Origin of the sequence: Alkalihalophilus pseudofirmus OF4 (assembly GCF_000005825.2) — a bacterium.
Lineage (GTDB): Bacteria > Bacillota > Bacilli > Bacillales > Bacillaceae_D > Alkalihalophilus > Alkalihalophilus pseudofirmus.
The window spans coordinates 1613672-1671342 of record NC_013791.2 but is presented as its reverse complement, the minus strand read 5'-3'; the positions used below and the strand labels follow the sequence as shown (position 1 = coordinate 1671342).

Below are 57671 nucleotides of genomic sequence, written 5' to 3'. Positions count from 1 at the left end.
TTTTTAGCTATAATTATAATAGAATATGAACAAATGTAAAAGATATTAAAACAAATTTTAGTATCTTTTCCTTGTTAAAACGGTAAGTGCATGATTTTAAAACTATATTGCTTGAATAAATTTCATATTAACGCACCTTTTACCTTTTTATACCGTCTATACTTACAAAGGGAAGAGGGGGGTTAGCATTATGAATGATCACGACCTTATTCGTGAAATTCTATCAGGTGATGAAGAAGCTGTGAATGAGCTGCATAACCGCTATGTCGACCGGTTATTTCATTATATTTATATACAGACAAACAGCTATCATGACTCAGAAGAATTACTGCAAGACGTATTTTTCAAGGCTGCAAGACAATTAGAGCGCTTTGAAGGCCGATCATCATTTAAAACCTGGTTATTTAAAATTGCTAGAAATATGGTTATAGACTACTACCGTAAAAAACCTGCGAAACGGAATTCGATAACAATGGAGACTGATACATTAACAGCGCTCGCTGGGGAAAATGAATCAGCTGAAACAACTGTGATAAGACATTTACATATCAATGAAGTACTTAAAAAAATGGATAAACTGCCTACACACTATCAGACGGTCCTGCATTTACGTTTTGTCGAAGACTTCTCTATAAAGGAAACCGCTGACATTATGGGTAAAAGCTCTTTAGCTGTAAAGTCAATGCAGCGTAGAGCTAGATTGGCCTTAGCTGAAGAGATTTCTTTGGAGGTGAGCAGCAGATGAATAATAAACCGTACAGTGAAGAAGAATTAAGACGACTTCTCAAAGAAAAACAAACCATGCAGTTACCAGAAACTGCACGACATAAAAGCTTAAAGGCCTTCAAAGCAGGATTACCTAATAACGGTTCCTCACCTCAACGATCACACTACCATCAAAGGAAGCGAAGACATCTTTTGGGGGCTCTAGCTACATTGAGTGCAGCTGGAATTGCAGGTATTTTATTAGTAAATGCTATTTTCCTGTTAGAAGTTAGTAACGAGCCATTGCCTGATGTTACGGAAGTAGGATTAATAGGTGCAGGAGAGACGATTGAGGCAGGGGAAATTGAAGAAAATGAAAATTTAATTTATCGAATACTGAATAGAACTTCTTTTGCGGAGTTTGAAGAAATTAATAGATTTAACTTTAGATCTGTATACAATGAAACATTTCAACTCTACCTGCCACCTCGATGGACAACTGAAGAAACAAAAGAAGATGTGGCAGATTCCATTCTAATTAGTGGACCTGACGGGGAAAAATTGAATATGATTGTCTTTAACGAAAGGGTCACTGATCAACAATTTAAAGAGGAGGTAGATAGAGTAATCAGTGAGATCCCTTATTCAGAAGTAACAGAAGTACCTGTTGAAAGGGTGATTAGTGAGATTCGAATGAATCATGATTTTCCTCTCCCATACAATGACGTTTTTTCATTTGACCGAGAAAAGACAAAAATGTACGCTTTCGTAGATCAAGAAAATGAATTATTAACAGAACTGTACGTCACAGAAGACTTGTTCGGGCAGCAAATGATTTATACCGCAGAGATGCCTTTATATAATAAAGAAAACTGGTTTGTTTCTTGGATCTTGTTCTCACATCTGAGGGTCCAGGCACCTCACACTCATTTCGGTTCAGAAGAAGAGCTGCACCCAGAGTACGAGCGCCCGTTAGAAAAGATAGTAAGCTTAGATGTAGGTGCCATAGGGGTAGAGGATGTCGAAGTTGAATTATATATAAATGAGGATCTCGAGCTGACAAGCTATCTTCCTCGCGGGACAAATATTGAGCAAATCGAGCATGAGCACTTTACTGAGTGGCGCTTTACCGAAGATGGTGTATCTGAAAACAGCTTTTATGCATTCGGTAAGTTAAAAGCAGATTTTCCATTTCAGCGCAGCATGCAAACAATGTTCGGATCCTTTGATATTGACCTTTCCTATTATGAAGATTTAGGGGGAGGCACTCCTTACCATTATGGCTATTACAGCGGGATGGAGGAAGCTTTTAACCCTGAAACTCATATCGACGGCTATATTACTCTATTTGAAGGGGCAGACGGCTGGTATTACAAACATAAGCATGCCGACCGGGAGGATTATAACGGGGGAGTGTACACACAACGATTAAATATGTTTATTGAGTCACTTGAATGGCATGAGTAAGAAGTGATAGGTTATGATGAATGCTATAATTATACGAATAGAGCTGGTTTACGTTCAGCTCTATTCGTGTGTTATTGTTTGAAAGGAGTATTTAAATGAATATCTACGAGAATTTAGCTTGGATAGAACCTATTATTGCCCCTCCAGAAGAGTATGCAGAAGAAGTAGAACGTTATGTAAAAGTTCTTAAGGATCATGCTGCTAGAGAGTTGAAAACAATGCTGCACTTAGGCTGCGGTGCAGGTGGGCATGACTCCCAATTTAAAAAGCATTTTGAGGTAACTGGTGTAGATATAAGTGAAGAAATGCTAAACGTAGCAAAAGAAAACAATCCTGAAATCACATACCTACATGGAGATATGCGTACAGTCGATCTTAATCGTCAATTTGATATTGTGGCGATTCCTGATTCAATTATGTATATGAATACAGTTGAAGATTTACATGCTGCAATCCAAACAGCATCTAAGCATGTAAAGCCAGGCGGGTTGATGTTTTTCATCATTCATACAAAAGAAGACTTTCAAAATAATAACTTCTCCTATACGGCTGAAAAAGAGGATATCCACGTTACCATCCTCGAAAACAATCATATTAATTCAGACAACACCTACGAAGCAACCATGATCTATTTACTTCGTGAAAACGGGAAGCTCAGCATTCATCATGACGTTCACCTGCTTGGCCTATTTAGTCATAAGACTTGGGTAGATACCTTAGCAACCTACACTAAAGAGACAAGATTTGTAGATATGAATGATCTTTATGATGCAAACCTGCTTGAGGAAGGAGAGTATAAGCTGAAGATGGTTATAAGTAAATGTTAATTTAAATTGGTAACATAGCGAACAGGAATGAACTTATTTCACTCCTGTTTTGCTTTTTCATACATTCGAAGCACAGCAGCTGCTATTTGTGTTACTTCCTTTTTCAATTCCTCTGGTTGATTAATTCGTACATGACCACCAAAACCAAGCACATACTGAGTTGCTTCTTCTTTTGTATCAAAGGAAAGTATAGCAGGAAACCAGCCGTCTTCATTCAGCTCATCTATCTTAATGATTTGGACAAATCGTCCAGTAAACGTTAAACGCTTCACAATAGAAGGTGATATGAATATATCCACCTTATATTTAGGCAAGTTCTCGATGAATTTCTGTTTAGATTCATGCCAATACTCAGCAAGATTAAAATCTACAGGCCGGTCAAATGATTCACTTAACAGGGTAACAGAATGAATTCTTGAAACCTTAAAATTCCTCAGCTGCCCATTCGATACTGCCACCACATACCATGTGCTTCCTTTGGCCACTAATCCGAGCGGAGAAATAACTCTAGTGCTTCGTTTGCCATCAGCTTTTTCATAGTCAATCTCTACGTTTACGTCATTCCAGACAGCCTGCTGCAATTCCTTAAGCCCATCTTCTTTCGTCATAGCATTTCTTTTTCTCCAGGTACTTGAATCAATATGGATGCGATCCCAGCTGCGTGTTAATTCTTGTTTTTTCTTTGCTGGATATGTTGCCAAGAGCTTTTTTCTCGCTTCACTCCATTCTTGTTCGATTCCTAAATCAGTAAGCAAGTGAGAAGAAGGGGAGAGGAATAGTGTGTTAAGTTCACTCTCTTTTAATCCTGAAAAAGCCTTCTTATATTCCTCGAGTACTTTCCATCCGCCATACTTTCCTCTTTCTGCAAACACAGGAATCCCTGCTGCACTTAATGCGTCCATATCACGATGGATCGTTCTTTCTGTCACTTCTAATTGCGTTGCTAGTTCTTTTGTGGTCATTTTTTCATTCTGTTGTAGAGAGAATAAAATAGATAGTAAACGATCAGCTCGCACAATAACAACCTTCTTTCGCTGAATACATAAATTGATTTTAAATATGACATAAGGTGTCAATATTAATAGGTATACTTAAGATAGTTCAAGAAGGAGGAGATTGCAAATGAGACATTTAAAAGGCAAAGTTGCTTTAGTTGCAGGAGGGACAAGAGGAGCTGGACGCGGGATCGCTATGGAACTTGGAGCAGCTGGTGCGACCGTATACATCACAGGCAGGACAACAAGAAAGGAACGCTCAGAATATGACAGACCAGAGACAATTGAAGAAACAGCAGAACTTGTTCATAAGCTAGGAGGAGTCGGTATTGCTGTGCAGGTTGATCATCTTATTCCTCAACAAGTAGACGCTTTAATCAAAAAGATAGAAAAGGAGCACGGAAGACTTGATATTCTGGTAAACGATATATGGGGAGGGGAGCATTTGGTTGAGTGGAATACACCGATTTGGGAGCATTCTTTAGAAAAAGGATTGCGTCTTCTGAGGCTCGCAATTGATACTCATCTCATAACCAATCATTATGCGCTCCCGCTTCTTATTAAACATAAAGGTGGCTTGGTTGTTGAAGTCACAGATGGCACTGAACATTATAATAAAGAGAATTACCGCCTATCGATGTATTATGATTTAGCAAAAATATCAGTCAATCGAATTGCAAAATCCCTCGCCCATGAACTCGGTGCACACGGTAGTACTGCTGTCTCACTCACCCCGGGATGGCTGCGTTCTGAGTTGATGCTTGAACTTTTCAATGTAGGAGAGGAAAACTGGATGGATGCTGCAGCTGAGGAGCCCCACTTTGTCATTTCAGAATCACCGAGATATATCGGACGAGCCGTTTGTGCACTTGCATTGGATCAAGAAAAAGAGAAGCTTAACGGTCAATCCTTTTCAAGCGGAGAACTCGCTAAAAAGTATAACTTTACCGATATCGATGGCTCTCAACCTGATTGTTTCAGGTATTTAGTTGAGGTACAGGAAGCAGGGAAGCCAGCTGATGCGAGCGGATATAGATAATGCTTTTAAAAGCTGCCAATCCATTATGGCGGCTTTTAAATTAGTTGAAAAACGTCGAATTAAAGGTCGTATCAATGAAGGATTTAAAAGAATAGCAGAGAAAGGTATACTATACATATATTGGTTTTATTGTGAGGGGAACTATGTTTAAGGAAATGTACATAAAGACAGCAGGTACTACTTTTTATACGAAAAGAACAGATGTGCCTGACAGTGATTTAACCATCATTATGGATGCGGGTTACGGTGACGATTCATCCACATGGGATAGCCTTTCAGCAGAATTAGAGATTAGAACATCGGTATTTATGTATGATCGGGCAGGTCTAGGGAAAAGTGAATCTACTACATATCCTAGAACGAGCTTACAGATGATTAATGAGTTAAAAGACCTTTTGGAAAAAGCTGATATAAAGCCACCGTACCTATTAGTCGGGCATTCATTTGGCGGGGTAAATATGAGCCTTTTCGCTTGTTCATACCCTCATGATGTATATGGGCTGATTCTTATTGACTCAACACCAGTTGATTATCAAAAGCGATTTCTGCCATCAATGCCTGCTGAATTTCAGCAAGCGTATAAGAAACAATTTACGCTTGAAGGGACTTATGATGAGTTTGCAGCAAGTCTCGCTCAGCTAGAAAAAAATCTTACTGTTCTTGATATCCCTGTAACCATTCTTTCAGCAGGCAATAAAACACATTACACAGAGGAAACACAGGAGTTTTGGCATGATTTACAAAGAGAAATGGCAGCAATCTCAACCCGAAGTAAGTTCATGATTGCCGCGAACTCTTCCCACTACATTCATCAAGATGAGCCAGAGTTTGTTATCAATACCATTATAGAATTAATTAAAAGTAAATAAACTAGGAGTTCAAATAATGGATACAGAGCATATAACAATCGTTAATGAACAAAGAAAACCAGTCGGTATCGCCTCGCGTGCTGATATACATAAAAAAGGTCTCTGGCATGAAACGTTCCATTGCTGGATGGCAGGCAGGGATGGAGACCATTATTATATTTATCTTCAGCGTAGAAGTGATTATAAAAAAGATTTCCCAAGTCTGTTTGACATAACGGCTGCCGGTCATATTTCAGCCAATGAAACAATAGAAGATGGCGTGCGTGAAGTCCATGAAGAATTAGGAATTGAATTGACTATGGATAGATTGATCTCTCTTGGTGTGATAAAAGACTGTATCATATCAGAGCCATTTATTGACCGTGAATTTGCACATGTTCATTTATATATTTTAAAGACCAATGACCATTTCACTTTACAACAGGAAGAAGTTTCAGAGATTGTTAAAGCTGCTTTTATTGATTTCTATGATTTCTGTCTAGGATTAAAAAGCACCTTGGAGATTCAACATGTAACAAAAAAGGGGAAAGAAAACGAAAGCATAGGGAAAACAGACTTTGTCCCGCACCCCAATCAATATTTAATTAAAGTTGCAGAAGCGATTAAAAAGGAGCTAGATGAGGGGCGGCATGCATGTGAATAATAAAGATCAACTCGTTATGCTAAACGCCGTGTATCGAAGAATTATACTAAAGAAAATGAGTTAATTAGGAGGCAAATAGATGATAGAAACGAGCAGATTACGATTGCGTCCAGTAGTATTAGAGGATGCCTGGCGTATCGAAGAGTTAGCGAGCGATTACGAGCTAGCTAAAACGACATCAAATGTCCCGCACCCCTACCCAAAAGGCGGTGCAAAAGACTTTATTAAAATGGTTGCCGAAAAAGAAAAGAAGGGCGAGATCATCCTTCTATCTGTTATTGAGAAATCTTCCACTCAGCTAATTGGCCTGATAAACATTAATATCAACCTCACCCATAATAGAGGAGAATTAGGCTATTGGATTGGCGTGCCATATTGGGGCAAAGGCTATGGTACAGAAGCTGCCAAAGCTCTTTTAACATATGGATTTGAAGAGACTGGTCTTAACCGGATCTATGCTGCTGCATATACGATAAACCCAGCTTCGTGGAAAGTGATGGAGAAAATCGGACTTGAGAGAGAAGGGGTCTTAAAGCAGCATTTAGCAAGGGCTGGTACATATTATGATGTCGTGTATTATGGCATGACGAGAGATGAATATTTTGAAAGGAGCTAACTCATGAACAAAACCTTAATCTCCTATCACCAAACGATAGAACCTATTAAGAGCTTAGCTGTTTACCCTGCTAGTTCACTTACTGAACCTATTGGCAAAGACAAGTGGGCGGTTAGGGAAATCGTCGCACATATGTATTACTGGGATCATTTCATTCTTCAGAAAATGGTGCCACAAATGGCAGAAGGGGCTGATTTAGTCGCATTCCCTGACCATGATTCACATAACAGCGAAGGATTAAAATTGCTTGAAAATGAATCCGTTCGATCGATTATTGACCGTTTTTCTAATGTACGTGAAGAGCTTGTTCAACGTTTATCAGAGCTAGAGCCGGATGTTCGCTTTACAATCGGTGGAGGCAAGCGTCAATTCTCCCCTGAGAGCTTCGTGAAGATTTTTGTTAAACATGATCAACATCACTTAAAGCAAATCAATGAAAAACTAAATAACTCATGAAATTTTTTTATATTTAATTATTGTTGCATTCATCATTTTTTTAGTAGAGATAGTATTGCGTAAGAAGCTTGGTGTAAAACATCGATATGTCAGTAAAACTAGTGGGAAAAAGATTTATAACTGGGTGAAACTTGGCATGCTCATTGTATTTATTATTGGATTAATTCCAGTAGTAAGCCTTGATGAATTTGGCGAGCTATTCTTTTGGTATCTCTTTAGTTATTTAATCCTATCAAATGCTTTTGATGCTTTCATGGAATGGAAGTACTTGGAGAGGTCTAAACAATATGTAATTACCAGCGCCCTATGGGTAATAGGTCTTTCAACCATGCTTGTATATGTGTTTGTATTGCAATAATCAGGGGGGATTTATTTGCAGCAATTCCGTTTTGACAAAGCAGCTGGACTGAAAGTAACATACTATAACTCAAATTTCATTATGACAAGAATCGCAAAGCTTGATTCTCTTGTGCAAATTGGCTGTATGCATTTGGATAATGGCGGGCTCATTGGCTATCACCAAGCCGCTGTACCGCAACTTCTTCTGATTGTAGAAGGGGATGGTTGGATTCGTACCGAACATGAAAAACATTTTATTCAAAAAGGCGATGCAGTGTTTTTAGAGAAAGGCGAGTGGCATGAAACTAGGACAGATAACGGAATGACGGCTATTTCGATAGAATCTACTGGTTTAAACCCAGAGGAGTTTATGGTGAAAAAACGATAAATCATTAAGAAATATTGTTTATATAAGCTTATCTTTAATGATACACTTACATAAAATAAAGAATGTATAAGCGAGGTTTCTAATGATTGATTATGTAATTCGTGCAGCAGCTGGTTTTGTCATTTTATTGATTTTATTGTTTTTGGGGCCGTATACGAATATTGAATGGCTTCAACCGAGCAGTCCTTACCGGTTTCTCATTGTTCCAATTGCCTTGATTGGCAGCTGGGTGTGCCTATACCTGTACCGTAAGCTGAAACAAAAAAAGAGTGCAAGTGCTTAGGAAGAGCGTGTGTTGAGTAGTCAACACACGTTCTTTTTTATGAATTAAGGACTGTAATGATAAGCATAAGTGGAAATGATAAAAGTGCTTATCTAAATGGGTGACCATTTTACTGAATTTCCATTTTCAATTGACAATGATTATCACTTAAACTAACATAACCAACAAGAGTTATTGATAATGATTTTCATTATCTTTTGGTGTTTAAAATACTAGGAGGGATAGAAATGGGATTGACTCAGCTTGAGGAATTCAAAACGACATTAATAAACAATAACCACTTTAAACGTTTTTTTCCGCAACAGGATATTGAAGGTATGTCTGAATATCATGCAGCGATCCAAACAGCAAAAGACGTGTTTTCACAAATAGTAACTAGTCAACCTCATCCATACACCGGACTTTCTCAAGCTTCCATAAAACAAGGCTTAGAATTAGCTTTCCCGGATGTCGTACCAGAAAGAGGTCTCTCAATAGGTAAAGTAATCGAGAAAATCGGGGAAGCCGTTACTGCGCACTCCATTCAAGTGACGAATTCAAGATGTTTGGCACATTTGCATTGCCCGCCGTTAACATCCGCTCTAGCAGCAGAGGTGCTGATTAGCGCATCCAATCAATCAATGGATTCATGGGATCAAAGTACATCTGCTACGGTCGTAGAAGAAAAAATGGTGAAGTGGCTGCGTGACCTCTTTTATGAAGATAAAACAGCTAACGGTGTTTTCACAAGCGGGGGTACCCAATCCAACTTAATGGGCTTATTACTTGCACGGGATCATTTTTTACATAAAGAGTTTCATTGGGATACCCAACAAAATGGACTTCCAAAAGAAGCTGGGAGAATGAGAATTTTCTGCTCGGCTGATGCCCATTTTACTGTACGTCAATCAGCCTTCTTGCTTGGTTTAGGTGAACAAGCAGTGATTCCTGTAGAGACTGATCAGCATCACCGAATGTCTTTAGATAAACTGAAAAAGAAGCTGGGCCAAGCAGAAAAAGAAGATCTTATTCCATTTGCAATCATCGCAACTGCTGGTACAACAGACTTCGGCAGCATTGATCCTCTTAACGATATAGCACGAGTTGCGGAACAATATAATGTTTGGCTTCATGTTGATGCTGCATATGGCGGGGCATTGATGCTTAGCAAACAACACAGCCACAAATTAGAAGGAATTAAGGAAGCTGATTCGATCACGGTTGATTTTCACAAATTATTTTATCAACCAATCAGCTGCGGGGCTTTTTTATTAAAGAATGAGGAGAATTTCAACTACCTTAAACTTCATGCCGATTATTTAAATCCTGAAGAAGATGAAGATGATGGCATACCTAATCTTGTAACCAAATCTATCCAAACAACAAGACGATTTGATGCACTTAAATTATTTGCATCTCTACAAGTGTTAGGAAAAGACACATTTGCTCAAATGGTTGATTACACAATAGATCTGGCCCAGCATACAGCTGCTTTATTAGAAGAGGATCCTAACTTTGAAATTATTCATCAGCCTGAAATAAATGCAGTTGTATATCGTTACTTTCCCAAAGAGCATAGAGGGGATACTGCTTGGCTTAATGATACAAATGCATTTATACGTACAAAGTTATTTGAATCAGGAGCTGCAGTCATAGCAAAAACCCGAGTGAACGAATCTATTTACTTGAAATTCACCCTATTAAACCCGTTGACAACAATTGAAGATATCAAAGAAATCATTAATCAAATGAAACAACTAGTAGAAGAAAGGGGTAGAAACAATGATCGCTAAACAAATAGCTGAAAAAGCTACGATTCAAAGTTTTTTGAACTGCTACCTGCGCGAAACAGGAAAGGGGTCTTTAATTGATAAATGTCAATTTACCGAATTAACAGATGATCACCTCATTGAACATAGTGAAGTGAGCCAGGTAATACAAACCAAGCTCGCTTATCAAAATATTGATTTATTTATTCCGCTTAAATACTGGTCGCTCACCGGGAGACATCTTTTTTCGTTTCCGCTATATTATGCACAAAATGCGGAGCGGACCAACCTGCTTGAGCTTGATTATCTGACTCTTGTAAGTCTTGTCATTAAAGAATTAACCCTTGAATCTGGCGGGGGGGCAACAAGCGTTCAAGATGAACTCATGATGAGAGTCATTGTAAGTTGTCAAAATATTGAGATGTTTGTACGAGAAAGATTAGAGGAAGCCGATGAACTAACTGCTTTCGATATGGATTTTATTGATGCAGAACAAGCATTATTATTAGGCCATTTATTGCATCCAACACCTAAAAGCCGCCAAGGGATCAGCGAGTGGGATACAGCCCAATATTCTCCAGAGTTAAGCGGATCGTTTCAACTGAACTATTTCCGTGTTCATCACTCGCTCGTATATGAACGCTCAGCCATGCAGCATACAACTACTCAGTTAATAAAGCAGAAGCTTATAGATCATTCAGATACTTCAAGTGACTTTAAAGAGAAATACTGCAAGAAAGATGAGTATTCATTAATACCTGTTCACCCATGGCAGGCTGATTATTTAATGAGAAAACCAAAGGTACAGCAAGCCATTAATGACGGATTGATTGAAAATCTAGGTAAGCAGGGGGCAGCATATCAACCGACTTCCTCCGTTCGAACAGTCTATCATCCCAACGAGGATTATATGTTTAAATTCTCTTTAAATATAAAGATTACCAATTCAGTTCGCGCCAATAAAAACATGGAGTTAGAACGAGGAGTTGAAGTAAAGCACTTACTAGACACAGAAATAGGAAGAGATCTAGCAGAAAGATTTCCTGATTTTGAAATAATTAAAGATCCGGCCTTCATAACCGTAAAACTAGAGGGGGGAAAAGAATCAGGCTTTGAGGTCATATTACGAGAAAATCCATTTAATAAAGAAGAAGCTAGGAATGCCACACCAATTGCCGCGCTTTGCCAAGATACAATCAGCGGACCTCCTTCGAGACTTGCTGCTATTATTCAACGTTTGGCTGAGAAGGAAGGGCGTTCTGTTGAAGCAGTCAGCGTAGATTGGTTTACTCGTTATCTCCATAGGTCCCTTAAACCTATTTTTTGGCTTTACTTAAATCATGGCATTGCATTAGAAGCCCATCAACAGAACAGTGTCATCCATTTAAAAGATGGGTATCCTGACCGGTTTTATTATCGTGATAATCAAGGCTACTACTTTTCGGAATCCTTCTATGAAAAGTTAAGCCAAGTGCTTCCTGGCATTAGTGAAAAGAGTAATACCGTTTGCTCGGATGCTATAGCTGATGAGAGGCTGCGTTATTATTTTTATTTTAATAATATTCTCGGTTTAATCAACGCTTTCGGAGTGGCTCGGTTAATAGATGAAAGTATTCTTTTAGAGACATTACGAGAAGCGATTTTAGAGATAGAGATTCCTGCTAAAAGTTCTTCCATGCTTATTGAAAGTTTATTATATGAAAAAACACTTCCTTGCAAAGCGAATTTACTTACTCGCTTTCATGATATGGATGAATTGACCGGTTCACTAGAAACTCAGTCTGTTTACGTCGAAATTGATAATCCTCTTGTCAGAAAGGAGCTTATAACAAGTGAATACCCGAGTAGAAGAGTTTGACCATCTCATCACGTTTCGAAAAGTTGAGTTTGATAAAGACGCTGCTCGTTTGCATGAGTGGCATCACAAGCCTCATGTCATTCCTTTTTGGCAGAAGAACTTTCCGTACGCCCAATATCAAATACATTTAAAAAAGCTTTTAGCGGATACACACCAGACTTTATATATTGGCGAACTTGATGGTATCCCAATGAGCTATTGGGAAAGTTACTGGGCTAGTGATGATGTGATTGCCAATTATTATGACGCAGACGAAACAGACCAAGGCATCCATTTATTAATCGGCCCTGAATGTTATCTAGGTAAAGGATTATCCTTGCCTTTACTGCGCGCAATGACAGCCTATCAATTTACCGAGGAACAAACGATGAGAATCGTAGCTGAGCCAGATATACGCAATAAAAAGATGATCCATGTTTTTAAAAAATGCGGATTTAAACCTATAAAAGAGATTGATTTGCCTGATAAAAAAGGACTTTTAATGGTTTGTGAGCGAGAGGTATTTTACAGGAGGTGGAAGGATGTTCCATTTAGAAACGGACAATGTGTATGACGTAATAGGTATAGGCCTTGGTCCCTTTAACTTAGGCTTAGCAGCGCTTATTGAGGAAGGGACAGAACTTAACACAATATTCCTAGAACAAAAACCAGAATTTGAATGGCATGGCGGCCTTTTGATAGAAGAGACAACCTTACAAGTCCCATTTTTAGCAGATGTGGTTACCATGGTGAACCCAAAAAGCCACTACAGCTTCCTTAATTATTTGCATGAAATGGACAGGCTCTATAAATTTTATTTTCTTGAGAGATTTCACATCCCACGAAGAGAGTACAACCATTATTGTAAATGGGTTTCTAAACAGCTTTCCAATTGTCAATTTGAAACGCGTGTAGAATCAATTGAACATGATAATACACAGCAGCTCTTCAAAATAGAAACGAGACAAATGAAAACGGGGAAAAATATTACTTTTTACGCGAAAGACGTGGTACTGGGTGTTGGGAGCTCTCCAGTCATGCCAGCAAGCTTAAAGGCACAAGAAGGGAAGGACTTGTTTCACTCTGCACAATTTTTACATCACCGTGAGCGCTTTAGAGAAGCCAATTCAATAACTGTCATTGGCTCAGGTCAAAGTGCAGCAGAGGTATTTCTAGAATTATTAAAGGAGCAGCCTAATTATCAGTACAAGCTTGATTGGTTCACACGATCAAAAGGATTTCACCCAATGGAATACTCAAAGCTTGGTCTTGAACATTTTTCACCGGAATATATAAATTATTTCTATAGATTGCCTCAAACAGTAAAAGATGCGCAGCTGCCAAAGTAAGACCTGCTGTATAAAGGGATCAGTGCTCAGACAATATCAGATATTTACGACCTGCTGTATGAACATTCAATCGGCGGGGATAAACCGGATGTCCGCTTGCTTGCTAAAACGGAAGTAACTGAAGTAGAGAAAACGGAAAACGGATATACAGTTTATTGCAATCAATGGGAACAAAATGAGATGTTCAAACATAAAAGCGAGGTTATCATAGCAGCGACGGGATACTCACACCCGATCCCTCCTTTTATTAAGAATGTAGAGTCGATCATTAATTGGGATCAGGAAGCTCGCTACCAAATTACACAAGACTATGAATTGAAATTAAAAGAATTGACCGATAACAGATTATTTGTCCAAAACGGAGAAATGCATACACATGGGGTTGGTGCACCTGACTTAGGGTTAGGAGCTTATCGTAATGCTGTGATCATTAACAAGCTGGCACAAAAGGAAGTGTACCCTGTTCGCAAGCGAAATGTTTTTCAGCATTTTGGAGTTCATTCGTGACTTCAACTAAAGTCCAGCAAGCTGTGCTCTTTCTATTAATCTTCTATTTCATCTTAGCTGATGTCATTTTATCACCTTTTTATCCGCAATTTTTCTCTAAGGTGTTTGGAGTAGAAGACTTGGAATTTACGGCCCTGTATATCTTCATTGCTAGATTGACAGTCGTCATTTCCGTCCCAATATGGGGGATTTTGTCTAAGCGTTTTGAAGTAAAGCACCTCATTTATACTGGGCAATGGATCTCAGCTGTGATGCTTTTATGCATGGCTATATCACAGCATGAGATTCAATTCATGATATTCACCGTTTTATTATTAATAGGAAAGAGCAGCTTGATTCTTATTTATCCGTTATTAATTCAATTAAATGAAGAAAAAAAGCGCACTCGAGTCGTTGGTATGTATCACATGGTATTTCATGCAGCAGTGATCACCGGCACGTTGACTGGGGCTTGGATCATTGCGCTCGAACAACCCTTATACTTGTTCATCGGTTTAGCAGCCATTGAACTTTTATTATGGTTCACTGCCTTTGTCACATTAAGATATTTAAATACACATACGACCAGCCTTCCAAAGGTTAAGCAGGGCTTTACCCGAAAGCATGGATTTATACTAGCGGGCATAGGTGTGATTTTGCTGCTCTTTCACACAGCAAACAACATGATCCGTCCCTATTTCACTCTTTACACTATGAATGAATTTCAGCTATCTAGCTTTGAGGGCAGCTTATTGTTTATGATGCCAAGTGCAATGGCAATCTTTGCTTTTCCTTTCATACAAAAGGGATGGTGCAAACACCGGGCACCGCTGATCTTTACCGTAACACTCGCAGTATTAGCATTTACTCTTATTGTGCAAGGCTTGACAGATCAACTTATCTGGCTTTGGGCGAGTCGAATAGTGTACGGCTTTTGTTTAATTATCTCACAAGCCGCACTAGAGCTGACTATCTTTAATCGAAGCACAAATCATGTTCAAGTGTACGCTGCAGCTTCAATGTTTCAGAATGCCGGACTTCTCATTGCACCGCTCGCAGCTTCTAGTACAGCCGCTGCATTCACTCTAGCTTCACCACTTACTGGTGCTGGCATTCTATGTGTAACAGCCGTAATGGTTGCGTTATTCACATTTAATATGAGTACTAAAACAGAAAAAAACAAAGCAGCATAATTTTTATAAGGAGAGTGGAAAAATGAATACTCAAACTCGTATACAGGATATAGTAACTGAAGAAGTATGGACCGAAGCAGGAAGACAGCTTCTCACTAAAATGATTACCGAATTTATGTATGAGGATATGATTCACCCCACTGTGGTTAGTGAGGAAGCGGGTGCCGCTCTGTATCAGCTTTCTTTAACAAAGGATAACGGTAAAAAAGCGCAATATCAATTTAAAGCGAAGAAGCGATTAATGGACAGCTATCATGTTTTTCCAGAATCTATAACGTTCCTAAAAGACGGTGAATGGATTCATGCAAAAGATCCTATTCAATTTATTCTAGATATCCAGCATGACGTCGGAATGAACCCCGTCACAACGGGCCACTTAATTAAAGAATATCATAACACTCTTTTAGCTGATGCTCACATCTTGCAAAAGAAAAAATAGACTACAGCTGAGGAGTTGGTAGATCTTGATTACGCAGAACTTGAAGGGGAAATGGAAGGCCATCCTTGGATTACCTATAATAAAGGGCGTATAGGTTTTAATTACACTGACTATCTTTCCTATGCTCCGGAACAAAAAAAGGAAGTACAGCTCTCATGGATTGCTGCTCACCGAGATCACGCAACGTTTCATTCCGTCTCTACTGTAGATTATGAATCGATGATTAAAGGGGAGCTAGGTGAGGATAACTATCAACACTTTGTACAGATGATAGAATCTGAGGGAGTGGATGCAAGTAAGTATTATTTGATCCCGGTTCATGAATGGCAGTGGAATGAGATGATTGTTTATTATTTCGCATCAGAAATTGCTTATAAACATATCATTTATTTAGGAAAAAGCGATGATCATTATCTACCTCAGCAATCAATTCGTACTTTTGTGAACCGTAGTGCCAAGCATAAGCATCACGTAAAACTGCCAATGAGCATACTAAACACACTTGTGTACCGCGGCTTACCAGGTGAGCGGACTGTAGTTGCGCCTACGATTACAGAGTACATTCACGGCATACGAGATAAAGATGAATTTCTAAACAAAGAATGCCGTATTATTTTGCCTGGAGAAATAGCCAGTATGAATTATGAGCATCCTTACTTTTCCAAGTTAACTGGTGCTCCTTATCAATATCACGAAATGCTCGGAACGATCTGGAGGGAGAGTATATACAGTTTCTTAGATGAAAACGAGCATGCCGTTACATTAGCATCCCTTCTTTATATAGACGATAAGAAGAAGCCGTTCGTAGCAGCCCTAATCGAACGATCCGGCTTAACAACCGAAGAGTGGATGAAAACATTATTTGATGTGATCGTGCAGCCGCTCCTTCATTTCCTCTACAAGTATGGAACGGTTTTCTCGCCGCACGGTCAAAATACGGTGGTTGTGTTAAAAAATCATATCCCGCACCGCTTAGCGATGAAAGACTTTGTTGATGATGTAAATGTCAGTGATGAGCCTCTGCCTGAACTTGAGCATTTGCCAAATGAATTGAAACCCGTTCTACGCAGCGAGGGAAGAGAAGGGCTTTGCCAGTTTGTATTTACCGGGCTGTTCGTCTGCCACTTCAGGTATCTCGCTGATATATTAGATACGTATGAGTACATGGATGAAGAGCAATTCTGGGTTTCGCTCAGAAACACGATCATTGACTATCAGAATCGTTTTCCAGAATTAAAAGAGCGCTTTACACTGTTTGATATGCTTAGACCGCAATTTACAAAATTATGCTTAAACCGCAACCGTATGATTGATTATGGATATGAGGATGATGACGATCGTCCCCACGCTTCAGAGTACGGCAAAGTCCAAAATCCATTGCATTTAGCTGCAAGTAAGTTAGCAGCTTTTTAACCACAATCGGGCTGCCCCTAAGGTCTTTAATGACCTATTGGGACAGCCCGATTTTTTTACTGTTATTAAATATTAATTAAACAAACTCATTAACCAACCTAGTAGAATTCCTACAACTCCGAAATCAGAATCACCGAATGTTGTTCCTTCAAATCCTATCGAACCAAGGACTGGCAGTAAGAGGGCAGGTAAGAAACTAATTAGAATACCGTTTGTGACCGCTCCTAAGATCGCACCGCGACGGCCGCCCATTGCATTACCGAATACTCCTGCAGCGGCTCCCGTAAAGAAGTGAGGGACTAAGCCAGGCACGATTAAAGCAAGACCGAATACTGGTAAGATGAACATACTTCCGAGTCCTGCAAGAAAACTAAAGAGGAAACCGATAATTACTGCATTAGGTGCAAACGGAAAGACAACAGGTGCATCTAAAGCAGGTTTTGCATTTGGAACAATTTTATCAGCAATCCCTTTAAATGCAGGAACGATTTCAGCGAGTAACATACGTACCCCAGCAAGAACCACATACACACCAGCTGCAAAGGTTATACCTTGCATGATAGAGAAGATAATGAAGTTCATTCCTTCACTTAGCTCCGTCTCAATGTAAGTAGAACCTGCGAATAATGCTACGACAATGAATAAGATCGCCATTGTTAGTGAAACCGCTACAGAGGTATCACGCAAGAACCCAAGAGATTTTGGTACTTTAATATCTTCAGTTGTTTTTTCTTTATTTCCGAAATACTTTCCGATCGTACCTGAGACAAAGTATCCGACAGAGCCGAAGTGACCAAGGGCAATATCATCATTCCCAGTAATTTGTCGCATATATGGCTGCAAGATTGCCGGGAAGAAGACCATTAATGAACCTAAAATAATCGATCCAGTGATAACTAATGGTACTCCGCTCATGCCGCCTGTACTTAAAATCACAGCAATCATACAAGCCATAAAGAGTGTGTGATGACCTGTAAGGAAGATATATTTAAAAGGCGTAAGACGTGCAATTACGATATTAGCCACCATACCAAATAACATTATCATTGCTGTTTCTGTACCAAATGCTTGCTGAGCAACTGCTACTACGGCTTCATTATTCGGAATAACTCCTCGAATATTAAAAGCCCTTTCAAACATTTGTGAAAAGAAGTCAAGAGAGGAAATAAGGACTCCTGCACCTACTCCAATAATAACGAATCCCATAATTGTTTTTAATGTACCTGAAACGGTATCAGCTGAGCTCTTTTTTTGGAGCAGAAGGCCTAGCAGGGCAAATAACCCTACTAGAATGGCGGGAGTTCCCAGGATGTCATTCATGATTAATTCAGCCATAATTATCCCTCCGTAACAATATGTTTTTGTAAAGCTTCCTTCAATTCTTGCTGATTTAACAAGTTAACAAGTGGAATAATGTGACGGTTGCCATCATCTAGGTTTGAGATAATATCTTGAGATCCAATGTAGTAATCTGCTGCTTCTGTTTTTGAAGTAGCTAAGTCTGTGTGTGATACTTCTGCATCAATTCCTAACTCGCCTAGTGCTTTCTTTACGTTCATTTCCACGATAAAACTGCTTCCTAATCCATTTCCACATACAACTAAAATTTTCATTTTACATTCCTCCAATAATTAATTAATTTGAATATTTATCAATTAAAACTTGAATATCAGTAACATCTTCACTTTGACGCAGCTTCTCAATATTTTCTTCTTCAGATAACATCGTTGTTAATTGAGATAATGCTTTTAAATGGGTTTCGTTATCTGTTGCAGCTAAGACGAAGAGAAGTGACGCTTGGTGCCTTTCTTCTTCTGAGAAAGCAATAGGCTCATTCAGTTTAAGAAGGCTCATGCTTAACCTATTCACTCCTTTTTCCGGTCTAGCATGCGGGATTGCTACTTGCGGTGCAATGATGACATATGGTCCTAGTTCAACAATGTTTGAAATCATTGCATCAACATAACTTTGACTGATTGAATTGTTATCTAGCAACGGGGCAGAAGCCATCTCCACAGCCTCTTGCCAGCTGCTAACGTTATCTACAATCTGAATCGACGACTTGTCTATAATTTCGTTTAGCATCGGTTTATAAAGCTCCTTTATTTTTAATTGCTTATTAGAGAGAATGTATTCAATCTCTTCTAATAATTGCTTCTCATTGTGAATATCAGCATGCTTTTCAATAGCTTGTAGAATCTCGTTTAATTGTCCGGTTCTAGAAGAAGACTCTTTTTGGTGTAACAATCGATTTACATTTGTTAGAAGTCTCTCTTTTTCAACATCATTAAGAATCGCATTTACATGAAATGTAGGCAGCATTTGCTTCTGCAGTGAAACTGTCGTAAAAATCAGGTCGGCTTTCGTTTTGGATTCTTCTATTGAGGTCACTACCTCAAAATCAAGTGTTGAAAATAAGGTTTCTAACTGACTTTTCAAAATCTGAGAAGTTCCAATACCGCTTGAACATACAATCAACGCATGTTTCCGTGCAGCTGGCTGACTTCCTTCTTTTCTCATCCATCCCCCAAAATGCATCGTGATGTAAGCTGCTTCATCATCATTAATGGCAGCGCCTACAAAGCGTTCTAAATGAGGAAGGACTTTTTTTGTAAGTTCAAAGACATCTCCATATTTCTCTTTTATCGATTTCGTTAGAGGGTTCTTAGCCGAAATCCCATATTTTAACCGATAAAAGGCTGGCCTGATATGAATTAAAAGATTCTCTTCAACCGCTCTGAAGTGCTCAAACTCAATACATGCATACCTTTGAAAATCAATCACCATTTTTCTTACGACATCTTCAAGCCCATTTACAGTACTCATTGGACTGTCAGAGAGTGATCGTAAACTCAACAAGAAGATGGTCAAATAATAAATTTCATCCTCAGGGACCGATAATTGGTTCGAGTTGAATAGTTCTTGACTAAGAAGTTCTGCTCCTTTGTAAGCACGATTATTCTCTAAAGCCTGTTTTTCATCTTTTGTTAAAAAGACATATTCCCCTAGCTTCATTCTCTCTAAGAAAAATGCTATATGCCATGTTAGCTCTTCAATAGATTCTGGGTTTAACTGCACATCTAAATCGTTTTGAAGTACCTGCAGCAACTGAACATTATGTTCAACTGTTTCTAATAAACTCGGATTTGCTTCCTTCCAAAGAGACATCAATTCTGTTGAAAAGTCATTGTCTTTTTGAAAGGTAAAAGCATTCACAAACCATTTTCGAAGCTCAAACTCCGGCCCATGGATATAGTAACCGCTACTTCGCTCATAATTGATCTCAAGACGATATTGCTTAGACTGCTGTTTAATCGCTTTCAAATCATTTAAGCAAGAATTCCTGCTAGCTTTAGTTACCGTTATCAGGTCTTTCACATAAATAGGTTCATGGCTGGTAAAAAGTAAGATTAAAATCAATTTTTGCCGCTCATGAGCTGTATACTCATACTGAATATCGCTATTTAGCTTCAAAAGCTCTGGAATCTTTTTCTTCGTAGAGGTAGTAATAAATATCCCTACTGATTTCACTTGTTGAACTTGATCAAGTTTATTGTCCTTAAGCCAATCATTTACTTTCTCAAGATTGTAATAAATAGTTCTTCTTGAGACCCTTAAACTTTTACTAAGTTCAAGAATCGAAACAGGAGCTTCTTTTTTTAATAACAGTTGAAGCAATTGAGTACTTCGTTGATCTAGTGCCATGAATCCATCACCTTTTCTAATTTTGCTAGCTAGCTTTAAAGAGTAGGTAACTGATGTCTTGCTTACCTTTATCTTAAACGAATCAAATCTTTTTGGAAGTCCGAATCATGAACATGCGTGTGTGCAAAATTGGACTCATCTTATGTGAATAAAACAGCATACATATATGGAAACACATGGTTCTTCCAATGAATAGGAGAACAAACCATTGTTCTACCATTTCACAATAGGTTATTTTTTATACTTTGAGTGTATCTTTTGCACACTAGGCTTTTTCTTGGCTGAAAACACTCTTATGCTGCCGCAGGAGTGAATGAATTGATTCCAGTACCTGCTTTTCATTATAGTAAGGGAGGAAAAGAAGTTAATGTAAGTGAAGGAATCAGCAGGAGCATAACAGTAGAGAACTAACGGAGGGGTATAGGATGAAAACGGAGAAACAAAAGATGATAGACGGTGAACTTTATGAACCTTGGGACCCGGAACTCATGCGGGATCGTGAGCAGACCAGGTTTTTAACTCGAGTATTTAACGAAACGACTGAGTCTCAGTACGAAAAGCGCATCCAAGCAATCAAAAACTTATTTGGCTCGACTGGCGAAGAAGTCTATATGGAACCTAATTTCAGATGTGATTACGGCTATAATATTCACGTTGGCAACCACTTTTTCGCTAATTTTGACTGTGTCATCTTGGATGTATGTAAAGTTCGTTTCGGCAACAACTGCATGCTTGCACCAGGAGTACATATCTACACAGCCACTCATCCGATCAATCCATTTGAACGAATCAAAGGTCCAGAGTACGGTAAGCCTGTCACAATTGGAGATAACGTATGGATTGGCGGCGGTGCGATCATCAATCCCGGAATTACGATTGGTGACAATGCGGTGATCGCAGCCGGCGCGGTTGTCACAAAAGATGTTCCTGACAATGTGATTGTAGGTGGCAATCCTGCACGTTTGATTAAAGAGATTGATTTGAATGATAGGAGGTAGGAGACAAGTGTTCAACTTGTCTTTTTTTTGCATCAATTAATTTAACAATAAATCAAATATACTCGTTCGATTAATATTTTAATCAAATTTCATATTTATCGATCTAAAAATAAATCAACCGGCATAAACTATTGATTTATCAAGCATTTAATATTGGCACAAAGTTTGCAATATATCTTTGTATCAAAAGAAAAGCATATAAAGGGGAGTGTTTGTGATGTCACAACAAACAAGTAAAATTGAAGAGCTTCGTGAATTAGATAAGAAACATTATTTACACCCTACTTCACCGATTGGCGCACAGCAAGAGCATGGTCCTGCTTTTATATTCACAAAAGGCGAGGGAATTTATTTAACTGATATGTCCGGCCAAAAAGTCATTGATGGAATGTCTTCTTTATGGAATGTCAATATCGGTCATGGACGCAATGAAATAAGTGAGGTAGCAAGTAAACAAATGTCGACATTAGCGTTTAGTTCCTCTTTTGCGACATTCAGTAACGAACCAGCTATCAGGCTTTCGGCAAAGCTTGCAGAAATTGCTCCAGGAGATCTAACTGCAACCTTTTTCACCTCTGGGGGCTCAGAATCAAATGATACGGCCTACAAGCTGGCAAGACATTACTGGATATTAAAAGGCGAGCCTAAGCGTAAAAAAATCATTTCACGGACACATTCCTATCATGGTGTGGCTATGGGAGCAACAAGTGCCACAGGAATTCAAGCTTTTCGTGACTTTACAAACTCCCTAGCTCCAGACTTTCATTATGCCGATCATATGTCCCCTGAATCATTAAGACAAGTAATTGAGTCAGAGGGGCCAGAGACGGTTGCTGCCTTTATTTCAGAGCCGGTTCAAGGAGCAGGCGGTCTTCATATCGCAACAAAAGAATATTTCAAAGCGGTGAGAGAGATCTGTGATGAGTACGGAATTTTATTTATTACAGATGAAGTCATTACAGGGTTCGGGCGCACAGGTACGTATTTTGGAATGGATCATTATGATGTAGCCCCTGATATGATGTGTTTTGCAAAGGGAGTCACAAGCGGTTATGCCCAGCTTGGCGGAGTGATGATCTCAAGCCGTATGCATGAAGACTTTACAAAGCTCTCAACTGGCACCCTTCTTCACGGATATACGTACAGCGGGCATCCAGTAGCATGTGCAGTTGCTCTTCGGAACCTTGAAATCATTGAGCGTGAGAATTTGATCGCTAATTCAAGCCAAATGGGTGAAGAGTTGCTAAATGGATTTATAAACTTGCAGGCTTCTTTTGAAAGTATTGGTGATGTCCGCGCCCTTGGCTTAATGGGTGCGATTGAGTTTATGAAAGATAAAGAAAAAGAAGAGAGATTTCCGCAGCCTCTAGCACCTATGGTTGTTACAGAAGCCGCAAAGCGTGGATTGATTCTGCGTTCTGTTGTCTTTAACGGACAGGATACTCTTGTTTTCTCTCCTCCATTAATCATCACAAAAGAGCAGATCAATGACATGATGAGCATATTACATGAGGCAATCAAAGCAGTAGAGACAGCCATTAAACAATAATCAAAAAAGCGAGGGATCCAGGTGAAAAAGCATCTATATATAAATGGTCAATGGGTGGAAGGACATTCCTATACAGAATTATCTTCTCCTTATACAGGCGAAAAGATTGCAGAGATTGCAGCAGCTAATGAAGAACAAGTAGAGAATGCCATTGAAGCAGCTGAAAAAGCGAGCAAAGAAATGGCTGAACTCGCTAGTCACAAACGAGCAGCTATCTTAGAAAAAGCTGCAGCGAAATTAGAAGAGCGCAAAGAAGAGGCAGCTCAATTAATTGCCCGAGAAGCGGCAAAGCCGATTAAAACAGCTCGTGCTGAAGTGGCAAGAACGATTGCGACCTACAAATTCTCTGCTGAGGAAGCGAAACGGATCCACGGTGAAACTTTGCCGCTAGATGCTCAAGAAGGCGGAGAAGGGAGAACAGCCTATACGGTACGTGAACCACTTGGGGTTGTCGGAGCCATTACTCCCTTTAACTTCCCAATGAACCTTGTTGCCCATAAAGTAGGTCCAGCGATTGCATCCGGAAACGCAGTGGTCCTTAAGCCTGCAGGTCAGACGCCGCTATCTTCGCTGTTTCTAGCAAACCTTTTTGAAGAAGCAGGTCTTCCGAAAGGGGCATTAAATATTGTTACGGGGAGCGGAGCTTTAGTTGGTGAAAAACTTGTTACAGATGACCGTGTGAAAAAGATCTCCTTCACCGGAAGCCCTGAAGTAGGAATAGGCATTCGTAATAAGGCGGGGCTTAAGAAGGTCACGCTCGAGCTAGGCTCAAATGCAGCTGTCATTATTGATAAAAACGTAGATATAGATAAAATCATCTCTCGTGCCGTTTCTGGAGCCTTTGCTTTCCAAGGCCAGGTATGCATTTCCTTGCAGCGTATCTATGTAGTGGATGAAGTATATGAGGAGTTTGTTGAAAAGTTTGTTCAAGAGACTAAGAAGTTAACCGTCGGTGACGCATTAGATGACCAAACGGACGTATCAGCTCTTATCAGCCCGAAAGATGTCAAGCGTGCCCTAAGCTGGATTGAGGAAGCGAAGCAAAACGGAGCAGAAGTTGCTTGCGGTGGAGAAGCTGAAGGAAATATTCTCTACCCTACCGTCCTTCTCCATGCAGGAAATGAATTGAAAGTATCGTGCCAGGAAGTGTTTGCACCGATCGTTCATATTAACAAAGTGACATCCATTGATGAGGCGATCGATGAGGTTAACAATTCTAAATACGGTCTGCAAGCTGGTATTTATACAGAAAACATTCATACCGCTTTTGCAGCGACGAAAAAGATCCATGTCGGCGGTGTGATGATTAATGATATTCCAACCTTCAGAGTCGACCATATGCCTTATGGCGGTGTCAAAGAAAGTGGCGTTGGCCGCGAAGGCGTAAAATATGCGATCGAAGAAATGACCGAGCAAAAATTGATCGTTTTTAATCATAACTATTAAGCAAGGTATGGTGGGCGTAGATGCCCGCCATTTTTTGTTTGTGTAAAGATCGGCGCAATTACGAGGCAACTAACGCAATTAATCTCTGAAAGAAGTTAATTCTATCAGCAATAAATCCAATTCCGACTAGAGGCCACATAAATCTTGCCTGAACAGACGCAATAACAGTCTTAACCAGCGCAATCCAGCACAAAAAATGATATATTTGATGGTAACATACTCCTAGAAGGGACGGTTTTCTATGGATTCAGGAAATAACTTCGTTGAGATAGAGTTACAGGCGATTTTAAAAGGGTCAAAGGACAATATTGTCATCACGGATGGAGAAGGTAACGTCCTGAAGGCTAGCCCTAATTGTCTTGATATATATGGCGTAGAGTTTAACCAGATCCTAGGCCGCTCTGTATATGATCTTGAAAAAGAAGACATTTTCTCACCTTCAATAACAGTAAGGGTACTAAATGAAAAAAAAGAATGCCAGGTGCTTCAGCATACAAAAGGAGAACGAACGGTGCTTGCAACAGGAATGCCGGTGTTTAATGAGAACGGAGAACTCATTCGTGTCATCAGTTTTTCATACGATTTAACTGAAATTGAAGAGCTGAGAGAAAATTATCATACGCTGCAGGAGAGAATGGGGCTGTATGAATCACAGATAGAAGAGCTGCTTGAAAAAGAAGAACAAGATCGTGATGTCATCTTAAAAAGTAAAGCAATCAAGCGGGTGTGGGAGCTTGTTAAAAGAGTATCTGATTCAGAAGCGACAGTCGTATTTTTAGGGGAATCAGGCGTTGGGAAAAATGTATTTGCGAGGGCGCTCCATAATGGCAGCAGCCGAGCTTCAAAGCCTTTCATCGAAGTAAATTGCAGCGCCATACCAGAAGCGTTATTTGAATCAGAAATGTTTGGGTATGAATCGGGTTCATTTACCGGAGCACATAAAAAAGGCAAGCCCGGCATGATCGAATTAGCAGACGGCGGTACATTATTTCTAGATGAAATCGGGGAATTGCCTTTATCTATGCAAGCCAAACTCTTAAAAGTGCTGCAAGAAAAGACTGTGACACGAGTAGGCGGATTAAAACCACATAAAATTGACTTCAGACTGATTGCCTCAACTAATCAAAACTTAGAAGAAATGGCCAGAAGCGGTTCATTCAGGCAAGATCTATACTACAGACTTCATGTCATCCCGATCGAAATCCCGCCGCTGCGCAAAAGAAAAGATGATATTCTACTATTAATCCAGCACTACCTCCATAGCTTTAATCAAAAATACAATGTACATAAGCATCTTCAAGCACTAGCGCTCGATGAATTACTAGCCTATCACTGGCCAGGAAATGTGCGTGAATTAGAAAATACAATGGAACGATTGGTGCTTACCTCAGAGAAGGACCGGATTGAAATAAGTGATTTGCCGCTGCTGATCCACAAACAGCAGCATAACTCAATTGAGGAGTCTACAGCCAGTCAATCCAATGAGGCAATCAACGCCTCCACCTATAAAGAAGCAATGGCGCAAGTAGAAAAACATTGGCTTGAACATGCTATAAAACAATGCAAAACGACGTATGAAATGGCTGAACTTCTTGGATTAAGCCAATCAACCGTTGTGAGAAAGCTCCATAAATACAATCTTAATTCAAAAATGCATCTTAATTCATAAACAACTTAAATTTAGCCCATTTAATTCATTGTTGAATTAAATGGGCTTTTCTTGTACGTTTTACAATGAAATGAAACTGGCACAGGTCTTGCAATTAAAGAAACTATCAAACTTTTTAGTGATAGCAGGAGGTTATTCGATGACTAAACCTATGTACCAACCAAAAGATTCATCTCAGTCACCTCGTTTTTGCGGAGTCCGTACATTTATGAGACTTGAGGCAATTAAAACGACAGAAAATGTAGACTTTGTAATTTTAGGCGTTCCTTTTGACACGGCTGCATCATTCCGTACAGGGCAAAGATTAGGCCCGCAGCACATCCGAGATTTTTCTGTGTTGCTTAGACCATACAATCCAGATCAAGATATTAATATTTTTGATTATGCATCAGGAGTCGACTACGGAGATGTGAATGTGGTGCCAGGCAATGTACATCGCACATATGAAGCAATTCAAGATGAGCTTCGACCAATCCTTCATCATAATATCACACCAATTATACTTGGCGGCGATCACTCTATCAGCCTCGGCCATCTCCGTGCCTTTGCAGAAAAATATGGACCAGTTGCTCTAGTATTGTTTGATGCCCATGCCGATACTTGGGAACACTATTACGGAGAAAAATACATGCATGGGACACCGTTTAGACGCGCTGTAGAAGAAGGGCTGATTGATGTTGAACATTCAATCATGGTTGGAATGCGCGGTTCGTTATACGGTCCAGAAGATATGAATGATACACGCCATCTAGGTTTTGAAGTTATAACCATGCAAGAGTTCCGCCAAATCGGTTACGCAGAAACAATGGAAAGAGTGCATAAACGAGTAGGTGATGCGCCGCTATTTGTATCTTTTGATATTGATTTTGTCGATCCAGCCTATGCTCCTGGAACAGGCACTCCTGAAGTATGCGGTGCGACCAATTACGAAGCACTCGAATGCGTTCGTAAATTAAATGGGTTGAATATAGTCGGATTCGATTTAGTTGAAGTACTCCCAACCTATGATAGCGGGGAAGTCACTGCGGTCATGGCTTCAGCAGTTGCACACGAAATGATGTCTTTAGTGGCATTAAAGAAAAAGCGAGAACAGCAGGAGAGCAAGGTTGAAGCAGGAATAGTAAAGGAGTAGAAGAATAATATCTTAAAATATACTGATAACAGATGTAGCGGTGTCCAATAGACATCGCTTATTTCTTCATCACTGAAAATCATGATATGATCAGTACAATATATACGACGGGGGTGCAGCGAGTGGCTTATGAACTTAAAACGAAAGAAAATGATGCAAGTGTTTTAGCATTCATTGAAAAAGTAGAAAGTCCTAAGAAACGTGAAGACGCGTATCAATTATTAGATCTTTTCACAGAAACGACAGGCTATGAGGCTAAGATGTGGGGCTCTAGTATTATTGGATTCGGCTCTTATCATTATACATATAAAACAGGTCATGAAGGCGACGCACCCCTTGTTGGATTCTCTCCACGCAAGGCAAAAATAAGTTTATACTTTGCAACAGGAGATCCAGACCGCGAAAAGCTATTAGAATCATTCGGCAAGCATACATCCGGTAAAGCATGTGTTTACATCAATAAAGTAGCTGATATAGATACGAATGTGCTAAAAGCTTTAATTAAACAATCCGTAGATTTTCTACACACATTGTATCCTGATCATCATTAATAGGTACGCTGCACTTCCTGTTTGGGAAGTGTCTTTTTTTGGGACATGATCTGACAAACTATGATACAATTATCTAGATATATTATTACGTACCCAGGTAATTATAGTAGAGCAGACAAGCTAGCAACTCTCAACTTGTTTAGTAATCCTGTTTGAAAGGAAGAGGCATGATGCCATTTTTACGTTTTAAAGGAATTGACAGCGATATTGTAAGACACGCAGCACCTTATTTAATAGATCAGATGTCATTGATTGCAAACCTGCCGAAAGAAACGGTGAAGATTGAAGTTATTTCTGTTGTACAGATTACAGAAACACCTTCTTCGGTCGAGATCTTTATGTTTCAGCGGGACCAAGAAACCCACGATTCTTTAGCTTCAATGATTAATCAAAAATTAACGGATTACGGGTATGCGAATGTGCATGTATTCTTTGTCATTTTAAATCCAGATCTATACTACAAAGAAGGTAAACCTTTAAAAGAGATTCCAAGAAACGTCGAAACAACATTTATGTAATAACGATAATCAAACGAGCAAGGATCGGTGTCTATGTTTTTTGAATTACTCATTATTTTCCTTATTATTCTAGTTGGAGGCTTTATTCAAGGAGCAAGCGGATTTGGCTTCGGACTTGTCGTCATGGGGTTTCTGCCCCTTTTCTTAAGCATTAAAGAAAGTACGTTAATCGTGGTTACGCTTTTATTAGTCGCCGCATTAAGCATTATTTTCAAAGTGTATCGTTCGATTGATTTAAAAGGAATAGGTATTTTGATCGCCTCGGCCATGATTGGTCGAGTTTTCTCTTTTTTCTTCTTAAGTACATACGGAGAAATGGATAGTTTAAAGAAAGTTTTAGGCTTTTTCTTAATTGGAATGGTGATTTTCCTTCTTCTAAATAAAAAGAATACAGCTCCTGATCAGAGAATTCATCCCCTCATTCCGATATCATTAGGTTTTTCAGGTGGATTTATAGGCGGGATCTTCGCTGTTGGCGGACCATTTTTTGTCTTCTATTTCTTAATGATCTATCTTAACGAGAAACATAAGTATCAAGCTAATTTGCAGCTGATGACGATCATTACCAGCCTATCTACGATTACATTGCATGGGATAAATGGAGATTTCAACTCCAACATGATGATCTATATATTCATCGGTATTATTGGTGTTTGCATTGGTACTTCACTTGGTATGAAGTGGTTTGAGAAGCTTCCAAATCACCTGATTAAAAGGCTTGCAATGATCATTGTATTCATAGCCGCATTAAACTTGATTATTCTTTCTTAGCTTGTTAGATTCTATGATTCTAGCAAGCTTTTTTCATTTATATTTCGGAAACGTTACAATTGGTTTATAATGGGAGTCACATCAGGTCATCCACCTTATTTGGAAATCGCCATTGATGGGAGAGAATTCATTTGAAAAAGAAAGTTGTTTTAGCCGGTGGTACAGGATTTATCGGGCAGCATTTTACCAAACTTTATAAAGAGCTTGATTATGACGTACATATTATTTCTAGACAAAATGAACATATTTCTTGGACGGATACAGAACGAATGCTAGAAGCTATAGATGGCGCTGAGTTGCTTATTAATTTAGCAGGGAAGTCCGTCAATTGCCGTTACAACGAGGCAAATAAAAAGGCTATTATGCAGTCTCGTACAGAAACTACAAAAGCATTAGGCAAAGCCGTACTTTCATGTGAAACCCCTCCTAAATTGTGGATTAACTCGAGTACAGCAACTATTTACCGCCATGCAGAGGACCGCGCGATGACAGAGGCAGACGGAGAAATCGGCACCGGGTTCTCAGTTGATGTCGCCACGACTTGGGAAGACACTTTCTTCGCCTATCAGCTGCCGCATACACGTCAAATTGCCTTACGTATTGCGATCGTTCTTGGAAAAGGCGGAGGAGTCATGAGTCCTTACTTGAACCTTGTAAAATTTGGCCTCGGCGGTGTGCAAGGGACAGGCGATCAAATGTTCAGCTGGATTCACCTAGACGATTTATTTCAGATTGTAGAGTTTTTACGAGAGCGAGAAGATTTAAGCGGGGTATTTAACTGTTCTGCACCTGAGCCTGTGACCAATCACGAGTTGATGAAACAATTACGCACGAAACTTAATGCGCCGATTGGTCTGCCTGCCCCTAAATGGATGCTAGAAGCTGGCTCTGTCCTTATCAGAACTGAAACCGAACTCGTCCTAAAGAGCAGATGGGTCATTCCTGAGCGACTAGAGCAGGCTGGTTTTACATTCACCTATCCTACGCTAGATCAAGCACTTAGTGAGATTATTCATTGACAACGCTAAAGGAGATAAGAATACCCTTTCTTATCTCCTTTTTGCTTTACGACAAATCATGTATTTCTGTATCAGAATATAAGGTAGCGGTACAGCTATAAAGTCAGCAAAAGTACTTAATGTTTAAATAGAAGGGGAGCGCATTGTAAGTTTCAACATTGCTAATAAACCCCTTTGATAACCCTGTTTCCTCGCATAACTGTGCAATGGTTATATATTTTTGGCCGGCAAGAGTCATAGTGAAGTACCCACCGCTTTTTTATTATAAGCAGCGGTTTTTCATGCCGAAAATTACCTTTTGATGGTAAAATTCATAAGAGATCATTTTGATGGTAAAATTCATAAGAGATCATTTAAAAGGGAGGCTTTTATGACTACCATCTATTTTGTCCGCCACGCTCATTCCACCTATTCCACAGACGAGTTAGGTCGTCCTTTATCAAAGCAAGGAATGGAGGATGCGAAGAAAGTCACGAACGTTTTAAAGGGAGAGAAAATTGATATTGTCCTATCAAGTCCTTATAAACGGGCTATACAAACGATTAATGGGATTGCTGAATTTACGGGGCAAAGCATTGGCATGGTGGATAACTTCCGTGAACGAGTTTTAACGACCACACCAGCTGAAGATTTTTCTCATGCTATTCAAAGAGTATGGGGAGATGAAGCATTCTCTTGGCCCGGAGGAGAGTCCAATCTAGATGCCCAGAAAAGAGGCATCTCAAGCTTAAATGAAATATTGGATACATATGAAGGTAAACACATTGTTATTGGAACCCACGGAAACATCATGGTATTAATGATGAATTATTTTGATACATCATACGATTTTTCATTTTGGAAGACGCTTGACATGCCGGACATTTTTAAATTGACCTTTTGTAAGAAGGAATTGAAAACAGTTGACCGAATCTGGGAGCCTGCTATTAAAAAGGAGCGAGAACGATGATCTTACATACAACAATTTGTGGTGAGGGACTCCCTCTGTTATTGCTGCATTCTGGGGGGATGACGGGCGAAACAGAATACGATGAGCAGTCGGTTTACTTCTCACAACGTAATTATAAGGTTATTAGGCCAGACCTTAGAGGACATGGGCAGTCAGGTAGGTTATCCGGTGATTATTTCGATTATTGTGCTGAAGACATAATAGAAACGTTAGATTATCTAGAAATAAAATCGTGCCATGTAGCTGGTGTGTCTCTAGGCGGGTTGACCGCGCTTATTTTTGCAAACCAATTTCCTGAGAGAGTTAGAAGCTTAACATTTACAGGGATCTTTCCTGAGAAAAAGCAAAATCGGGAAGATCAGCTGAAAGAAGAAGAAGAAAATCTTACATCGCTTTCAAACGATCCAGAAACAGTGTCTTATTTAAATACTATACATGTAAATAATGATTGGCGTGCTTTATTTAAATCATGGACAGCACCGAATTGGTATCCGTTTCACGAAACGAGCAATGTAGCAAGCCTCGCCTGTCCGACATTATGCATTGCTGGTGACGGGTTATCCGATGAAATAGAAGCAGCCATAACGTTCAGAAAGCTGAATTCAAGCATACAACTTGCTATCATCCCTTTTGCTAACCACCTCGTTCATAGGGAGCAGCCATCTTTATATACTGAAACCTTAAATCTTTTTTTACAAGAGGTAGATAATAGTCAAAAAAGACAATCCCGCTAAAGATTGTCTTTTTTTATCTATTTTGGAATATTGTTATTTAATTGTTTCTGAAGTTCCTTATTCTTGCGATAATCTTCCTCACGTGCTTTTTCAACTTCGATCTTCTTGTCTAAATCATTTACATACTCTTCATGAGTAATCCCATGAGCATGCTGCATCCCTTTTTCCATTACTTCTGGTATATGTTGTTTTTGCGCGTTTCTATCCATTATTAACACTCCTCAATTTTATCGATATGCATACAATTCCCGCATGAACTAAGAGTTAAACATGAAATATAACCTGCTATTTCCTCCAAGTTTATCCACTATGAGCAAAGGGAATAACAACAAAAACAAGTTTGGAGGGAATGTATATGATTCGTAAACTGTCTACAAGCACAGAGAACATTATTGAGTATGAAGTGGATGATACCTTAACGGAGGAAGAGAATAAGGAAGTACTTGATGAATTAAAAACAGTGATCAACCAATATGGTAAAATTAAGATTCTTGTGCGTTTAAACGAGATGGCCGGAGTCGAATTATCAGCCATAGATGATCGTCTTGCCTTTACGAAAGAGCATTTATCAGATATTGAGAAATATGCAATAGTGAGTGATGGGAACCTTACTGAATATATATCAAAACTAGCTGACAAAATGACAGAAATGGATATGCGCCACTTTGCTAAGGATGAAGAAAAAATAGCAAGGTCGTGGATAAGAGACTGAGTAGAAACACTTGAAGCGTTCTTTCTTAATATGAGGAAGGATGCTTTTTCTATGATTTTTCACTTGTAAATAATTAGGATATTTTTATATGCAGGAGACACACTAAGAGGAGTTTTTAAATATTTTTCTAAATGAGGTTAAAAATATGGATAAACAAATGTCATATGGCGACGACTATAAACCGCTTCCGGCTACATCGATTGCAGACGATGTATGTATTCAAGTAGTACCTGATGTGTTCAGTTATACAAATAAGATCGTTAACTTAGTCTTTATTGGCCACCCTGATGAAAACGAATTTGTTTTAGTAGATGCCGGAATGCCTAATTCTGCGCACGCTATTATTAAAGCCTGTGAACGCGTGTACGGTTCTGGCTGCCGGCCTAAAGCTATTCTCTTAACACACGGACATTTTGACCATGTAGGATCGATTATTGAGCTTTTACAGCATTGGGATGTATCTGTGTATGCTCATGCTTTAGAGCATCCTTTTTTAAATGGTGAACAACAATATCCAGAAGCAGATCCAACAGTAGAAGGAGGAATGCTCGCAAAACTCTCTCCGCTGTTCCCAAACGATCCAATTAACATTGAAAGTCATTTAAAACCTTACCCTGCAGATGGAACAATACCATTTTTAGAGGATTTTAAATGGGTGCATACACCAGGGCATTCACCCGGCCATGTGTCCCTTTTTAGAGAAAATGACCGCACGTTAATTGTTGGCGATGCATTCGTCACAGTGAAACAAGATTCACTATATAAAACGCTTACTCAGCATAAAGAAATAAACGGGCCGCCGCGTTACTTTACCACCGACTGGAGCGAGGCTTACCGATCTGTTCAAAAGCTGCATCAGCTGCAACCAGAAGCAGCGATTACCGGGCATGGTGCACCTATGTCAGGTTTAGAATTAAAAGAAAATCTGGATAAACTCGTTCACGATTTTAAAGAGGTATATGTTCCTGACTACGGTAAATACGTAAAAAAGAACGATTTACTTCATTAAACTTAACTCCTACATTCATTTGAAAGTGAGGATACGTTATATGAATGAGAAAGACTACATGAGCACAAAAGAAACGAGAAAAGACAAATTTAAAAGAGAATTAGAAGAACAATTTAAAAAGCCTTTAATTCACAAAGCAATAGCTACAAAAGAAGTCTTTGTGCCATTAGATACAACAAGGATTTGGAATTAAGTAACAGACACTATACAGACCTAAAAATAAGTTACATCGTATAAGGGTAAGCACTTTAACGAACGATAAGGTTACGCGGATATAGGGAGGAATCATGATGTTTACAACTAAAGAGCTCGCTCTAATTGAAGATGAAATTAGAGCTGAAGAAATCACAGCAAAAACAATGAATTGGTGTGCTGCTCATTGTAACGACGATGAATTAAGATCACTTATCGAACATATGGCAGAATCTCATCAAAAAAATATCATTCAGATCTCTACTTATTTAAATCAAGCTAAACTCCAATAACAGCAGGGGGTACATGATATGCCTAACAACATAGAACATCGAGGACTCACAGATCGTGAAATGCTGCAGCTTTGTCTTGAGCTTGAGAAAGGCCGATGCCGAAGCTTAGTCTCTACTATGCTTGAAACGAGCCACACTGATCTCCGTCAAGTCTATGAGGAATGCTTACAAGCAGCAAATGATCAACATGCTCATTTATATGAAGTGCTGAATGATAAAGGGTGGTATGAAACGCTTCATGCAACACCAGAAGCGATTAATCAAACTCAAGCACTTATGCAAAATAATCTTCATCCAGATGACCAATTTAAAGCTTAAACATTCAAACACAAAAGTGCATGGCATACGCTATGGCTTTTGTGTTTTTCACTTGTATTAAAGGTTTAAGCAGATAATTAATAGAGAATAGAAATATAGGCAAAGGTAAGGAGGAGATTGAGATGGAGAAGGTGGATTTTGTTATTATTGAGACTAATGGCATAAAGCTTCACACAGCTGTAGCGGGACCGGAGGATGGACCGCTAGTCATTTTATTACATGGGTTCCCTGAATTTTGGTATGGGTGGCGAAATCAAGTTGAACCACTTGTTCAAGCTGGTTATCGTGTAGTAATACCCGATCAGCGCGGCTATAACTTAAGTGAAAAACCCCTTGAGATTAAAGAATATACGATCGATCATTTAAGAGATGATATTACTGGGATTATTGATTACCTCGGCTATAAAAAAGCAACTATTATCGGTCATGACTGGGGAGGGATTGTCGCTTGGCACTTAGCCTCCACCAAACCTGATTATGTTGATAAACTAATGGTTATTAATAGTCCGCATCCTGCTGTGTTTAAATCAACCATTTTAAAGGATCCACTACAGCTTTTGCGCAGCATGTATATGATGTTTTTTCAACTTCCTAAGCTGCCGGAAACTCTTCTAAGTCAAAACGATTATGAATCGGTAAAAAAGGTATTAATGCAAACAAGTCTTCCTGACACATTCACTGACCAGGAATTATCAAAGTACATGCAAGCATGGCAGCAGCCAAATGCCCTTACAACGATGCTGAATTGGTACCGAGCGATGACAAGAACGCCTCTCAACAAACCATCAGCTCTTCAAATGCCAGTGAAAGTATTATGGGGTCAGAAAGATACCTTTTTAACCTCGCAATTAGCGAAAGATAGTGCAGCTTTATGTGATAATGCAGAGCTTATTATGATTGATGGGACGCATTGGGTGCATCTTGAGAAGTCAGAGCTGGTTAATTCAATGATAGGAAAGTTTTTAGCAAAATAGAGTATCGGATAGCTTGTTGATGATTTCAACAAGCTGTTTATTAATGTGTTGGTTACATAATTTTACATATACTTAACCCTACCATACCGAACGTATGTACTATAATAGAATTATAACAAAAGGGAGGGATGTTATGGAGGGGAGCAGCAGGTACTGTAAACTAACTTATGATGAGATTGCTGAACGTTATTTAAGTGGGCAAAGCTCAGAGGAAATTGGCGCAGCAGCAGGAGTGACGAGTTGATCAATCACAAGAATATTAAACAAGATGAACGTTGAAATGCGACCCCGCGGCAGCTGGAACGAAAGCATACTCTAAATGAAGACTATTTTAAGTATTGGTCAGAGAAGATGGCATATTTACTAGGATTTTTTGTGGCAGATGGATGTGTATCGGGCGAACTGCAGACTATTTCTTTTTCTCAAAATGATAAAGCTATACTTGAAGACATACGCAATGAACTTGCTTCAACTCATAAAATCTATACTGATAAGAGAACGAACGTTCATACGTTATATATTCACAGCAAGATTATGAAAAATGACTCAATGGACCTTCATGGAATACAGTCTAATAAATATAAAACTATTGAATTTCCGTACATTCCAGACCAATATATCAGCCATTTTATACGAGGGTTATTCGATGGGGATGGACACTTATACAAAACTAAATATTATATATGTTTTGTAGGTGGTTCTAAAGCATTTATGGTTAAACTTTGTCAGATCCTAAATGACTTTAACTTTAATTCTAAAGTGGTTCAAACCAGCAGCTATTATAGGGTTTACGTTTCGGGGAAAGATGATGTGAAGAGGTTCGGAGAATGGATATATACAAATAAATCAATTTGGCTAGATAGAAAATATAAAGCATTTAGCTTTGAGATTTTTATAAAGAGTAGAGGTATGTAATATTAATTAGGTTTTTCTTTTTAGTTAGAAGTAGACATAATATACCTTATAGGACATCATAAAAACAATCTAAAATACGTATCATATCAAAAGTATACTTTAAGTTTTGAGACAGAAAAGAAAATTTAGATGAAATGACTGATTATCTAACTTAATTGCTATCTGGTTGTTTATTTATCATTTCATCTATAAATAATTTAATCATTGTTGCTTAATCAAGTTACTATCAATTCTAATATTTATTATACAGTTAATGATACGCCATATTTTTATCATTAACTGATTTATGCTTTATCGATACTCTCATTAAGTTCTCCAACCCTCATTCTATATTAATTAAAACCACTCCAGTTCTCATACACCCTCTATTAAACCGACAACAAGTTTACATAATCAATTTATTGTCTATTCTTTGTAATACTCCTGTTTTTCTTTACTTGTTCTATTTTTATTGCATGCTGCATATATATCTATATTAAATACTTAACAATCATCTGCCGCAAATTGACACGGATCTATCTTACACTTAAAATTATGGTATATGTTACCAAATTCACATGCAGTTATGACCTCTTTTTTCGAAAGGAACGTATTTATGACACGTGAACATGGCTTAATGATTCTTCGTACAGTTATTATTGCTATTGCACTTATTGTATTTGGCTGGTTATTAATTAATTTCTTTTCGTTAACCTATCCATTTTGGATTGCTGCTGCGATCGCATGGTTTCTTCAGCCGTGGGTTCGTTTTATGAGAGAAAAGCTTAAATTCAGCTCTGGATTTGCGAGTTTTTTCGGCTTATTAGGAAGCATTATTTTAGTCAGTTCTGTTATAACCGGTGCCATTTTTCTCATTGGTTACAGCTTGCGTAACTTTTTTCAACAAATCCCAGGCTGGATTGAGACGTCTTCCATTTCTTTGCAGCAATTTTTTAATCAAGTCATATTCCCTTTCTGGCAGCAAATTTTAGGCATCTTTGATACATTCAGCTACGAGGAGCAAGAAGCCCTCCGTCAAAGTATCGTTCAGTTGGGATCTCAAGTTGGTAGTTTGCTCGGACAAGCAGGCCAAACCCTTGTTGATCGAATCACCCATATTCTGATGGGTGTTCCAACATTCTTAGTTGCTTTTGTCTTTATCATCTTGAGTATTTACTTTATGGGGAAACAGTGGACCTTTTATAGAGAAAAGACACGTGAAGCCCTCGCACCTTCCTTTTTACTGCTTATTAGAGACTTTGGAGCTGCCGTTCGAACTCGATTATTCGGGTTTTTGAAGGCTCAATTTATTTTAATGATGATTACTGGCTTAATTGTGCTCGTTGGACTCTCTATCCTTCGCGTAGAGCATGTTGTGACGCTCGCAGTGGTAATTGGAATTGCTGAGCTCTTGCCTTATTTAGGTACAGGAACGATCCTGATTCCTTGGTTTGTATACTTATTTATCGTCGGAGACTTTTCCTTAGCAATCGGGTTGACGATTTTATATGGCATTATTGTGATTGTAAGGCAGCTCATTGAACCTAAAATTTTATCCTCTAATCTCGATTTAAACCCTGTAGCGGTGCTTATTTCTCTTTTTGTCGGTCTGCAGCTCTTCGGTGCGCTTGGGCTGTTATTTGGACCTGTGTTACTCGTGTTCCTAATGATTTTAAATGATATCGGCGTGGTCCGCTCGATTACCCAATTTATCAAAAATGGATGGGCTAAAGAAACATAAAAAAGCTGAACCCTAATCGGTTCAGCTTTTATTTATTCACTTGCTTCACGTTTCGTTTGTCTCACTTCCGTTACAGAGCCTGCTTGTGCTGAATCAATGGCAAAGGATCCATTTGAGTAACGATCACTCATTCGGTAAGCGGACGGATCGATTGTTTCTTGCTGGCCTTTTTCAGTAAGTATTTCAATTAATGTTTCTTTTGAAACACGTCTGCATCCAATGACTCGATGTGCATTCGACTTTAACTCTCGCAACATCACTAATCCACGTTTTGCACGTGATGATTTATCAAACTCACTTAAAGGCATTTTCTTTACAGCGCCGCGATGTGTAACAATAAATAGATCAACTTTGTCTTCTGGTTCGAAAGTGAAAGCATCTACGACTTTATCATCATCTTTTAGATTAATCGCTTTTACACCTGCTGCCCTCTGACCAACGAGGCTAATTTCTTCTTCATCAAACCATAACCCGTATCCTAGATGAGTCGCTATAAATAATTCTTTCTTCCCGTCCGTACGCATCACAGATACCACTTCATCATCAGCCTTTAACTTTAACGCCATAAGCGGCTTTGAAAAACGCTGTGCTTGATAAAGAGATAACTGAGACCGTTTGGCCATTCCATTTTTCGTAATAAATAAGAGTGACTCGGACTCACTGAATTCTTTGACTGGCATCGCTCTCAAAATACAGTCGTCACGATCAACACTAACTAAGTTAGCAATATGCTGCCCGTTGTCTTTCCAGCGGATATCAGGCAGATGATGAACTGGTACATACAAATAGCTGCCAAGTTTAGTGAATAAGAGCAGTGTATCTGTTGTATTCATTTCAAACCGGTCTAAAAGCCTGTCTCCCTCTTTCATCCCTGGCGGCTCACCGTTTGAAGCAGTATAAGAGCGGATGCTCGTTCGTTTCACATAACCTTCTTCTGTAACGGTAACCATTACATCTTCAGAGGCCACTAGAACATCCATATTAATCTTTATTTCTTCAATTTCTTCTTTAATCACTGTACGTCTTGGGTCTGCAAACTGCTTTTTCACAGATTGAAGACCTTTTTTAATAACCGTGATCAGCTTTTTCTCGCTGCCTAAAATGGCTTCTAACTCATGAATACGGCGCTCAAGCTCTGCTGCTTCTTCTTCTAGGGTTGTAATATCCGTATTAGTTAAACGATATAGCTGCAATGTTACGATCGCTTCTGCTTGTGCTTCTGAGAAGTCGTATTCACGAATTAAATTCTCTTTCGCGTCTTTCTTATCTTTAGATGAACGGATCGTCGCAATAACCTCATCTAAAATTGAGATCGCTTTAATTAAGCCTTTTACGATATGCTGACGGTCTTTTGCCTTTTTCAAGTCATATTGGGCACGACGAGTCGCAACTTCCTTCTGGTGGTCAATATACGCTTGAATCAGAGGCTGCAGTCCCATTAGCTTAGGTGTCTTGTTATGGATTGCTACCATATTAAAATTATACGTCACTTGTAAGTCAGTATTTTTGAACAGGTAATGAAGGATCGCCTTAGCATCTGCTTCTTTTTTAAGCTCGACAACAATACGTAAGCCTGTACGGTCTGTATCATCACGCACTTCAGCAATTCCATCTACTTTTTTATCAAAACGCAGCTCGTCCATCTTCTTTACGAGATTGGCTTTAACGACTTCATAAGGAATTTCAGTGATCGTGATTTGCTGGCGTCCGCCGCGCAGCTCTTCAACTTCCGTTTTCGCACGGACAATCACTTTCCCTTTACCTGTACGATAAGCCTGCTTAATCCCGTCAATCCCTTGAACAATCCCGCCTGTTGGGAAATCAGGTCCTTTAATGACCGTCATTAAGTCCTCAAGCGTCGTTTGCGGCTTTTCCATTTGCATAATCACACCATCGATAATTTCACTAAGATGATGCGGCGGGATATCTGTTGCATACCCCGCTGAGATTCCAGTTGATCCGTTTACTAAGAGATTCGGAAACATTGCCGGCAAAACGACCGGCTCATCTTCTGAATCGTCAAAGTTAGGAATATAGTCAACTGTTTCTTTATCAATATCACGCAGGAGCTCTGCTGAGATTTTAGATAGTCTTGCTTCTGTATAACGCATCGCTGCAGGAGGGTCGCCGTCAATCGAGCCGTTGTTTCCGTGCATATCGACAAGAAGGTTACGAACCTTCCATTCCTGACTCATCCGAATCATCGCATCATACACAGACGAATCACCGTGCGGATGATAGTTACCGATCACATTACCGACCGTTTTCGCTGATTTACGAAACGGTTTATCCGCTGTGTTTCCATCACGATACATCGCATATAAAATACGACGCTGCACAGGCTTTAACCCGTCACGAGCATCCGGAAGGGCACGCTCTTGTATAATGTATTTACTATAACGACCGAACCTATCACCAATAACGTCTTCTAAAGGAAGGTCTAAGTAACGCTCTGTTTGTGACACGCTTATTCCTCCTCAACTACTGCTAAGTTTTCATTTTCTAAGATGTTTGTTTCTTCCTCAAGACCGAAGGCAACATGTGTTTCGATCCATTTACGGCGAGGTTCAACTTTATCACCCATCAACGTAGTTACTCTTCTTTCTGCTCTAGCAGCATCATCAATTTTAACACGGATCAACGTACGTGTTTCAGGGTCCATCGTTGTCTCCCATAGCTGAGTCGCATTCATCTCACCGAGACCTTTATAGCGCTGCAGCATATATCCGCGTCCGACCTTCTTAATTGCTGTATCAAGCTCCCGTTCATCCCATGCATACTCAATAACTTCTTTTTTGCCTGTTCCTCTGCTTACTTTGTAAAGAGGTGGAAGCGCAATATATACTTTACCTGCTTCAACAAGCGGGCGCATATAGCGATAGAAGAATGTTAAGAGGAGCACTTGAATATGCGCGCCATCCGTATCAGCATCGGTCATGATAACGATTTTATCGTAATTCACATCCTCGAGGTCAAAGTCTGCCCCTACACCCGCTCCGATCGTATGAATGATCGTGCGGATCTCCTCGTTTTTCATAATATCTTCAAGCTTAGCTTTCTCCGTATTAATCACTTTCCCGCGAAGAGGCAGCACCGCTTGGAATTTACGATCACGTCCTTGTTTAGCAGAACCACCGGCAGAATCACCCTCAACGAGGTATAATTCGTTGCGTTTAGGATTTTTCGATTGAGCTGGTGTTAATTTCCCGCTTAGGAGGACATCCTTTCGCTTGCTCTTCTTGCCGTTACGCGCATCCTCACGGGCTTTTCTTGCTGCTTCTCTCGCTTGAGCTGCTTTTACCGCCTTTTTGATCAGCATCGTGCTGATATCAGGATTCTCTTCAAAGAAATAGGAGAGCTTTTCTGAAACAAGCCCATCTACAGCCGAACGTGCTTCAGGTGTCCCTAGCTTGCTTTTTGTTTGTCCTTCAAACTGCAGCTTTGCTTCAGGCACTCGAACAGACACAATAGCCGTAAAGCCTTCACGGATATCAGATCCATCCAAGTTCTTCTCTTTTTCTTTTAGAAGCTTCACCTTACGAGCATATTCATTCACTGCTCGTGTCATCGCAGCTTTGGCACCTAATTCATGCGTACCGCCGTCTTTTGTGCGGACATTATTAACAAACGATAAGACACTCTCTGTATAGCCATCGTTAAATTGAAACGCAAGCTCTACTTCAATCTCTTGGTGTTCGCCTGAAAACGATACAACAGGATGCAGCGTTTCTTTATCCTCATTTAAATATTCAACAAACGCTTCGATCCCATTATCATAATGGAAAATCTCGTTCTCTTGGTCACTGCGCATGTCACAAAGCTCAATTTTTAACCCTTTTAAAAGGAATGCAGCCTCGCGCAGCCGCTCTGATAACGTTTCAAAGTTATATGTGGTCACGCTGAAAATCGATGGGTCTGGTTTAAAATGAATTGTTGTACCAGATTTTCTAGTCGTCCCCTGTTTTTCTAGGGTTGTCACTGCCTTACCGCCGTTTTCAAAACGCTGCTTATATACCGTTCCATCGCGTTTGATTTCAACAACAAGCCATTCGGACAAGGCATTTACAACAGACGCCCCTACGCCATGCAATCCGCCGCTCGTTGCATAGCCTCCTTGACCGAATTTACCTCCTGCGTGTAATACAGTTAAAATGATCTCTGGAGTTGGCTTGCCTAATTTATGCATTCCAACAGGCATACCCCGGCCTTCATCTGTGACTGAAATACTGTTGTCACGGTGAATCGTAACTTTTATGTATGATCCGAATCCTGCAAGAGCTTCATCTACTGCATTATCTACGATTTCATAAACGAGATGATGCAGTCCTCGTCCATCCGTGCTTCCTATATACATACCTGGGCGTTTTCTAACCGCCTCTAATCCTTCTAATACTTGTATTGCGTCATCGTTATAATCAAGATGTTGTTTCTTAGCCAAGATTGGTACTCCTTTCAACATGCTACTTGTATTGTAGCACAAACGAACACATGTTTCTATTCGGTCTTTAACTTGTGTTCATTTAGTGGTTTAATGCACGTTCACCATTGCCTTTACTATTGTAGCTGTTATTTCAGTATTCGCAACCTCTTTTAGGGATTCCTGCTTTTTCTATGAAAAAAGTCATAGCGGATTTTGACGAAAGATTGACGATTGGCCATTGATCTCACATGTTATAATAATTGAAATAACAAATGAAGAGGAGACTAATGCGTGCAGACTTTTCAACTATCAGGGTTTACCGAACGTTTGATCGTAAGACCTTATCAGTACCATGATTATGTGAATTGGTTTAACCAATACTCAAGCCGGAAGCCTTCTGTGCACCTCTATGATGAGGGGCAGGTTGATATGAGTATGTGCACAGAACAATGGTTTTATGACTTGGTCAACCGGCATCAAGGGATGGCCAAAGAGGATTCATTATATGTATTTGGTGTGTTTAATAAGAGCGACCATACTCACTTAGGTGTGATCGATGTATCAACGTTAATGAGAGAAAACTTTCATTGGGGCAGATTCGGCTATACGATCCATAATCAGCACTGGGGGAAAGGCTATGGTACGGAAGCCGTAAAGGAAGTGCTGCGTCTCGCTCATACGGAATTAAATTATCACCGGATTGAAGCACATATCAATGTAGATAATAACGCCTCCATCGCCCTGGCTGAAAAAGCAGGCATGCAGTACGAGTGTATAAGAAAAGGATTCATACATGAGTTTGGAAAATGGACCGATAACCTCATCTACTACTCTCAATCAAACGAATAAAAACGTGCCTAGACAATAAGGCACGTTTTTATTTAGGCTTATTTAAATTTAGCGTGCTCTACTTTAATGCAGCGGTCCATAATGGTTTCCACACCATTATCTTTTAAATAATCATACGCTTCTTGATTTGCAACCCCTAGCTGCGCCCAGAACGTTTTTGCACCGATTTCAACCGTATCACGAGCGACTTCGGGTAAAAATTCACTTCTTCTAAATACATTCACAATATCAACTTCACCGTCAATTTCTTTCAGGCTTGCCACTGCTTTCTCCCCAAGGACTTCATTTACAGTAGGGTTGACTGGAATAATCGTATAGCCTGCATTTTGCATCGCTTCAGATACCATGTAAGACGTTCGGTCTGGGTTTCCTGATAATCCTACAACAGCAATACGCTTACTCGTATGTAGCACCTCCTTGATTTTCTCGTCTGTTGGATTTTGAATTCCCATCGTTATGCACTCCTTTTTATCTTAAAATCGTATATAGACTCCTTTACTTTCTTCAAGATCTGCTGCTCATATTCCTGCCAAAATAAGAGATAACCTTTTCGTACATACTACATAAAACGGGTTAAGAGGGGGAGGAAATGTGCATTCGCTATTAATAAAACTGCGAAATCAATTTTGGTTTATCCCTGCAGTCTACAGTGTTGTTTCGATTGTCTTAGCGGTGATAAGCTACTTGGCTGATCAATATGTTATCACACACAGCACTCTGCTCACCAAGCTCCCTGCATTTCTTATAACCGATATCTCCCTAGCTCAAACTCTGTTAAGTACGATCTCTTCTTCCTTGCTTACAATGACAACGATCTCCTTTTCGACAATTATGGTCGTCTTAACAACATATTTATCCCAATTTTCACCGCGCACGATGCAAAACTTTATGACAGATGTTCATACGCAGCGAATACTAGGTGTGTTTATTGGTGGATTTCTTTTCTCCCTTTTACTATTACTTATATTAAGAGCTAATCACCCAACAGAAATGTTTATTTCACCAACGATTGCCGTAGCGTACGCGTTTGTCTGTGTCGGCTTCTTTGTTTATTTCGTGCATCATGTCGGAAAATGGATTCAAGTGAGCAATTTAATTCACAAAATCACTGAAAATACGATTCAATCGATTGAACATTATTACGAGGACAATCAAACAGTTGAGCAAGATGAGCCGTGGCGGGATTGGGAAAGCGAAGAGCTGATTCTTCATAACCCGCATTATATCTTTGCACAGGCAAATGGATATGTGCAGATCATTGATGTGAAAGGATTAACAGACCAATCAGAAGCGGATAATATTATTCTTAAAGTAGAAGCGGGACTTGGCAATTATATCGAGCAAGGCGGCGTATTATTTGAATTATATGGAGCCTTGCCAAAGGAAAAACATACCTTGTACGCAAAACATATTCTTCTTGGCGGGGAGCGGGCAACTATTCAGGATATTGACTTTGGCCTCACAAAATTAGTAGAAATCACGTTGCGTGCCTTATCATCAGGGATAAATGACCCCAATACGGCAGTCAGCGGAGTGCGTGCACTAGCGAGAGTATTAACAGTTCTATCAAGAAAAAACCTGCATAGAACTTATTATAATGATTCGAACGGAAATCTGCGTGTGATCTTTCAGGAGCGCAGCTTTAATGACTACCTATATCGCTGTTTCTATCAGATCAGACAGTATGGCTGTGAAGACCTCTCAGTACTCAATGCATTAATTGAATCTCTTAAAGCGATCGCCATTAATAATTCAGAGGAAATTAAAGAATCTGTATGGGATTTTGCGGCCTATATTCGCGCAGGACTGCATCCAGATGAAATCCTTGATCTTGATAAACGCTATCTGAATGATAAATGGCAGCAGCTGGCGATTCATACAGATAAGAGTGAACATTTTATTCCACTTTAAAAGCGGCAGCCTCATGTGAGCTGCCGCTTTCTCTTATTTATTCTTACCTTATTGAATGAACCCTTTTTCTTGAAGAAATTCTCTTGCAACATCTTCAGGGTTTTCATCATCATAATCGACACGATAATTCATTTGTTGAATTTCTTCTTCCGTAATCATACCAGCTAGTTGATTCAGAATCTCCTTAAGTTCTGGATGTTCTTCAAGTGTTTCTTCACGAAGTAATGGTGCTCCTTGGTATGGAGGGAACAATTGTTCGTCATCCTCTAATACAACCAAATCATATTCAACTAAGTAAGCATCTGTTGAATACGCATCAATCACATCCACATCTCCTGACACAAGCGCACGAGAGCGAAGAGCTGCTTCCATTGATTGAACGCTGGAGAATGAGATGCCGTACTTCTCTTGCAGGCCAGGATAACCGTCATGACGATCGACAAATTCGAACGTAAACCCTGCCGACAGCTCATCTTGATATGGCGCTAAGTCAGAAATCGTTTCAACCCCTGATTCTTCGGCAAATTCATTTGTAACAGCAATCGCATACGTATTATGATAGTCCATCGGCTCTAAGAAAACAAGCTGTTCTGCTTCATAGATGCCATCACGAGCCTGCTCATATGCCTCTCGCTCATCATAGCTAAAGTCCTCAATATTTAAGAGGTCGCCGACTACCGTTCCGGAGAATTCGAGGTACATATCGATGTCTCCCACACGCAAGGCATTGTAGACAAAGTCAGTACCGCCCAAATTTCCTTGAACATCAACCGTCATATCTGTTTGATCTTCAATTAATAATTTATACATATTACCGATAATAATCGGCTCTGCTCCTTCTTTACCACCAACAGTAAGTATTGTACCTGCATCACCGCCTCCTTGGCTAGAAACGATTGGAGGGATAACGACAATTAATAAGGCAAGTGAGACGACTGTTACAATCGGCATGAAGGATGATCCTTTTGAACGGCTTTCAGTTATCCGCAGCACAAAATCAAAAAACAAGGCGAGCAGGGCAGCTGGTATTGCGCCGAGCAGGATGTATTCATTATTTGCACGCTGGATCCCCGTCATAATTAAATCCCCTAAACCTCCTGCACCGATTAAAGCTGCAAGAGTCGCTGTACCGACAATAAGGACCATAGACGTTCTAATACCAGCCATCACTGTAGGCATGGCAATCGGCATTTCAACGCGCATCAGCCTGCGGTAGGAATTCATTCCCATTCCACGTGCAGCCTCCCGGATAGCAGGGTCAACCTCGCTGATTCCTGTGTAGGTGTTCCGTAAAATAGGAAGCAAGGCATACGCTGTAAGAGCAATAATAGCTGGTGTTGTCCCAATACCGACAAATAAGATCATAAATCCGAGCAACGCAAGACTAGGGATCGTTTGTAGAACGGCTGTGATCCCAATGATGAATTCAGCCATTTTCTGCTTTCTTGATAAAAGCACGCCAAGCGGAACCGCTATAAATACAGCAATTAAAAGAGAGATTAAAGAGAGCTGAATATGTTCCCATAAGGCAATCCATAAAAGATCTTGCCTTGCCAGGAAGAGGTCATATAAATTTGTTAAGGTGTTCACTGTGCCTCACGCTCCTTCATCCATTTGCGAGCGAGATCCTCATAACTTACTGTACCGACAACTTCTTCGTTCTCTTTTACTAAGAGGTAAGGAACCGATCCTTCGTTTAGCCTCAAAAAGGCAGTCTCAATCGACTCACCCTGAGAGATCGTATGTTTTTCTGATAGAGCAGAATGATTAACTAAATTAACATTACGGTCCATCACATCTGAGACAGTCAGCTTTTCGCTCGCTTTGTTATCCGCAGCTACTTGACGATTGCCAAGAAACTGTGTCACAAATGGGTCAGCTGGAGTATCCATCAGCTCTGCAGGCGTTCCTATTTGAATGATTTTGCCCTCTTTCATTACACAAATGCGGTCACCAAGCTTTAATGCTTCATCCATGTCGTGGGTAACAAAGACGATCGTTTTCTGAATCTTATGCTGCAATTGCTGGATATCCTCTTGCAGCTGTTCGCGGCTGATTGGATCAAGGGCACTAAATGGTTCATCCATTAATAAAATATCTGGATCAGCAGCAAGTGCTCTTGCTACACCGACACGCTGCTGCTGGCCCCCTGAGAGTTCATTCGTCATACGATCACGATATGTCTCCGGTTCAAGTCCAACTAGATTTAAAAGCTCATCTACTCGGTTCTTTATTTTTTCTTTTGACCACTTTTTCATTTCTGGAACCACAGAAATATTCTCAGCAACAGTCATATTGGGAAAAAGGGCAATTTGCTGGAGAACATATCCGATGTTCCAGCGCAAAGTATGTATATCTCCTTCTTTAATGTTCTGATCATTAATACGGATGGTTCCATCTGTTGGGTCAATCAGCCGGTTTACCATCTTCATTGTAGTTGTTTTACCGCAGCCGCTTGGTCCAATAACAACAAAAAATTCACCTTTATTAACGGTAAAATTAAGGGTGTCGACTGCTTTTGTACCGTCTTCATATTGTTTTGAGACGTTGTCAAATGTGATCATTCCTTCAATTCCTTTCACGTATATTTCTACAAGCAGATTATGTTCATACCCGATTCGCTGATTGTTTAAACATTTTCTTTATAAATAGTCTCCCCAAAACCATTCAAAACCACACGAAAAAACCAAGAGTCCATAAGAACTCTTGGCATGTTCTAAGTATTACGATTGAAAGGAGGCACTGTTTAACCATTGGCCGCCATCGATTGTGATACAGTCACCGTTAATGTATTTCGCTTCCTCAGAAAATAAGAACGATGCAAGGCCTGCTACTTCTTCTACTTTCCCAAACCTTCTCGCAGGGATACTGTTGATCACCTTTTTATGAGCTGCTTCATTCATAATTAAGCGCTCAGCGCCGCCCGTATCCTCAATTGGACCTGGAGCAATCGCATTTAAACGAATGCCATACTGGCTGCCCCATTCTACTGCTAACGTACGTGTCATTGCAAGAACGCCTGCTTTTGCGCTTGCTGAGTGCACTACACCCGGGCCTGCTGTCCAAGCGTATGTCGCAATGATATTAGTGATTGACCCTTGCTGTTTATTAGCAATCCATTCCTTACCTACAGCTTGTGTACAATACCATGTACCATTTAAAACAATATCAATGACAGCCTTCCATCCATTCTCAGAGAGCTCTTCAGCTCGTACGAGGAAGTTTCCTGCTGCATTATTTACTAAATAATCAATTTGACCGAATGTTTCTTTTGTCACATCGACCATATGTTGTACTTTTTCCGGGTCACGTACATCCATTACGACAGGAAGGACTTGTCCCTCAAAGGTCTCAATTTCCTTTTTAGCTTGTAATAAACGTTCTTCATCACGTCCGCTGATCGTAACGTATGCACCTTGGCTTGCAAATTTCTTAGCCATTGCTTTACCCATTCCATTACTGCCGCCTGTAACGATTACTGTTTTCTTCTCCATAGACCATACCCCCATCAATTATTACATAATTGACTCCGATCTTATCTCCATCACTCACTCTCTCATTCTATTATGACGAACTATTCAGAATTATGAAAGGGTTTTCTTACTCATTTTTGGAAAAAATAAAACAGCTGCTTACTAAACAGCTGTTTTATCTATACGTTATGAAATTAGATGACTACCCCGCCGTCGATGCTAAGGATCGTTCCTGTAATGAAACGAGCTTCATCAGATGCAAGGAATGCATATCCATTTGCAATATCTTCCGGCGTTCCTAAATCGTTTAAAACAGACTTATCTTTCATCATATCTAAAACTTTTTCAGGCATTTTAGCTGTCATTGGCGTTAAGATGAACCCTGGAGCTACTGCATTAACACGCACATTGAAACGGCCAAGTTCTTTTGCCCATGTTTTTGTCATACCGTTAACGCCCCATTTTGTTGCAGCATAGTTTGTTTGACCGAAGTTACCATATGAACCAACAACAGAAGAAGCATTTAATATTACGCCGCCTTGCTGCTCTTTCATGATCGCTGCTGCTTCTTGCGATACCATGAATACACCTTTAAGGTTTACATCAATCACACGGTCCCACTGCTCATCTGTCATTTTTAGAAGTTGTGCATCCGCTGTAATCCCAGCATTATTTACAACAACATCAACACGGCCGAATGTCTCTACCGCATGAGCCATTAAGTTTTTCACTTCTTCACGCTTTGTAACATTCACAACAAAGCCAGTCGCTTCTCCACCCATTTCCTTTACAGCTGCAACCGTTGCGTTAATTTCCTCTTCGTTCATATCAGCTACAACCACTTTTGCGCCTTCTTTAGCAAATTTAAATGCTGTTGCTTCACCGATTCCACGACCTGCACCTGTAATAACTGCTACTTTATCTTGTAATTTCATGAATTGTTCCTCCTAGAAATGATTATAATGATAGTTTTAGATTAAATAATACCGATTGAACCAACGATGATTGCGACAATAACACTTAATACTGGAATCGCACAACCAACGACGAAAATATCTTTATATGAATCTTTGTGTGACATTCCTGTAATCGTAAGCAATGTCAAAACAGCGCCGTTATGCGGAAGCGTATCTAAACCACCTGATGCAATTGATGCTACACGGTGGAAGGCTTCAGGGTCAATGCCTGTTTGAGCCGCTAGCTCCATGTAACGGTCACCTAATGCTTCTAGAGCAATACCCATTCCGCCTGATGCTGACCCAGTTGAACCAGCAAGAATGTTGATCGCTACAGCTTGTGAGATTAGCGGGCTGCCTTGAATCCCCATAACAAATTCAGTCAGTTTCTCAAATCCAGGAACGGCTCTTACAACCGCACCAAATCCTACAGCAGCACTTGTGTTAACAATGGCAATAACAGAACCACTTGCGCCTTTGTTGACAGAGTCGATAAACTTAGAAACCATCTTGAAGTTGAACACAATAATCATCAGAATACCTGTGATAAGGGCAACGACGATATCCCAGTTAAATACATTCAATGTGAAGATTACAGCAACCAGCGGTAAGAACGACAAGATTGGATTTGGAAGCTTAGCTTCGTCAATTTCCTTAATTTCTTGGTCTTTAGGCTCAGTGAACACTTCACCTGCAGCGCGTGTCTGCTTTTCTCTCCAAGTTAAATAAACATATCCGCCGACACCCATAACAAGAGCTGCAATGATTCCCATAAATGGCGCTGCCATTGCTGTTGTACCGTAGTACTCAGTCGGAATAAGGTTTTGAATTTGCGGTGTACCAGGAACAGCTGTCATCGTAAACGTAAACGCACCAAGTGCTACTGTACCAGGAATTAAGCGGCGTGTAATATTTGCTTCACGGAATAGCGCAATCGCTAAAGGATATACCGCAAATACGACAACGAATAAACTAACCCCGCCGTATGTTAATACTGCACAAGCAACAATTACACCTAAAATCGCACGTTGTTTACCAATAACTTTAGTAATCATCGAAGCTACTGAACTAGCTGCACCAGTATCCTCCATCAGTTTACCAAAAATTGCACCAAGCATAAATACAGGGAACCATAATTTCGCAAAGTTTACGAAGCCTTCCATGTACGTATTTTTATATGCATCTAAGAGATCAAGGCCGCCGAATATTGCTACAACACCAGCTGTGATTGGTGCAACCCAGATGATTGACCAGCCTCGATATGCAAGAAACATTAATAATACAAGACCTAAAACGATACCTAACATTCTTTCTCCCCCTTAGTAGACTTAATTAGAAAGAACAGCTTTTCCGTTTGTGAGTTCAAGACCCATCTTCTCATCACGGAAAATACGTTCATCCATTGTTTTAAGATTTTCAGATACGATTGGTTTAAAGTCCATTTGATCTAAAATGTCACGCTGTAGATCAACACCTGGTGCAATCTCAGTTAAGACGACACCATTTTCTCCAAGTTCAAATACCGCACGTTCTGTAATATAGAGGACGGTTTGGCCCGTTTCATTTGCATACTCTCCGCTGAATGTGATGTGCTCAACATCAGCTAAGAATTTCTTGATTTTGCCTTCATTATTGATGGAAAGCTTGCCATCATTCACGTCTACCTTTAAGCCGCCTGCTGTGAATGTGCCGCAGAATACCACACGTTTTGCATTTTGGGTAATATTAATAAATCCACCTGCTCCAGCAATTTTCGGCCCGAACTTACTAACGTTCACGTTTCCGCTGCCATCTAGTTGTGCTAGACCAAGGAATGCAACATCGAGTCCGCCGCCATCGTAGAAATCAAATTGATAAGGCTGATCAACGATACATTCTGGATTTATAGAAGCCCCAAAGCTCATTCCGCCAGCTGGAATTCCGCCGATTGGACCTGATTCAACCGTTAGATTAATCAGATGATCGACTCCTTCTTCATTTGCTACCATGGAAACACCTTCAGGCATGCCGATTCCAAGATTTGTTACAGCATAAGGCTCAAGTTCCATTGCAGAACGACGTGCGATTACTTTACGCTCATCTAGTTTCAACTTAGGAAGGTCACGATTCACTGCTTTAATTTCTCCGCAGTATGACGGATTGTACTGCTCAGCAAAAGTTTGCATATGATGCTCAGCATCAGCTACAACAACAGCGTCTACTAAAATACCAGGCACTTTAACAAGACGTGGGTCCAGGCTGCCTTTTGCGACCACTTTTTCAACTTGTGCAATGACAATGCCGCCTGAGTTTTTCGCCGCTTGTGCCATGGATAGAATTTCAAGTGTTCCGGCTTCTTTATGAAGCGTTAAGTTTCCTGCCTCATCCGCAAAAGATCCGCGGATCAGCGCAACATGAACTGGAATGGTTTTGTAGAATAAATATTCTTCTCCGCCAACGTCCATAAGAGAAACAAGATCTTCTGTTGTACTTTCATTTAATTTACCGCCTTGATTTCTCGGGTCAACAAATGTCTTTAGACCGACATGTGTTAACGTACCAGGCTTGCCTGCTGCAATATCACGGAATAAATGTGAAATAACTCCTTGCGGAAAATTATACGCTTTAATTTTGTTATCAATTGCCAGCTTTTGCAGTTTCGGTGCAAGTCCCCAATGTCCTCCCACGACACGAGATACAAGCTTTTCATGTCCAAGGTGATTCAATCCTTTTTCTTTCCCGTCACCTTGTCCTGCTGCATACATTAACGTTAAGTCTTGAGGCTTTTGCTCTTTAACGAAACGCTCTTCAAGAGCAGAAGTGAGTGCTTCAGGGTGTCCATTCCCAACGAACCCTCCTGTTGCAACCGTTGAACCGTCTTTAATCATTTGAACGGCTTCTTCTGCAGTTTTTACCTTATTAATCATACCTTTCCCTCCTACAACATCTATGAATACGCTTTCTCTACCTTACATAAAGAAAAGTACGCAAGTTGTATATGCAAGAGGTGTGCCAACTTTTATTTTTATAAAAAAAGACGGAATGATAAGGCTTACATAAAGATGGAGTGAAGCAAGTGTTCAGTAAAGCAGTCACTATTGCCCTTTTTGTCTGATTTTCCGAACACACCTCCAATATCAACGTATTGTTTTCCGGACATCTTTTCTGAAAACGCTTTATAGTGTCTTGTTATCCGAACACTTGGTAAATACAGGTTACATTTTCTCAGTATAATAATAAAAAAACACCTTGGAATATTTCCAAGGTGCAGTCTATAGTTGATATTTCGTTAACTTTTCATAAAAGGTAGACCGGCTTATTCCAAGAAGGGAGGCAGCTTTTGAGCGGTTGCCTTTTGTTTGTTTTAAAGCATTCATAAGGGCTGTTTTTTCTGCCTTCTCAATCGAAACAGCCAACGATTCAACCGAATGATTACTAGGCGTATCTGTCAGCTTTGCCGGAAGATGCTCTGACTTAATAACCGTTCCATTGTCTAACATATTTAATGCTCTCTCAATCACATTTTCAAGCTCCCGAATATTTCCGGGCCATTTATATTGATGAAGAAGGCGCTGCGCATCTTTTGAGATGCCATCTACTTTCTTCTTCATAATCGGATTTAATTTTTCAATGAAGTGGAGGCATAATTGTCCGAGATCCTTTTCTCTATCTCTAAGAGGAGGGATGTGGATCGCAACTACATTCAGCCGGTAAAATAAATCTAATCTAAATTCACCTTTATCCACCATTTCTTCTAAATTTCGATTGGTCGCCGCGATTACACGCACATCAATCGGTTTGCTCGTCGTTGATCCGACTCGCTCTACTTCTTTTTCTTGAAGCACTCTTAAAAACTTCACTTGCATATGAAGCGGAAGCTCACCTATTTCATCTAAGAAAATCGTTCCTCCATCGGCTGCTTCAAACTTCCCTTTCTTTCCGCCTTTTTTCGCACCAGTGAAGGATCCTTCTTCATACCCGAATAATTCAGATTCAAGAAGGTCAGGGGGGATCGCAGCGCAGTTTACTTTTACAAATGACCCAGGCGCTCGACTTCCGGCATTATGAATCGCATGGGCAAAGAGCTCTTTTCCTGTACCGCTCTCCCCGAGCAGCAGAACATTCGAGTCACTATTCGCGGCTCGTTCCGCTTGGTGCTTCGCCTTTATAATCGAATCACTATCGCCTACTATATGATGAAACGTATAGGTAGCCTTATTTTGTTCGCGAAATTCACCTTTATATTTCTTCAGCTCAGTCTCCATCAGCTTGACTCGTTTATATAAAGAATTAAAACCGCCTACATTTTGAAACAACACACGTCCCACAGCACCTGTAATTTCACCGTTTTTTATGATCGGTACACGGGTTGCAATCATGTAATCACCTTTAATTCGCTGCAAGTCAGCTACTTCAGGCTTTCCCGTTTTTGCAACGATATGCATCCGTGTATTTTCAATGACATCGGTTGCATGTTTACCGATCACATCTTCAACCCGCACATTAAGAAACTCAGCATATTCCTTGCTCAGCATTGTGATGTAACCATCTTTATCAACCATAACCACGCCGTCAAACGCAAACTCCATAACTGTTTCTAACAGCTCGGTTTTTTCACTGCTAGCTGAAAGAATTTCTTCTAATCCTTTAACGGAGGAAAATAAGTAGACGTAGTAAAGCTGATCATTAATTGTCGTATGTTCTTTTCTCAATACAAATGTGTGACCACGAAAATCAATATGAATATTGGTTCCTTCCGCTATTCCGTCTAATAAATTCGGGTCGACGTACGTCGTTAACACTTCGCCATTGATTCTGTCGGCAGGACGTTTAAATATTTTTTGTACCGTTTCATTATGAAAGAGAATTGTTTGATCTAAATCAGTGAGAATCGTACCAAATGGAAGAGAGCGAATAATAGCTTCCATCTGCTCATAAGATCTCTCAATCGCACCTACAAAATCTTTCATGTTCATAAAGCAATCCCTCATCCCTTACTAACAATCATGTAAGATCTAGCATCATACCCAATAGTATAGCACAAAAAAGAGAGCTCCATGATGGGCTCTCTTTATGGCAGATCAATTATGGACGTTCTACAATTAATGCTGTTCCTTGTCCGCCGCCGATACATAGCGTTGCAAGACCGCGCTTAGCATCGCGGCGCTTCATTTCGTGCAGAAGGCTCACAAGTACGCGTGTACCTGAAGCTCCTACCGGGTGACCTAAAGCAATCGCACCGCCGTTTACGTTCACTTTCTCAGGATCAAGACCTAAGTCTTTAACTACTGCAAGTGATTGTGCGGCAAATGCTTCGTTTGCTTCTACAAGGTCAAGATCTTCAACTGAAAGACCAGCTTTAGCTAATGCTTTTTTCGTTGCAGGTACTGGACCATAACCCATGATCTTTGGATCAAGAGCCGCGTTACCGTAAGATTTAATCGTTGCTAATGGCTCAATGCCTAGCTCTTCTGCTTTTTCTTTAGCCATTAGTACTACCATTGCAGCACCATCGTTGATACCAGATGCATTACCAGCTGTTACGGTGCCGTCTTTTTTGAATGCAGGACGCAGCTTAGCAAGCTTTTCAAGAGTTAAGCCGTGTTTAGGATGCTCATCTGTATCGACCATTACTGGCTCGCCCTTACGCTGCGGTACAGGTACAGGGACGATCTCTTCTGCAAATACGCCTTCTTTTTGTGCTTTTTCAGCACGATTTTGACTGCGAAGTGCGAATTCATCTTGCATCTCACGTGTAAGTTCCCATCTCTCAGCAATATTTTCTGCTGTAACTCCCATGTGAATGTTATTAAATTTATCAGTTAAAGCATCGTAGATCATCGTATCAACTAATTTGCCATCACCCATACGCTGGCCCCAACGAGCGTTTGGCATTACGTAAGGCGCTTGGCTCATGTTTTCTACACCGCCAGCCAAGATCACATCAGCATCGCCTAAAGCGATAAACTGTGCTCCCATACTAACGGTACGAAGACCAGATCCACATAATTTATTAATTGCTAGGGCTGGTGTTGTTTCCGGAAGACCAGCATAGATTGCTACTTGACGAGCAACGTTCTGCCCAAGACCAGCTGATAAAATGTTACCAATTAGTACTTCATCAATGTCCTCCGGCTGGATATTTGCACGCTTAATTGCTTCCTTTGCCGCAACGGCACCTAGATCGACTGCAGGCACACTTGATAATGCCCCTCCAAATGTTCCGACCGGCGTACGCGCAGCACTTACGATTACTACTTCTCTCATAACTCTTGTCCTCCTTCATGTTGTGAAACGCTATATTAACACTTTCTTTTTTCATAGATTCATTCGACAATACGACAACGAATCCTGCCCTTATTTTTAATGCAATTTTTATGCCAATATATTAAAGCTGCTATTAATATCCTTTTTCAATATCCACTTGATTAACAAGCTTCTCGTTTCGTTCTATGTTACGTAACGTATCAATAAAACAAGCTACAGCCTCATCAGCCGTTGTCACAGCAGAGATATGAGGAGTAACCGTAATGTTAGGATGCTCCCAAAAAGGGTGCCCGGAAGGAAGCGGTTCTTCTTTAAATACATCAAGGACGGCAAAACGCAGCCTATCCTCATCTAATGCTTCAATAAGTGCTTCTTCGTCTACCGAGGCCCCGCGCCCAACATTGATAAAGCCGGCTTCTGTAAATTGTGAGAAGAATCGGTCATTGAATAGAGCTTCCGTCTCAACGGTAAGTGGCAGGGTGTTAATGATGTAATCTGCATCCTTCCATTCGCTTTGACCTGTATGTTCTTGTTGATCGATAGTGAATACTTTTTTGAAAAAGTCTTTTTCCCTGCCGCTTCGTGAAACCCCGTACACATCCATGCCAAACTGTGAGAGCACCTTCGCTGTTACTTGTCCAATTTCACCTGTACCGTAGATAACTGCTTTTGCATTTTTTAATAAACCAGGTGTGCGCGGCTTCCATCGTTTCTCCCTGCCATCCTTTTGAAATAAATGATGGCGCTGCATGTCTTGTAATACATAGCTAAGCGTATATTCTGCGATTCTTTGGCCAAACGAACAAATCGTTCTTGTCAGTAATACTTGCGGGTCCCAGGTTTTATTATGTAAGAAACGATCGACACCAGCTCCAAGTGAATGAACCCATTTCACTTTACTGTAGTTATAATCAGTTTTGGTGTTAAAGCAAGCGATGGCATCTGCCCAATCTAAATCTTCGTCAGCAACTTCAGCTTCAGGTTTAAATCGAAAGCTCTGCTCTAGATTCTCTTTTTCTATCAATCTTTTTAATTCATCATACATAGGGCTAATTATTAAAATTGTTGAAATATTCAGATCATAATTACTCATCTTAATCCCCTCCATTGTCTTTGATTCTACCATTTAGCTAATCAATAGACAAAGAGAACTAATTAGACGTTTGTACTGTGATTCTTAGTTTTTCAAGGGCCCGAAATCCTGTCAGCGGCCGCCACTTGATTTCAGTCTTTGTTTGGTTGTACGTGTGAACACGTTTACTAAACCGAGAGAGGGCAATCTGTGCTTCTAACCTGGCAAGTGTGGAACCTAGACAAAAATGAGCACCTAATCCAAAAGAGAGATGCGGAACCTTTTTTCTTGTAATGAGGAATTCATCAGGCTCATCAAATACATCAGGATCTCGGTTCGCTGCCCCGAGCATAAGATATAGCTGCTCTCCGCATGTGATGTGTTTGCCTGCCACTTCTGTATCCTTCATCGCCACTCTGGCCGTTAGCTGTGTTGGACTTTCGAACCTTAGTACTTCTTCAATTGCAGAGCCAGCCAA

The 57671-nt window shown here is 40.0% G+C and carries 54 protein-coding genes and 2 pseudogenes (1 of these 56 cut by a window edge); 38 read left to right on the top strand and 18 right to left on the bottom strand.

Annotated elements, in window-relative coordinates:
* Positions 1 to 190 precede the first annotated feature (190 nt).
* The 3 genes from BPOF4_RS08355 (at position 191) to BPOF4_RS08345 (ending at position 2999) form a co-directional block, all read left to right on the top strand.
* The gene (locus BPOF4_RS08355) at positions 191 to 745 is read left to right on the top strand and encodes an RNA polymerase sigma factor (RefSeq protein ID WP_012958681.1); all 555 of its coding nucleotides are present in this window, start codon (positions 191 to 193) and stop codon (positions 743 to 745) included.
* Positions 742 to 2172, top strand: coding sequence for a hypothetical protein (locus tag BPOF4_RS08350; RefSeq protein WP_012958680.1), 1431 nt, complete (start codon positions 742 to 744; stop codon positions 2170 to 2172). Before BPOF4_RS08355 ends, BPOF4_RS08350 begins: the two co-directional genes overlap by 4 nt.
* A 95-nt stretch (positions 2173 to 2267) precedes the next feature.
* The gene (locus tag BPOF4_RS08345) at positions 2268 to 2999 is read left to right on the top strand and encodes a class I SAM-dependent DNA methyltransferase (protein ID WP_012958679.1); all 732 of its coding nucleotides are present in this window, start codon (positions 2268 to 2270) and stop codon (positions 2997 to 2999) included.
* A gap of 38 nt (positions 3000 to 3037) precedes the next feature.
* Here the strand turns inward: BPOF4_RS08345 and BPOF4_RS08340 are convergent, their stop codons facing one another.
* A complete protein-coding gene (locus BPOF4_RS08340; RefSeq protein WP_012958678.1) occupies positions 3038 to 4015 on the bottom strand; it encodes a helix-turn-helix transcriptional regulator in 978 nt (325 codons plus the stop codon).
* 106 nt (positions 4016 to 4121) lie between these two features.
* On the opposite strand from BPOF4_RS08340, the gene BPOF4_RS08335 reads away from it, so the two are divergent.
* The 14 genes and pseudogenes from BPOF4_RS08335 to BPOF4_RS08270 all read left to right on the top strand — a co-directional run bounded on the left by BPOF4_RS08335 (position 4122) and on the right by BPOF4_RS08270 (position 17092).
* Positions 4122 to 5033: an SDR family oxidoreductase gene (locus BPOF4_RS08335; RefSeq protein WP_012958677.1), complete on the top strand. Its 912-nt coding sequence runs from the start codon at positions 4122 to 4124 to the stop codon at positions 5031 to 5033.
* Between the two features lie 143 nt (positions 5034 to 5176).
* Entirely contained in the window at positions 5177 to 5902 is a 726-nt protein-coding gene (locus BPOF4_RS08330; protein WP_012958675.1) for an alpha/beta fold hydrolase, read from the top strand.
* A gap of 16 nt (positions 5903 to 5918) precedes the next feature.
* Positions 5919 to 6545: an NUDIX hydrolase gene (locus BPOF4_RS08325; RefSeq protein WP_012958674.1), complete on the top strand. Its 627-nt coding sequence runs from the start codon at positions 5919 to 5921 to the stop codon at positions 6543 to 6545.
* Positions 6546 to 6624: 79 nt separating this feature from the next.
* Positions 6625 to 7161 carry a GNAT family N-acetyltransferase gene (locus tag BPOF4_RS08320; RefSeq protein WP_012958673.1) on the top strand — a complete coding sequence of 179 codons (537 nt, stop codon included), beginning with the start codon at positions 6625 to 6627 and terminating at the stop codon, positions 7159 to 7161.
* Between the two features lie 3 nt (positions 7162 to 7164).
* The gene (locus BPOF4_RS08315; RefSeq protein WP_012958672.1) at positions 7165 to 7617 is read left to right on the top strand and encodes a DinB family protein; all 453 of its coding nucleotides are present in this window, start codon (positions 7165 to 7167) and stop codon (positions 7615 to 7617) included.
* Positions 7607 to 7975 carry a DUF4181 domain-containing protein gene (locus tag BPOF4_RS08310; RefSeq protein ID WP_081457648.1) on the top strand — a complete coding sequence of 123 codons (369 nt, stop codon included), beginning with the start codon at positions 7607 to 7609 and terminating at the stop codon, positions 7973 to 7975. Before BPOF4_RS08315 ends, BPOF4_RS08310 begins: the two co-directional genes overlap by 11 nt.
* A 15-nt stretch (positions 7976 to 7990) precedes the next feature.
* Positions 7991 to 8344 (top strand): cupin domain-containing protein, encoded by a 354-nt coding sequence (locus tag BPOF4_RS08305; protein ID WP_012958670.1) that lies wholly within the window; start codon positions 7991 to 7993, stop codon positions 8342 to 8344.
* 82 nt (positions 8345 to 8426) lie between these two features.
* The gene (locus BPOF4_RS08300; protein ID WP_012958669.1) at positions 8427 to 8627 is read left to right on the top strand and encodes a hypothetical protein; all 201 of its coding nucleotides are present in this window, start codon (positions 8427 to 8429) and stop codon (positions 8625 to 8627) included.
* Between the two features lie 227 nt (positions 8628 to 8854).
* On the top strand, positions 8855 to 10399 hold the full coding sequence (locus BPOF4_RS08295; protein ID WP_012958668.1) for a pyridoxal phosphate-dependent decarboxylase family protein: 1545 nt from the start codon (positions 8855 to 8857) through the stop codon (positions 10397 to 10399).
* The gene (locus tag BPOF4_RS08290; RefSeq protein WP_012958667.1) at positions 10389 to 12233 is read left to right on the top strand and encodes an IucA/IucC family protein; all 1845 of its coding nucleotides are present in this window, start codon (positions 10389 to 10391) and stop codon (positions 12231 to 12233) included. Before BPOF4_RS08295 ends, BPOF4_RS08290 begins: the two co-directional genes overlap by 11 nt.
* On the top strand, positions 12208 to 12786 hold the full coding sequence (locus BPOF4_RS08285) for a GNAT family N-acetyltransferase (protein ID WP_012958666.1): 579 nt from the start codon (positions 12208 to 12210) through the stop codon (positions 12784 to 12786). Before BPOF4_RS08290 ends, BPOF4_RS08285 begins: the two co-directional genes overlap by 26 nt.
* Positions 12755 to 14068: pseudogene (locus BPOF4_RS08280) on the top strand (lysine N(6)-hydroxylase/L-ornithine N(5)-oxygenase family protein). The gene BPOF4_RS08285 and the pseudogene BPOF4_RS08280 overlap by 32 nt, the downstream one beginning before the upstream one ends.
* Positions 14065 to 15240 carry an MFS transporter gene (locus BPOF4_RS08275; RefSeq protein WP_012958665.1) on the top strand — a complete coding sequence of 392 codons (1176 nt, stop codon included), beginning with the start codon at positions 14065 to 14067 and terminating at the stop codon, positions 15238 to 15240. Before BPOF4_RS08280 ends, BPOF4_RS08275 begins: the two are co-directional and overlap by 4 nt.
* A 22-nt stretch (positions 15241 to 15262) precedes the next feature.
* Positions 15263 to 17092, top strand: a pseudogene (locus BPOF4_RS08270) (IucA/IucC family protein).
* Between the two features lie 72 nt (positions 17093 to 17164).
* Here BPOF4_RS08270 and BPOF4_RS08265 read toward each other — a convergent pair.
* From BPOF4_RS08265 to BPOF4_RS08255, 3 genes are read right to left on the bottom strand one after another with little or no spacing between them, the layout of a single operon-like run.
* Positions 17165 to 18427: a PTS ascorbate transporter subunit IIC gene (locus BPOF4_RS08265; protein WP_012958664.1), complete on the bottom strand. Its 1263-nt coding sequence runs from the start codon at positions 18425 to 18427 to the stop codon at positions 17165 to 17167.
* A gap of 2 nt (positions 18428 to 18429) precedes the next feature.
* Positions 18430 to 18705: a PTS sugar transporter subunit IIB gene (locus BPOF4_RS08260; protein WP_012958663.1), complete on the bottom strand. Its 276-nt coding sequence runs from the start codon at positions 18703 to 18705 to the stop codon at positions 18430 to 18432.
* A gap of 22 nt (positions 18706 to 18727) precedes the next feature.
* Positions 18728 to 20797, bottom strand: coding sequence for a BglG family transcription antiterminator (locus BPOF4_RS08255; protein WP_012958662.1), 2070 nt, complete (start codon positions 20795 to 20797; stop codon positions 18728 to 18730).
* A 425-nt stretch (positions 20798 to 21222) separates the two neighbouring features.
* Between BPOF4_RS08255 and BPOF4_RS08250 the strand changes: the two genes are divergently transcribed.
* The 11 genes from BPOF4_RS08250 to BPOF4_RS08200 all read left to right on the top strand — a co-directional run bounded on the left by BPOF4_RS08250 (position 21223) and on the right by BPOF4_RS08200 (position 32133).
* A complete protein-coding gene (locus BPOF4_RS08250; RefSeq protein WP_012958661.1) occupies positions 21223 to 21795 on the top strand; it encodes a sugar O-acetyltransferase in 573 nt (190 codons plus the stop codon).
* 217 nt (positions 21796 to 22012) lie between these two features.
* Entirely contained in the window at positions 22013 to 23344 is a 1332-nt protein-coding gene (locus BPOF4_RS08245; protein WP_012958660.1) for an aminotransferase family protein, read from the top strand.
* A gap of 21 nt (positions 23345 to 23365) precedes the next feature.
* The gene (locus BPOF4_RS08240) at positions 23366 to 24790 is read left to right on the top strand and encodes an aldehyde dehydrogenase family protein (protein WP_012958659.1); all 1425 of its coding nucleotides are present in this window, start codon (positions 23366 to 23368) and stop codon (positions 24788 to 24790) included.
* Between the two features lie 241 nt (positions 24791 to 25031).
* Positions 25032 to 26459, top strand: a complete 1428-nt coding sequence (locus tag BPOF4_RS08235; RefSeq protein WP_012958658.1) for a sigma-54 interaction domain-containing protein — start codon at positions 25032 to 25034, stop codon at positions 26457 to 26459.
* Positions 26460 to 26610: 151 nt separating this feature from the next.
* Entirely contained in the window at positions 26611 to 27591 is a 981-nt protein-coding gene (speB, locus tag BPOF4_RS08230) for an agmatinase (protein WP_041822735.1), read from the top strand.
* A gap of 86 nt (positions 27592 to 27677) precedes the next feature.
* Positions 27678 to 28142, top strand: coding sequence for a DUF1801 domain-containing protein (locus tag BPOF4_RS08225; protein WP_049779880.1), 465 nt, complete (start codon positions 27678 to 27680; stop codon positions 28140 to 28142).
* 167 nt (positions 28143 to 28309) lie between these two features.
* On the top strand, positions 28310 to 28660 hold the full coding sequence (locus BPOF4_RS08220) for a DUF1904 family protein (protein ID WP_238446493.1): 351 nt from the start codon (positions 28310 to 28312) through the stop codon (positions 28658 to 28660).
* 33 nt (positions 28661 to 28693) lie between these two features.
* The gene (locus tag BPOF4_RS08215) at positions 28694 to 29431 is read left to right on the top strand and encodes a sulfite exporter TauE/SafE family protein (protein WP_012958654.1); all 738 of its coding nucleotides are present in this window, start codon (positions 28694 to 28696) and stop codon (positions 29429 to 29431) included.
* A gap of 131 nt (positions 29432 to 29562) precedes the next feature.
* Positions 29563 to 30450 (top strand): TIGR01777 family oxidoreductase, encoded by an 888-nt coding sequence (locus BPOF4_RS08210; protein ID WP_012958653.1) that lies wholly within the window; start codon positions 29563 to 29565, stop codon positions 30448 to 30450.
* Positions 30451 to 30820: 370 nt separating this feature from the next.
* Positions 30821 to 31399, top strand: a complete 579-nt coding sequence (locus BPOF4_RS08205) for a histidine phosphatase family protein (protein ID WP_012958652.1) — start codon at positions 30821 to 30823, stop codon at positions 31397 to 31399.
* Positions 31396 to 32133 carry an alpha/beta fold hydrolase gene (locus BPOF4_RS08200; protein ID WP_012958651.1) on the top strand — a complete coding sequence of 246 codons (738 nt, stop codon included), beginning with the start codon at positions 31396 to 31398 and terminating at the stop codon, positions 32131 to 32133. The genes BPOF4_RS08205 and BPOF4_RS08200 overlap by 4 nt, the downstream gene beginning before the upstream one ends.
* 17 nt (positions 32134 to 32150) lie before the next feature.
* Here BPOF4_RS08200 and BPOF4_RS08195 read toward each other — a convergent pair whose 3' ends face one another.
* Entirely contained in the window at positions 32151 to 32342 is a 192-nt protein-coding gene (locus BPOF4_RS08195; protein ID WP_012958650.1) for a YuzK family famiily protein, read from the bottom strand.
* 146 nt (positions 32343 to 32488) lie between these two features.
* Here BPOF4_RS08195 and BPOF4_RS08190 point away from each other — a divergent pair, with 146 nt between their 5' ends.
* The 8 genes from BPOF4_RS08190 (at position 32489) to ytvI (ending at position 38266) form a co-directional block, all read left to right on the top strand.
* Complete coding sequence (locus BPOF4_RS08190; protein WP_012958649.1) at positions 32489 to 32845, top strand: SpoIIAA family protein; 357 nt, start codon at positions 32489 to 32491, stop codon at positions 32843 to 32845.
* Between the two features lie 145 nt (positions 32846 to 32990).
* Positions 32991 to 33854, top strand: coding sequence for an MBL fold metallo-hydrolase (locus BPOF4_RS08185; RefSeq protein ID WP_012958648.1), 864 nt, complete (start codon positions 32991 to 32993; stop codon positions 33852 to 33854).
* A 40-nt stretch (positions 33855 to 33894) separates the two neighbouring features.
* A complete protein-coding gene (locus BPOF4_RS22440) occupies positions 33895 to 34047 on the top strand; it encodes a hypothetical protein (RefSeq protein ID WP_012958647.1) in 153 nt (50 codons plus the stop codon).
* 94 nt (positions 34048 to 34141) lie between these two features.
* A complete protein-coding gene (locus BPOF4_RS08180; protein ID WP_238446492.1) occupies positions 34142 to 34339 on the top strand; it encodes a hypothetical protein in 198 nt (65 codons plus the stop codon).
* 18 nt (positions 34340 to 34357) lie between these two features.
* Positions 34358 to 34657, top strand: coding sequence for a spore coat protein (locus tag BPOF4_RS08175; RefSeq protein WP_012958645.1), 300 nt, complete (start codon positions 34358 to 34360; stop codon positions 34655 to 34657).
* 122 nt (positions 34658 to 34779) lie between these two features.
* Positions 34780 to 35631: an alpha/beta fold hydrolase gene (locus BPOF4_RS08170; protein ID WP_012958644.1), complete on the top strand. Its 852-nt coding sequence runs from the start codon at positions 34780 to 34782 to the stop codon at positions 35629 to 35631.
* 351 nt (positions 35632 to 35982) lie between these two features.
* Entirely contained in the window at positions 35983 to 36546 is a 564-nt protein-coding gene (locus BPOF4_RS08165; RefSeq protein WP_012958642.1) for an LAGLIDADG family homing endonuclease, read from the top strand.
* 595 nt (positions 36547 to 37141) lie between these two features.
* Positions 37142 to 38266, top strand: coding sequence for a sporulation integral membrane protein YtvI (gene ytvI, locus BPOF4_RS08160; RefSeq protein ID WP_012958641.1), 1125 nt, complete (start codon positions 37142 to 37144; stop codon positions 38264 to 38266).
* Positions 38267 to 38298: 32 nt separating this feature from the next.
* Here the strand turns inward: ytvI and parC are convergent, their stop codons facing one another.
* A complete protein-coding gene (parC, locus tag BPOF4_RS08155; RefSeq protein WP_012958640.1) occupies positions 38299 to 40731 on the bottom strand; it encodes a DNA topoisomerase IV subunit A in 2433 nt (810 codons plus the stop codon).
* A gap of 2 nt (positions 40732 to 40733) precedes the next feature.
* A complete protein-coding gene (gene parE, locus BPOF4_RS08150; protein WP_218959103.1) occupies positions 40734 to 42725 on the bottom strand; it encodes a DNA topoisomerase IV subunit B in 1992 nt (663 codons plus the stop codon).
* A gap of 252 nt (positions 42726 to 42977) precedes the next feature.
* On the opposite strand from parE, the gene BPOF4_RS08145 reads away from it, so the two are divergent.
* Positions 42978 to 43535: a GNAT family N-acetyltransferase gene (locus BPOF4_RS08145; protein ID WP_012958638.1), complete on the top strand. Its 558-nt coding sequence runs from the start codon at positions 42978 to 42980 to the stop codon at positions 43533 to 43535.
* Positions 43536 to 43573: 38 nt separating this feature from the next.
* Here BPOF4_RS08145 and BPOF4_RS08140 read toward each other — a convergent pair whose 3' ends face one another.
* A complete protein-coding gene (locus BPOF4_RS08140) occupies positions 43574 to 43987 on the bottom strand; it encodes a CoA-binding protein (RefSeq protein WP_012958637.1) in 414 nt (137 codons plus the stop codon).
* 139 nt (positions 43988 to 44126) lie between these two features.
* On the opposite strand from BPOF4_RS08140, the gene BPOF4_RS08135 reads away from it, so the two are divergent.
* Positions 44127 to 45446, top strand: a complete 1320-nt coding sequence (locus tag BPOF4_RS08135) for a DUF2254 domain-containing protein (RefSeq protein ID WP_012958636.1) — start codon at positions 44127 to 44129, stop codon at positions 45444 to 45446.
* Between the two features lie 48 nt (positions 45447 to 45494).
* Here BPOF4_RS08135 and BPOF4_RS08130 read toward each other — a convergent pair whose 3' ends face one another.
* The 10 genes from BPOF4_RS08130 to BPOF4_RS08085 all read right to left on the bottom strand — a co-directional run.
* Positions 45495 to 47036 (bottom strand): ABC transporter permease/substrate-binding protein, encoded by a 1542-nt coding sequence (locus BPOF4_RS08130; protein ID WP_012958635.1) that lies wholly within the window; start codon positions 47034 to 47036, stop codon positions 45495 to 45497.
* Entirely contained in the window at positions 47033 to 48010 is a 978-nt protein-coding gene (locus BPOF4_RS08125) for an ABC transporter ATP-binding protein (RefSeq protein ID WP_012958634.1), read from the bottom strand. Before BPOF4_RS08125 ends, BPOF4_RS08130 begins: the two co-directional genes overlap by 4 nt.
* Before the next feature lie 159 nt (positions 48011 to 48169).
* Positions 48170 to 48940, bottom strand: coding sequence for a 2,4-dienoyl-CoA reductase (fadH, locus tag BPOF4_RS08120; RefSeq protein ID WP_012958633.1), 771 nt, complete (start codon positions 48938 to 48940; stop codon positions 48170 to 48172).
* Positions 48941 to 49113: 173 nt separating this feature from the next.
* Positions 49114 to 49854 (bottom strand): 3-oxoacyl-[acyl-carrier-protein] reductase, encoded by a 741-nt coding sequence (gene fabG / locus BPOF4_RS08115; protein ID WP_012958632.1) that lies wholly within the window; start codon positions 49852 to 49854, stop codon positions 49114 to 49116.
* A gap of 41 nt (positions 49855 to 49895) precedes the next feature.
* Positions 49896 to 51182 carry a GntP family permease gene (locus BPOF4_RS08110; protein ID WP_012958631.1) on the bottom strand — a complete coding sequence of 429 codons (1287 nt, stop codon included), beginning with the start codon at positions 51180 to 51182 and terminating at the stop codon, positions 49896 to 49898.
* Between the two features lie 21 nt (positions 51183 to 51203).
* Positions 51204 to 52781 carry an acyl CoA:acetate/3-ketoacid CoA transferase gene (locus BPOF4_RS08105; RefSeq protein WP_012958630.1) on the bottom strand — a complete coding sequence of 526 codons (1578 nt, stop codon included), beginning with the start codon at positions 52779 to 52781 and terminating at the stop codon, positions 51204 to 51206.
* Positions 52782 to 53126: 345 nt separating this feature from the next.
* On the bottom strand, positions 53127 to 54830 hold the full coding sequence (locus BPOF4_RS08100) for a sigma 54-interacting transcriptional regulator (RefSeq protein WP_012958629.1): 1704 nt from the start codon (positions 54828 to 54830) through the stop codon (positions 53127 to 53129).
* 109 nt (positions 54831 to 54939) lie between these two features.
* Complete coding sequence (locus tag BPOF4_RS08095) at positions 54940 to 56121, bottom strand: acetyl-CoA C-acetyltransferase (RefSeq protein WP_012958628.1); 1182 nt, start codon at positions 56119 to 56121, stop codon at positions 54940 to 54942.
* A 133-nt stretch (positions 56122 to 56254) separates the two neighbouring features.
* On the bottom strand, positions 56255 to 57214 hold the full coding sequence (locus BPOF4_RS08090; protein ID WP_012958627.1) for a D-2-hydroxyacid dehydrogenase: 960 nt from the start codon (positions 57212 to 57214) through the stop codon (positions 56255 to 56257).
* 58 nt (positions 57215 to 57272) lie between these two features.
* Positions 57273 to 57671, bottom strand: partial view of a cytochrome P450 gene (locus BPOF4_RS08085; RefSeq protein ID WP_012958626.1) — the 3' end only. Its footprint extends 810 nt past the window's final position; the window shows 399 of its 1209 coding nt (coding positions 811-1209); its start codon lies beyond the right edge, outside the window; its stop codon occupies positions 57273 to 57275.

What these genes read in the sequence shown, in the direction of transcription:
- BPOF4_RS08215 (WP_012958654.1), top strand. Translation starts at nt 28,694, where the DNA reads ATGTTTTTTGAATTACTCATTATTTTCCTTATTATTCTAGTTGGAGGC.
- BPOF4_RS08125 (WP_012958634.1), bottom strand. Translation starts at nt 48,010, where the DNA reads ATGATCACATTTGACAACGTCTCAAAACAATATGAAGACGGTACAAAA.
- BPOF4_RS08170 (WP_012958644.1), top strand. Translation starts at nt 34,780, where the DNA reads ATGGAGAAGGTGGATTTTGTTATTATTGAGACTAATGGCATAAAGCTT.
- BPOF4_RS08235 (WP_012958658.1), top strand. Translation starts at nt 25,032, where the DNA reads ATGGATTCAGGAAATAACTTCGTTGAGATAGAGTTACAGGCGATTTTA.
- BPOF4_RS08325 (WP_012958674.1), top strand. Translation starts at nt 5,919, where the DNA reads ATGGATACAGAGCATATAACAATCGTTAATGAACAAAGAAAACCAGTC.
- BPOF4_RS08290 (WP_012958667.1), top strand. Translation starts at nt 10,389, where the DNA reads ATGATCGCTAAACAAATAGCTGAAAAAGCTACGATTCAAAGTTTTTTG.
- BPOF4_RS08090 (WP_012958627.1), bottom strand. Translation starts at nt 57,214, where the DNA reads ATGAGTAATTATGATCTGAATATTTCAACAATTTTAATAATTAGCCCT.
- BPOF4_RS08140 (WP_012958637.1), bottom strand. Translation starts at nt 43,987, where the DNA reads ATGGGAATTCAAAATCCAACAGACGAGAAAATCAAGGAGGTGCTACAT.
- BPOF4_RS08265 (WP_012958664.1), bottom strand. Translation starts at nt 18,427, where the DNA reads ATGGCTGAATTAATCATGAATGACATCCTGGGAACTCCCGCCATTCTA.
- BPOF4_RS08195 (WP_012958650.1), bottom strand. Translation starts at nt 32,342, where the DNA reads ATGGATAGAAACGCGCAAAAACAACATATACCAGAAGTAATGGAAAAA.
- parE (WP_218959103.1), bottom strand. Translation starts at nt 42,725, where the DNA reads ATGTTGAAAGGAGTACCAATCTTGGCTAAGAAACAACATCTTGATTAT.
- BPOF4_RS08165 (WP_012958642.1), top strand. Translation starts at nt 35,983, where the DNA reads ATGGCATATTTACTAGGATTTTTTGTGGCAGATGGATGTGTATCGGGC.
- BPOF4_RS08260 (WP_012958663.1), bottom strand. Translation starts at nt 18,705, where the DNA reads ATGAAAATTTTAGTTGTATGTGGAAATGGATTAGGAAGCAGTTTTATC.
- BPOF4_RS22440 (WP_012958647.1), top strand. Translation starts at nt 33,895, where the DNA reads ATGAATGAGAAAGACTACATGAGCACAAAAGAAACGAGAAAAGACAAA.
- ytvI (WP_012958641.1), top strand. Translation starts at nt 37,142, where the DNA reads ATGACACGTGAACATGGCTTAATGATTCTTCGTACAGTTATTATTGCT.
- BPOF4_RS08320 (WP_012958673.1), top strand. Translation starts at nt 6,625, where the DNA reads ATGATAGAAACGAGCAGATTACGATTGCGTCCAGTAGTATTAGAGGAT.
- BPOF4_RS08105 (WP_012958630.1), bottom strand. Translation starts at nt 52,781, where the DNA reads ATGATTAATAAGGTAAAAACTGCAGAAGAAGCCGTTCAAATGATTAAA.
- BPOF4_RS08225 (WP_049779880.1), top strand. Translation starts at nt 27,678, where the DNA reads ATGATCAGTACAATATATACGACGGGGGTGCAGCGAGTGGCTTATGAA.
- BPOF4_RS08330 (WP_012958675.1), top strand. Translation starts at nt 5,177, where the DNA reads ATGTTTAAGGAAATGTACATAAAGACAGCAGGTACTACTTTTTATACG.
- BPOF4_RS08295 (WP_012958668.1), top strand. Translation starts at nt 8,855, where the DNA reads ATGGGATTGACTCAGCTTGAGGAATTCAAAACGACATTAATAAACAAT.
- BPOF4_RS08255 (WP_012958662.1), bottom strand. Translation starts at nt 20,797, where the DNA reads ATGGCACTAGATCAACGAAGTACTCAATTGCTTCAACTGTTATTAAAA.
- BPOF4_RS08245 (WP_012958660.1), top strand. Translation starts at nt 22,013, where the DNA reads ATGTCACAACAAACAAGTAAAATTGAAGAGCTTCGTGAATTAGATAAG.
- speB (WP_041822735.1), top strand. Translation starts at nt 26,611, where the DNA reads ATGTACCAACCAAAAGATTCATCTCAGTCACCTCGTTTTTGCGGAGTC.
- BPOF4_RS08180 (WP_238446492.1), top strand. Translation starts at nt 34,142, where the DNA reads ATGATGTTTACAACTAAAGAGCTCGCTCTAATTGAAGATGAAATTAGA.
- BPOF4_RS08220 (WP_238446493.1), top strand. Translation starts at nt 28,310, where the DNA reads ATGATGCCATTTTTACGTTTTAAAGGAATTGACAGCGATATTGTAAGA.
- BPOF4_RS08095 (WP_012958628.1), bottom strand. Translation starts at nt 56,121, where the DNA reads ATGAGAGAAGTAGTAATCGTAAGTGCTGCGCGTACGCCGGTCGGAACA.
- fabG (WP_012958632.1), bottom strand. Translation starts at nt 49,854, where the DNA reads ATGAAATTACAAGATAAAGTAGCAGTTATTACAGGTGCAGGTCGTGGA.
- BPOF4_RS08205 (WP_012958652.1), top strand. Translation starts at nt 30,821, where the DNA reads ATGACTACCATCTATTTTGTCCGCCACGCTCATTCCACCTATTCCACA.
- fadH (WP_012958633.1), bottom strand. Translation starts at nt 48,940, where the DNA reads ATGGAGAAGAAAACAGTAATCGTTACAGGCGGCAGTAATGGAATGGGT.
- BPOF4_RS08315 (WP_012958672.1), top strand. Translation starts at nt 7,165, where the DNA reads ATGAACAAAACCTTAATCTCCTATCACCAAACGATAGAACCTATTAAG.
- BPOF4_RS08300 (WP_012958669.1), top strand. Translation starts at nt 8,427, where the DNA reads ATGATTGATTATGTAATTCGTGCAGCAGCTGGTTTTGTCATTTTATTG.
- BPOF4_RS08100 (WP_012958629.1), bottom strand. Translation starts at nt 54,830, where the DNA reads ATGAACATGAAAGATTTTGTAGGTGCGATTGAGAGATCTTATGAGCAG.
- BPOF4_RS08185 (WP_012958648.1), top strand. Translation starts at nt 32,991, where the DNA reads ATGGATAAACAAATGTCATATGGCGACGACTATAAACCGCTTCCGGCT.
- BPOF4_RS08355 (WP_012958681.1), top strand. Translation starts at nt 191, where the DNA reads ATGAATGATCACGACCTTATTCGTGAAATTCTATCAGGTGATGAAGAA.
- BPOF4_RS08335 (WP_012958677.1), top strand. Translation starts at nt 4,122, where the DNA reads ATGAGACATTTAAAAGGCAAAGTTGCTTTAGTTGCAGGAGGGACAAGA.
- BPOF4_RS08200 (WP_012958651.1), top strand. Translation starts at nt 31,396, where the DNA reads ATGATCTTACATACAACAATTTGTGGTGAGGGACTCCCTCTGTTATTG.
- BPOF4_RS08350 (WP_012958680.1), top strand. Translation starts at nt 742, where the DNA reads ATGAATAATAAACCGTACAGTGAAGAAGAATTAAGACGACTTCTCAAA.
- BPOF4_RS08250 (WP_012958661.1), top strand. Translation starts at nt 21,223, where the DNA reads ATGAAAACGGAGAAACAAAAGATGATAGACGGTGAACTTTATGAACCT.
- BPOF4_RS08175 (WP_012958645.1), top strand. Translation starts at nt 34,358, where the DNA reads ATGCCTAACAACATAGAACATCGAGGACTCACAGATCGTGAAATGCTG.
- BPOF4_RS08345 (WP_012958679.1), top strand. Translation starts at nt 2,268, where the DNA reads ATGAATATCTACGAGAATTTAGCTTGGATAGAACCTATTATTGCCCCT.
- BPOF4_RS08190 (WP_012958649.1), top strand. Translation starts at nt 32,489, where the DNA reads ATGATTCGTAAACTGTCTACAAGCACAGAGAACATTATTGAGTATGAA.
- BPOF4_RS08110 (WP_012958631.1), bottom strand. Translation starts at nt 51,182, where the DNA reads ATGTTAGGTATCGTTTTAGGTCTTGTATTATTAATGTTTCTTGCATAT.